The organism is Enterococcus sp. AZ141 (assembly GCF_051714385.1).
GTDB lineage: Bacteria > Bacillota > Bacilli > Lactobacillales > Enterococcaceae > Enterococcus_D > Enterococcus_D entomosocium.
Map to the genome: position 1 here is coordinate 1 of NZ_JBIORT010000001.1, position 52,500 is coordinate 52,500.

The 52,500-nt window shown below is 42.1% G+C and carries 51 protein-coding genes and 1 riboswitch (1 of these 52 only partly in view); of the genes, 10 read left to right on the forward strand and 41 right to left on the reverse strand.

Annotated elements, in window-relative coordinates:
• The 7 genes from IGI89_RS00005 to IGI89_RS00035 all read right to left on the reverse strand — a co-directional run bounded on the left by IGI89_RS00005 (position 1) and on the right by IGI89_RS00035 (position 7,259).
• Positions 1-276: an HU family DNA-binding protein gene (locus IGI89_RS00005; protein ID WP_003126821.1), complete on the reverse strand. Its 276-nt coding sequence runs from the start codon at positions 274-276 to the stop codon at positions 1-3.
• Between the two features lie 234 nt (positions 277-510).
• Positions 511-1,821: a ribosome biogenesis GTPase Der gene (gene der / locus IGI89_RS00010; protein WP_005237082.1), complete on the reverse strand. Its 1,311-nt coding sequence runs from the start codon at positions 1,819-1,821 to the stop codon at positions 511-513.
• A gap of 163 nt (positions 1,822-1,984) precedes the next feature.
• Positions 1,985-3,199, reverse strand: coding sequence for a 30S ribosomal protein S1 (rpsA, locus tag IGI89_RS00015; protein ID WP_005229333.1), 1,215 nt, complete (start codon positions 3,197-3,199; stop codon positions 1,985-1,987).
• Positions 3,200-3,411: 212 nt separating this feature from the next.
• The gene (gene cmk, locus IGI89_RS00020; RefSeq protein ID WP_005237085.1) at positions 3,412-4,083 is read right to left on the reverse strand and encodes a (d)CMP kinase; all 672 of its coding nucleotides are present in this window, start codon (positions 4,081-4,083) and stop codon (positions 3,412-3,414) included.
• A gap of 105 nt (positions 4,084-4,188) precedes the next feature.
• Complete coding sequence (locus tag IGI89_RS00025) at positions 4,189-4,815, reverse strand: SAG1386/EF1546 family surface-associated protein (protein WP_005237087.1); 627 nt, start codon at positions 4,813-4,815, stop codon at positions 4,189-4,191.
• Positions 4,816-4,887: 72 nt separating this feature from the next.
• Complete coding sequence (locus IGI89_RS00030; RefSeq protein ID WP_438735067.1) at positions 4,888-6,270, reverse strand: RecQ family ATP-dependent DNA helicase; 1,383 nt, start codon at positions 6,268-6,270, stop codon at positions 4,888-4,890.
• Positions 6,264-7,259 carry a helix-turn-helix domain-containing protein gene (locus IGI89_RS00035; protein ID WP_086316986.1) on the reverse strand — a complete coding sequence of 332 codons (996 nt, stop codon included), beginning with the start codon at positions 7,257-7,259 and terminating at the stop codon, positions 6,264-6,266. The genes IGI89_RS00030 and IGI89_RS00035 overlap by 7 nt, the downstream gene beginning before the upstream one ends.
• A gap of 26 nt (positions 7,260-7,285) precedes the next feature.
• On the opposite strand from IGI89_RS00035, the gene IGI89_RS00040 reads away from it, so the two are divergent.
• Positions 7,286-7,501 (forward strand): ferredoxin, encoded by a 216-nt coding sequence (locus IGI89_RS00040; protein ID WP_005237096.1) that lies wholly within the window; start codon positions 7,286-7,288, stop codon positions 7,499-7,501.
• A gap of 57 nt (positions 7,502-7,558) precedes the next feature.
• Here IGI89_RS00040 and IGI89_RS00045 read toward each other — a convergent pair whose 3' ends face one another.
• The 14 genes from IGI89_RS00045 to tuf all read right to left on the reverse strand — a co-directional run bounded on the left by IGI89_RS00045 (position 7,559) and on the right by tuf (position 21,640).
• Entirely contained in the window at positions 7,559-8,152 is a 594-nt protein-coding gene (locus IGI89_RS00045) for an ECF transporter S component (protein WP_016613081.1), read from the reverse strand.
• A gap of 150 nt (positions 8,153-8,302) precedes the next feature.
• Positions 8,303-8,427: riboswitch (FMN riboswitch) on the reverse strand.
• 79 nt (positions 8,428-8,506) lie between these two features.
• Complete coding sequence (locus IGI89_RS00050) at positions 8,507-9,223, reverse strand: pseudouridine synthase (protein WP_034872188.1); 717 nt, start codon at positions 9,221-9,223, stop codon at positions 8,507-8,509.
• 2 nt (positions 9,224-9,225) lie between these two features.
• Positions 9,226-9,810, reverse strand: a complete 585-nt coding sequence (scpB, locus tag IGI89_RS00055) for an SMC-Scp complex subunit ScpB (RefSeq protein WP_005229316.1) — start codon at positions 9,808-9,810, stop codon at positions 9,226-9,228.
• On the reverse strand, positions 9,803-10,552 hold the full coding sequence (locus IGI89_RS00060) for a segregation/condensation protein A (protein WP_008381030.1): 750 nt from the start codon (positions 10,550-10,552) through the stop codon (positions 9,803-9,805). Before IGI89_RS00060 ends, scpB begins: the two co-directional genes overlap by 8 nt.
• Positions 10,553-10,566: 14 nt before the next feature.
• Positions 10,567-11,457, reverse strand: coding sequence for a site-specific tyrosine recombinase XerD (gene xerD / locus IGI89_RS00065; RefSeq protein WP_005237104.1), 891 nt, complete (start codon positions 11,455-11,457; stop codon positions 10,567-10,569).
• Positions 11,458-11,689: 232 nt separating this feature from the next.
• On the reverse strand, positions 11,690-12,142 hold the full coding sequence (gene fur, locus IGI89_RS00070; protein WP_005237105.1) for a ferric iron uptake transcriptional regulator: 453 nt from the start codon (positions 12,140-12,142) through the stop codon (positions 11,690-11,692).
• A 109-nt stretch (positions 12,143-12,251) separates the two neighbouring features.
• On the reverse strand, positions 12,252-13,115 hold the full coding sequence (locus IGI89_RS00075) for a CvfB family protein (RefSeq protein WP_008381026.1): 864 nt from the start codon (positions 13,113-13,115) through the stop codon (positions 12,252-12,254).
• 34 nt (positions 13,116-13,149) lie between these two features.
• Positions 13,150-13,467, reverse strand: coding sequence for an AzlD domain-containing protein (locus IGI89_RS00080; protein WP_008381024.1), 318 nt, complete (start codon positions 13,465-13,467; stop codon positions 13,150-13,152).
• Positions 13,460-14,167, reverse strand: coding sequence for an AzlC family ABC transporter permease (locus IGI89_RS00085; protein ID WP_005237112.1), 708 nt, complete (start codon positions 14,165-14,167; stop codon positions 13,460-13,462). The genes IGI89_RS00080 and IGI89_RS00085 overlap by 8 nt, the downstream gene beginning before the upstream one ends.
• Before the next feature lie 118 nt (positions 14,168-14,285).
• Positions 14,286-16,175: a cell division site-positioning protein MapZ family protein gene (locus IGI89_RS00090; RefSeq protein WP_438735072.1), complete on the reverse strand. Its 1,890-nt coding sequence runs from the start codon at positions 16,173-16,175 to the stop codon at positions 14,286-14,288.
• Positions 16,176-16,484: 309 nt separating this feature from the next.
• Positions 16,485-17,591, reverse strand: a complete 1,107-nt coding sequence (gene rpoD / locus IGI89_RS00095) for an RNA polymerase sigma factor RpoD (RefSeq protein ID WP_005229298.1) — start codon at positions 17,589-17,591, stop codon at positions 16,485-16,487.
• A gap of 23 nt (positions 17,592-17,614) precedes the next feature.
• On the reverse strand, positions 17,615-19,450 hold the full coding sequence (gene dnaG / locus IGI89_RS00100) for a DNA primase (RefSeq protein ID WP_438735073.1): 1,836 nt from the start codon (positions 19,448-19,450) through the stop codon (positions 17,615-17,617).
• Positions 19,451-19,607: 157 nt separating this feature from the next.
• Positions 19,608-20,237, reverse strand: a complete 630-nt coding sequence (locus IGI89_RS00105; protein WP_016621009.1) for a lysozyme family protein — start codon at positions 20,235-20,237, stop codon at positions 19,608-19,610.
• Between the two features lie 215 nt (positions 20,238-20,452).
• Positions 20,453-21,640 (reverse strand): elongation factor Tu, encoded by a 1,188-nt coding sequence (tuf, locus tag IGI89_RS00110; protein WP_005237121.1) that lies wholly within the window; start codon positions 21,638-21,640, stop codon positions 20,453-20,455.
• A 244-nt stretch (positions 21,641-21,884) separates the two neighbouring features.
• On the opposite strand from tuf, the gene IGI89_RS00115 reads away from it, so the two are divergent.
• The gene (locus tag IGI89_RS00115; protein WP_008381011.1) at positions 21,885-22,244 is read left to right on the forward strand and encodes a YxeA family protein; all 360 of its coding nucleotides are present in this window, start codon (positions 21,885-21,887) and stop codon (positions 22,242-22,244) included.
• Between the two features lie 128 nt (positions 22,245-22,372).
• On the opposite strand, the gene IGI89_RS00120 is transcribed toward IGI89_RS00115, so the two are convergent.
• A complete protein-coding gene (locus IGI89_RS00120) occupies positions 22,373-23,377 on the reverse strand; it encodes a nucleoid-associated protein (protein WP_005237126.1) in 1,005 nt (334 codons plus the stop codon).
• A gap of 162 nt (positions 23,378-23,539) precedes the next feature.
• On the opposite strand from IGI89_RS00120, the gene IGI89_RS00125 reads away from it, so the two are divergent.
• The 3 genes from IGI89_RS00125 to IGI89_RS00135 all read left to right on the forward strand — a co-directional run bounded on the left by IGI89_RS00125 (position 23,540) and on the right by IGI89_RS00135 (position 25,511).
• Entirely contained in the window at positions 23,540-24,385 is an 846-nt protein-coding gene (locus tag IGI89_RS00125) for an aldo/keto reductase (RefSeq protein ID WP_400451355.1), read from the forward strand.
• 25 nt (positions 24,386-24,410) lie between these two features.
• Positions 24,411-24,692 carry a hypothetical protein gene (locus IGI89_RS00130; RefSeq protein WP_016613070.1) on the forward strand — a complete coding sequence of 94 codons (282 nt, stop codon included), beginning with the start codon at positions 24,411-24,413 and terminating at the stop codon, positions 24,690-24,692.
• Positions 24,693-24,806: 114 nt separating this feature from the next.
• Positions 24,807-25,511, forward strand: coding sequence for a hypothetical protein (locus tag IGI89_RS00135; protein WP_005237132.1), 705 nt, complete (start codon positions 24,807-24,809; stop codon positions 25,509-25,511).
• Positions 25,512-25,677: 166 nt separating this feature from the next.
• Here the strand turns inward: IGI89_RS00135 and IGI89_RS00140 are convergent, their stop codons facing one another.
• The 8 genes from IGI89_RS00140 to IGI89_RS00175 all read right to left on the reverse strand — a co-directional run bounded on the left by IGI89_RS00140 (position 25,678) and on the right by IGI89_RS00175 (position 34,965).
• Positions 25,678-26,172, reverse strand: coding sequence for a hypothetical protein (locus tag IGI89_RS00140; RefSeq protein ID WP_086299637.1), 495 nt, complete (start codon positions 26,170-26,172; stop codon positions 25,678-25,680).
• Positions 26,173-26,190: 18 nt separating this feature from the next.
• A complete protein-coding gene (gene dgoD, locus IGI89_RS00145) occupies positions 26,191-27,339 on the reverse strand; it encodes a galactonate dehydratase (protein WP_086299638.1) in 1,149 nt (382 codons plus the stop codon).
• A 30-nt stretch (positions 27,340-27,369) separates the two neighbouring features.
• Positions 27,370-28,725, reverse strand: coding sequence for a PTS galactitol transporter subunit IIC (locus tag IGI89_RS00150; RefSeq protein ID WP_400451356.1), 1,356 nt, complete (start codon positions 28,723-28,725; stop codon positions 27,370-27,372).
• A 21-nt stretch (positions 28,726-28,746) separates the two neighbouring features.
• A complete protein-coding gene (locus tag IGI89_RS00155; RefSeq protein ID WP_005229267.1) occupies positions 28,747-29,025 on the reverse strand; it encodes a PTS sugar transporter subunit IIB in 279 nt (92 codons plus the stop codon).
• A gap of 19 nt (positions 29,026-29,044) precedes the next feature.
• The gene (locus IGI89_RS00160) at positions 29,045-29,503 is read right to left on the reverse strand and encodes a PTS sugar transporter subunit IIA (RefSeq protein WP_005229265.1); all 459 of its coding nucleotides are present in this window, start codon (positions 29,501-29,503) and stop codon (positions 29,045-29,047) included.
• A 12-nt stretch (positions 29,504-29,515) separates the two neighbouring features.
• A complete protein-coding gene (locus IGI89_RS00165; RefSeq protein ID WP_086299640.1) occupies positions 29,516-30,133 on the reverse strand; it encodes a bifunctional 4-hydroxy-2-oxoglutarate aldolase/2-dehydro-3-deoxy-phosphogluconate aldolase in 618 nt (205 codons plus the stop codon).
• A gap of 10 nt (positions 30,134-30,143) precedes the next feature.
• Positions 30,144-32,192: a BglG family transcription antiterminator gene (locus IGI89_RS00170; protein ID WP_400451357.1), complete on the reverse strand. Its 2,049-nt coding sequence runs from the start codon at positions 32,190-32,192 to the stop codon at positions 30,144-30,146.
• A gap of 298 nt (positions 32,193-32,490) precedes the next feature.
• Positions 32,491-34,965 carry a hydroxymethylglutaryl-CoA reductase, degradative gene (locus IGI89_RS00175; RefSeq protein WP_438735077.1) on the reverse strand — a complete coding sequence of 825 codons (2,475 nt, stop codon included), beginning with the start codon at positions 34,963-34,965 and terminating at the stop codon, positions 32,491-32,493.
• A gap of 192 nt (positions 34,966-35,157) precedes the next feature.
• On the opposite strand from IGI89_RS00175, the gene IGI89_RS00180 reads away from it, so the two are divergent.
• The 4 genes from IGI89_RS00180 to IGI89_RS00195 all read left to right on the forward strand — a co-directional run bounded on the left by IGI89_RS00180 (position 35,158) and on the right by IGI89_RS00195 (position 39,552).
• A complete protein-coding gene (locus IGI89_RS00180) occupies positions 35,158-36,318 on the forward strand; it encodes a hydroxymethylglutaryl-CoA synthase (RefSeq protein WP_438735079.1) in 1,161 nt (386 codons plus the stop codon).
• Positions 36,319-36,818: 500 nt separating this feature from the next.
• On the forward strand, positions 36,819-37,796 hold the full coding sequence (locus tag IGI89_RS00185; protein ID WP_005237146.1) for an ABC transporter substrate-binding protein: 978 nt from the start codon (positions 36,819-36,821) through the stop codon (positions 37,794-37,796).
• Between the two features lie 29 nt (positions 37,797-37,825).
• Positions 37,826-38,746, forward strand: a complete 921-nt coding sequence (locus IGI89_RS00190; protein WP_438735081.1) for an ABC transporter permease — start codon at positions 37,826-37,828, stop codon at positions 38,744-38,746.
• On the forward strand, positions 38,746-39,552 hold the full coding sequence (locus IGI89_RS00195) for an ABC transporter ATP-binding protein (protein WP_005237149.1): 807 nt from the start codon (positions 38,746-38,748) through the stop codon (positions 39,550-39,552). The genes IGI89_RS00190 and IGI89_RS00195 overlap by 1 nt, the downstream gene beginning before the upstream one ends.
• Positions 39,553-39,627: 75 nt before the next feature.
• On the opposite strand, the gene IGI89_RS00200 is transcribed toward IGI89_RS00195, so the two are convergent.
• The 10 genes from IGI89_RS00200 to arcA all read right to left on the reverse strand — a co-directional run bounded on the left by IGI89_RS00200 (position 39,628) and on the right by arcA (position 49,759).
• Positions 39,628-40,272, reverse strand: coding sequence for a V-type ATP synthase subunit D (locus IGI89_RS00200; RefSeq protein ID WP_005229243.1), 645 nt, complete (start codon positions 40,270-40,272; stop codon positions 39,628-39,630).
• Positions 40,272-41,660, reverse strand: coding sequence for a V-type ATP synthase subunit B (locus tag IGI89_RS00205; RefSeq protein WP_005237151.1), 1,389 nt, complete (start codon positions 41,658-41,660; stop codon positions 40,272-40,274). The genes IGI89_RS00200 and IGI89_RS00205 overlap by 1 nt, the downstream gene beginning before the upstream one ends.
• Positions 41,660-43,435 carry a V-type ATP synthase subunit A gene (locus IGI89_RS00210; RefSeq protein WP_008380990.1) on the reverse strand — a complete coding sequence of 592 codons (1,776 nt, stop codon included), beginning with the start codon at positions 43,433-43,435 and terminating at the stop codon, positions 41,660-41,662. Before IGI89_RS00210 ends, IGI89_RS00205 begins: the two co-directional genes overlap by 1 nt.
• A 31-nt stretch (positions 43,436-43,466) precedes the next feature.
• The gene (locus IGI89_RS00215) at positions 43,467-43,781 is read right to left on the reverse strand and encodes a V-type ATP synthase subunit F (RefSeq protein WP_005237155.1); all 315 of its coding nucleotides are present in this window, start codon (positions 43,779-43,781) and stop codon (positions 43,467-43,469) included.
• Positions 43,774-44,775 (reverse strand): V-type ATP synthase subunit C, encoded by a 1,002-nt coding sequence (locus tag IGI89_RS00220; protein WP_438735084.1) that lies wholly within the window; start codon positions 44,773-44,775, stop codon positions 43,774-43,776. The genes IGI89_RS00215 and IGI89_RS00220 overlap by 8 nt, the downstream gene beginning before the upstream one ends.
• A gap of 14 nt (positions 44,776-44,789) precedes the next feature.
• Positions 44,790-45,380, reverse strand: a complete 591-nt coding sequence (locus IGI89_RS00225; RefSeq protein ID WP_008380984.1) for a V-type ATP synthase subunit E — start codon at positions 45,378-45,380, stop codon at positions 44,790-44,792.
• Between the two features lie 16 nt (positions 45,381-45,396).
• On the reverse strand, positions 45,397-45,870 hold the full coding sequence (locus IGI89_RS00230; RefSeq protein WP_005237160.1) for a V-type ATP synthase subunit K: 474 nt from the start codon (positions 45,868-45,870) through the stop codon (positions 45,397-45,399).
• The gene (locus tag IGI89_RS00235) at positions 45,854-47,845 is read right to left on the reverse strand and encodes a V-type ATP synthase subunit I (RefSeq protein ID WP_008380982.1); all 1,992 of its coding nucleotides are present in this window, start codon (positions 47,843-47,845) and stop codon (positions 45,854-45,856) included. Before IGI89_RS00235 ends, IGI89_RS00230 begins: the two co-directional genes overlap by 17 nt.
• Positions 47,846-48,157 carry a hypothetical protein gene (locus tag IGI89_RS00240; RefSeq protein WP_008380980.1) on the reverse strand — a complete coding sequence of 104 codons (312 nt, stop codon included), beginning with the start codon at positions 48,155-48,157 and terminating at the stop codon, positions 47,846-47,848.
• 384 nt (positions 48,158-48,541) lie between these two features.
• The gene (arcA, locus tag IGI89_RS00245) at positions 48,542-49,759 is read right to left on the reverse strand and encodes an arginine deiminase (protein WP_438735086.1); all 1,218 of its coding nucleotides are present in this window, start codon (positions 49,757-49,759) and stop codon (positions 48,542-48,544) included.
• A 432-nt stretch (positions 49,760-50,191) separates the two neighbouring features.
• Between arcA and IGI89_RS00250 the strand changes: the two genes are divergently transcribed.
• Complete coding sequence (locus IGI89_RS00250; protein WP_430619432.1) at positions 50,192-52,192, forward strand: beta-galactosidase; 2,001 nt, start codon at positions 50,192-50,194, stop codon at positions 52,190-52,192.
• Positions 52,193-52,256: 64 nt separating this feature from the next.
• On the opposite strand, the gene IGI89_RS00255 is transcribed toward IGI89_RS00250, so the two are convergent.
• Positions 52,257-52,500, reverse strand: the 3' portion of a protein-coding gene (locus IGI89_RS00255) for an HIT family protein (protein WP_438735088.1). 227 nt of this gene lie beyond the right edge of the window; only the last 244 of its 471 coding nucleotides appear in the window; its start codon lies off the right edge, out of view — the gene reads right to left on this strand; the stop codon is at positions 52,257-52,259.

Sequence of the window (52,500 nt, forward strand, 5' to 3'; positions counted from 1 at the left end):
TTATTTCACTGCGTCTTTAAGAGCTTTACCTGGTTTGAATGCAGGTACTTTGCTAGCAGGGATCTTGATTTCTTCACCAGTTTGTGGGTTGCGTCCTTTGCGTTCTGCACGAGAACGAACTTCAAAGTTACCAAAGCCGATCAATTGAACTTTTTCACCGTTAGCTAAAGCGTCTTGAATTGTTGAGAATACAGCGTCTACTGCTGCAGTTGCGTCTTTCTTAGTTAAGTCAGTAGCTGCTGCAACTTTTTCGATTAATTCTGCTTTATTTGCCATGGATGGTTTCACCTCCTGATATTTTTTTTGATGTCATGCATCAACAAAAATCTTGAGTGGTCCAAGGTTTTTGTCAAATATTGATTACCATCAATATTCTGATATAACGTTATCATAAGAACCTTGTAATATCAAGGATTTTAACGTTTTTAGGGGGTTTTTTTTTGGTTTTTTCCCATTTTTCTAGAAAAGGACAGATTTCTTTGTAAAAAGAAACAAAGTATGATAAAATCTCTATTTTCTTCTGCGTGGAATGATCCGAATCGGCGTTCCTTCAAAAGTGAATGCCTTGCGGATTTGATTTTCTAAGAAACGCGCATAAGAGAAATGCATCAGTTCTTCTTCGTTGACAAAAATAACAAAAGTTGGCGGTTTGACAGCCACTTGCGTCGCATAAAAAATCTTCAAACGTTTGCCTTTGTCTGTTGGTGTTGGGTTGATCGCCACCGCATCCATAATGACGTCATTCAACAACGCAGATGGAATACGCATGTTTTGATTCATGCTGACTTCTTCGATCAACTGCGGCAACTTATTCAAGCGCTGTTTCGTCACTGCGGAAACGAAAATGATTGGTGCATAATCCAAATATTGGAATTCATCTCTGATTTCTTCTTCAAAATCACGCATCGTATTCGTTTCTTTTTTCAATGTATCCCATTTATTGACAACGATAATGATTCCACGGCCTGCTTCATGGGCATAGCCAGCGATCCGTTTGTCTTGCTCGCGAATTCCTTCTTCGGCGTTCAAGACCATCAAGACGACGTCTGAACGTTCAATGGCCCGCATTGCTCGCATGACACTGTATTTTTCAGTAGATTCGTAGACCTTCCCTTTTTTACGCATGCCGGCGGTATCGATCATGGTAAATTCTTGACCGCTTTCGCTAGTAAAATGGGTATCGATCGCATCACGAGTCGTTCCTTCGATATCTGAAACAATTACTCGCTCTTCTCCAAGAATCGCATTGATCAAGGAGGATTTCCCGACGTTTGGTCGACCGATCAAACTAAACTTGATAATGGAATCGTCTTCTTCTTCCGCTTCATTGGTAAAGTGTTTGACTGCTTCATCTAGGACATCACCGATCCCTAATCCATGACTTCCTGAGATTGGGTATGGATCGCCCAGACCTAAACCATAAAATTCATAGATATCGTTGCGCATCTCGGGATTATCAACTTTGTTGACCGCTAAAATCACGGGTTTGTTGCTTTTGTATAACAAACGAGCCACAAGCTCGTCAGCATCTGTTACTCCTTCACGAGCACTCGTAATAAAAACAATGACATCTGCTTCATCGATGGCGATTTCTGCTTGATGCTTGATTTGATCCATAAACGGCTCATCACTTAAATCGATCCCACCAGTATCGATTACGCTAAACTCACGGCCTAGCCATTCACCAGTGGCATAAATACGATCTCTGGTCACTCCTGGAGTATCCTCAACGATCGAAATTCGTTCTCCAGCTATCCGGTTGAAAATGGTCGATTTCCCCACATTCGGACGTCCAACGATCGCTATTGTTGGATTTGACATTTTTTACCCTCCATTTAAAAAAGCAGTCCTTGTACGCTGCTTCTTGTATTCAATCTTACTTAGTTTACCTAAAGCCATGGAAAGTTGCAAGCTTTCTCGGCAAACAAAAAATCAGCTTATAACAAATTCAAACATCGAATCGTTATAAGCTGATGGCATACAATTACTCTTCGTCGCTGTCTTTTAAGGCATCGCCTAAGATATCACCCATGGTAAACCCAGTTGATTCTTCTGGCAATTGATAATCATCCTCTGAAACTTCTTGTGTTTCATTGGTATTTTCTGCTTTTTCTAATGCTTTGATACTTAATGCGATTCGGTGTTCTGAAGGGTTCACTTCGAGCACTTTCACTTGCACTTCATCGCCTTCTTGTAAGACTTCATGTGGTGTCGCAATGTGTTTATGGGAGATTTGTGAAATATGGATCAGCCCTTCAACACCTGGGAAGACTTCCACAAACGCACCGAAGCTTGTCAAACGTTTAACAGTCCCAGTTAAGACACTGCCAACAGCCGCTTGCTCTTCAATATTGGTCCAAGGTCCAGGCAATGTGTCTTTGATTGAAAGAGACACACGTTCTTTGTCTGCATCAACAGATAAGATACGGACGTTGACGGTATCTCCAACAGACAAAACGTCACTCGGTTTGCCAACATGCCCATGTGAAATTTCAGAGACATGGACAAGTCCATCGATGCCGCCTAGGTCCACGAAGGCACCAAAGTCAGTCAAACGAGCTACTTTTCCTTCTACTTCTTGTCCTTCATATAAATCAGCTAGTAAAGCTTCTTTTTGTTTTGCTTTTTCTGCTTCAACAACAGCTTTATGAGAAAGGATCAAGCGGTTTTCAGAAGGCTCGATCTCAACGATTTTAAAGGTCAATGTTTTCCCTTTGTAATCTTCAAAATCCGCAACAAAATGATCTTCGACCATTGATGCTGGAACAAACCCACGAACCCCTACGTCAACCACTAATCCGCCTTTAACGACGTTGGTGACTGGTGCTTCGATGATTTTTCCTTCTTGGAAATCTTTTTCGATATCTTCCCAAACTTTTTTCGCATCTAAGCGACGTTTAGAAAGGAGATAGCTGCCATTTTCTTTGTCTTTCCCAATTGCTGAAATCACAACTAATTCTAAGACATCCCCTACTTTGACTGCTTCGTTGATGTCTTCAACAGGTAAAGTCGATAATTCTTTTGCAGGAACAACGCCTTCGACACCGGCGCCTTCGATCCCTACGATCGCTTGTTTATCCTCAATGGCCAATACCTCGCCTTTAACGATATCTCCAACTTTTACTTCTTGGAAATTGTCTAAAGCGGCTTCCATTGATTCATTTCCACTCTCAACCTGATTATTTTCAAATTCTGTCATCTCTCATGTCCTCCTAACCAACAATTCTGCAATAATTGCACTACATCTTTTAGTTTAAAATAGAATGAAAAAAAAATAAAGCGATTTCTCTTATTTTCCTAAAAAACTACGGTTTTTTCGTTGAAAAAGTCTTTTCACGTCTGTTTTCTTGCTTGCTTTCATCTTTTTCGTAGGAAAAATAAAAAAACAATGGGGAACACCCATTGTTTTCGCTAGTCGATCTTTTCTTGGATCGTTTTTTTGATCGCTTCTACGACTTGCTCGATTGTTAAACCGGAGGTGTCAATTCGAACGGCATCTGTTGCTTGTTTCAAAGGGGAGACTTCCCGATGAGAATCCAAGTAATCTCTTTGCTGAATCTCTTCTTTTAAAGTTTCATAATCGGTACCGATCCCTTTTTGCTGATTTTCTTTGAAACGGCGCTGCGCCCGTTCTTCCACACTTGCTACCAGAAAAATCTTGACTTCTGCTTGTGGTAAAACCGCCGTACCAATATCGCGGCCATCCATCACGACACCGCCATCTTTAGCGATCATCTGCTGTTGTTGGACTAGTTTTTCGCGGATCGCAGGGTATGCCGATACCTTCGAAACTGCGTTGGTTACTTCTGGCTGACGGATCGCTTCTGTGACTTGCTCTCCTCCTGCAAAGACCTCTTGACCGTGTTCAGTCGGTTCAAAAGTGATGGGGTATTGATCGATCAAAGCAGCGATCGCCGCTTCATCCTCTAATGAACAGCCGCTTTTTAAGGCCAAATACGTGATGCTGCGGTACATGGCCCCGGTATCTGTATAAATAAACCCTAAATCATTGGCGATGATTTTTGCCACGGTACTTTTCCCAGATGACGCCGGACCATCAATAGCGATGTTGATTTTTTTCATTTTTCTTACTCCTCGTTTCCCAACGATGTGTATTCCTTCATCGTTTCTGCTTATCGTTCACCTTGGCTTCTTCCCACCAAGAAAAAAAACCGCCAAAGCGGTTTTTTATTTAATTCGTAATGTGTCGCCAGGGTATAGCATGTAGTTGTTTGGATCAATCCCATTTAATTGATATAGGGTTTCAACTGAGATGCCTGTACGGGCTGCCACTTGTTCAGGACCTTCACCTGCTTGCACCGTCGTGTATTCCTCGGTACCAGTCGCTCCTTGCCCTTGATTATTTTGCGTAGTGTCTTGCCCTGCATTGTTTTCTTGTTGAGCCGGCTCACTACTACTTGATGGCGTCGTTGAAGCTGGTGCAGAACTGCTACTGCTTGATGAAGAACTTGATTCACTTGTTGACGAACTCGTTTCACTTGTCGATTCAGCAGTTGATGATTCCGTTGTTGATGACTCGGTTGTCGAAGATTCTGTCGTACTTTCTACTGTACTGCTTGAACTTGCTGCGGTCGGGGCATCACTGTTATGATTCAATACCCAAATACCGGCACCAACCGGAATTGCCACGATCAAGAAAAGCAAAACTAAAACGATCGTCAAAAAGAGTGAATTCCCACGCTTTTGTTTTCTTTGTTGGGATCTTGATGCAGAATCATCGTATTCTGTATCATAGATTGGTTGTTCCCACGGTTCTTGATTTTCTGAATTGTAGTCATTGTCTTTCTTGCTCACTCGTATTCCCTCCTAGTTTCCTTCCGATGTATTATACCATAGGTAAATAAAAACTGTCCTGCAAAATACGATTCAATTTATATCTTTAAAAATTTTTATTAAACGTTCTTGCCAATGAAGGATGACTTTTTTTTCTAAAAGCTCTTCTTCCACTGCCAATTCGATCCCGTCATTGTCGCAACAATAAGGATTTGCTGATGCTTCTTCCCCAAAGTGCGCCAATAAAAACTGGCGACGACAGCCGGTAAAATGAATATAAGCCAACATTTTTTGTAATTGTTCTTGCTTTTGCTGTTCGTTTTGTTTTAGCGTTTCCAGCCAAAACGCAGCCCCCAACTCCTTCATCTTCAGCTGCCATTTTTCTTGCAGCGGTGTCAAAGGTCCTTTCATCTTTTTCTGATCCATTCGTTCTAAAGCACGGCGTTCTTCTTTGTTTTCTCGCTGAAAGAAGTAGTGAATCTGCTCATCGTGTTCCTGATAAAGCAAGATCGCACTGCTTTGTTTGCCATCGCGGCCTGCTCGACCGATTTCCTGACTGTAGTTTTCCAGCGAATCAGGCAAGTCATAATGGATCACAAAACGAATATCTTCTTTATTGATCCCCATCCCAAACGCATTGGTTGCGACGAGCAATTTTAGTTTATTCTGAGAAAACTGCTGCTGCAACGTTTTTCTTTGATCGCTCGCTAGACCACCATGATAATAGCCTACCGAATAGCGCTGACGCAGTTTGTTATAGACTTCTTCGACTTTGCTTCTTGTGGAACAATAGATGATCCCAGCCCCGCCTAAGCGGCTGAGATAGTCTGCTAATGCCGCATCTTTGTCTGACGTTTTCTCTACGAACAAGCCGATATTGCTGCGGTTCATCGAATAACGGTAGACATTGGCATTCTTTGCTAACAACACTTGCCGAATATCTGCTTCGACTTGCGCCGTAGCAGTAGCCGTCAATGCTAATGTGACGGGTGTCTTCAAACGTTTTTTTACTTCACCAAGCTGCAAGTACTCTGGTCGAAAATCAATGCCCCATTGGGAAACACAATGAGCTTCATCCACCACGAGCATAGCGATCTTAGCTCGTTCGAGTTGCTGCAAAATGGCTTCTTGCACGATCATTTCTGGACTTAAGAACAAAAATTTGTACTGCGATAAATGCTGCATCACATAGTGACGATCGGTAGGGTCCAGTTGACTATTAAACGCAATCGCGCGTTTTTCCCCTTGCTTTTGTAGGCCATAGACTTGATCTTCCATTAAAGAAACAAGCGGTGAGATAATGATTACGATGCCATCTATGAGGTACCCTGGCAGCTGATAACAGAGACTTTTGCCATTCCCGGTAGGCAAAATCGCTAACGTATCTTGCTGCGCTAAAACACTTTCGATGACTTCTTTTTGTCCTTGACGAAATGTTTTGAAGCCAAAGTACTGATTCAGTGCGTTTTCTAACATCGAATCCCCCGTTTCTGAGCAATCTGTAACAAACGAATCGTCAAAAAATCAGTCGTAAGAAGCTCCTGTAATTCTTGATAGCTGTTTTTCCAAGAAGTTGCTGGCAGCTTATTCATCAATGATGTATCAAAGCGCTGATACGGAAATGTCGGATCAAGCAGTGCCCACTCAATCAAATGATCATTAACGGTTCCTCGTTTGATCCTTCTTTTTTCCATGATCTGCTCAACAGAAGCTCCTTGCAAGAACAATGCACGACTTTCCAGCATACTTTGATTCAGATTCCTATTTAGAAAAGGCGACAATCCTTGAAACAGAACCATCTGAGACTCTTTTTCAACCAGGGCTAAAAATTGATGGATCGCAGCTCCTACATAAAGATTGTCCCAAGGCTTACCTTGTACAGATTCTGGCAAAAGTTGGAAAAACGCCTGCCCCAGAAGATCAGGACCAGATAAGGTACCCGCTAAAAAATCTGCGACTTCTGCGGGAAGTTGGGCAAAAACTGCCGAAAGTTCTCGATGAGTGATCTTTTTGATTTCAGGGTATTGATGGATCAGTCGACGCACAGGTTCTGTATATAAAGGCGTGTTCTCAACAGGAATATACTGATTCGTCACCTCTTGATATGCAGCTGCTTGAACCAGCAGTCGGACAAAACGCCACGCCTCCTCCGTCGTTCGTCCATACCGAAAATAATCCGTATGATGCAACAACATTTCTCTTGACTGTTCATAATTTGCAGCGGTCCTTTTGAGCAGCAGACCATCTGAATCTCGACTTAGCATCCCTTGTTGGATCAAGTCAGCGATCGTCTGTTGATACTCCCTCTCATTCAACTGTGGCAACGCTTGAAAAAGACCTAATCGATCATAAAAAAAGGCATAACTCAAGACAGAGCTAGTGCGCTTACCAATGAGAATTTGATAAAGTGTCGATGGACGCAACTTGTCAGTATCAGAAAACAGCGCTAAAATAAAAGAATCCATATCTTCCTCCCAGAAAGGACTAAAAAATGTCACAACGCTGTAAAATTGTTCCTGAGCGCTGCATTGCTTGTGGACTATGTGCGATCTATGCTCCCGAGATCTTCGATTATGATGAAGATGGGATCGTTTTATTTGCCCAAGAACCGAGTGCACGGCAACAGTTTATCATAGAAGAACAACAAGAAAAAGTCAAAACTGCTTATCGCAAATGCCCCACCAGAGCGATCCTTATAGAAAAATAAAAAAGTCGACCTGCCATTAACAGACCTTTCGTCTGCCACAGCAAGTCGGCTCATTTTTTATTTTCCTATAGCAGAATGATGGGGCTGCTTACGAGCCAACCATGGGAGCAGTTTGGCATGTAGTGCTAAAAAGACGGCACTGACGATCGCTCCTTTAACCAAATTGAAGGGTAAAATCCCGATCGCCACATATTGCGGCAAAGACATCCCTAAAAATTGATCGGCTGTGACCCCGAAAAAGCGTAGATAAAGCGGTGTGATCACAAATAGGTTCGCCACACTCATAAAAATCGTTACCGACAAGATACCGCTGATGACACCAACCATTTTGTTTTTGGTGTGGATACCTTTGCGGAAAAAGTAGTACATTGGCAAAGTAAAGGCACATGATGCTAAAAAGCTTGCCGTATCTCCCACCATATCAGCAGGTGAAAAACCAGATAAGAACAAATGCAGGACCGAACGAATGAAGGCAGTCACTACCCCACTCCAAGGACCAAATAAAAACATCATGATCATCACGGGAATATCACTAAAATCGATCTTTAAAAAGCTGAATGCCGGAAAAATTGGAAAAGCGATAAATTGCAAAATTGTTCCCATAGCAGCACACATGGCGATCGTCACCATTTTTCTTGTTTTGTTGTTCATCAGTATAAATCCTCCTAAGTTCAGGATTCCTCTTCAAACGAACCTATTAAATTTCCTCGGCTTTCTTGTCGGCGCCAGACAAAAAATGCCCTCTTTTTTCCACAGGGAAAAAAGAGGGCATTCGAAATAGCCATAAGCAAATCAAATACGCTCTATCTTCTTTATCCAGACTGTACTGTCGGTATCGGAATTTCACCGATTCAGCTATTTCCGAAGAAATAGGTCGTGGACTATAACCACCGGTCGGGAATTGCACCCTGCCCCTGAAGACGAACCTTTATTCTATTTATTACATGTTCTATTATACACAAAATCTAAACATTAACAATAGTTACGTTTTCAGATACTTTTCAACTATTTTGCACTGTTTTTCAGCTGGCTGACTTCTTTCTTCGACAACTCTCGGTATTCCCCTGGACGAAGACCTTTTAAATCTAACGGACCATAGTTTTCCCGTTTTAGTTTTTGTACAGGCAAACCAACTGCTTTTAGCATGTTTTTGACTTGATGATTGCGACCTTCGTGGATCGTCAATTGCACAATACTAGATTGTGCCGTTTGGTCTGTCGATAAGATTTCAAAGCGAGCAGGCGCGGTCTTACGCCCTTCGATCCGAATTCCTTTTGTCAATGGGAGCAGTTGCTTTTTATCCGCAATGCCTTTGACCTTGGCAACATACACTTTTTCGACTTCGTGTTTTGGATGCATCAGTGTCTGTGACAATTCCCCATCATTTGTCAGTAGCAGCAAACCGGAGGTATCATAGTCCAAGCGGCCGACTGGATACACCCGTTCAGGGACTTCAGCAAAATAATCCAAAACGACTTTGCGTTTTTTATCATCTGTTACAGCTGAGATCACGCCACGAGGTTTATAGAACAGATAATAGACATGTTGTTCTTGTTCGATCGGAACGCCGTCCACTTCAACGACGTCTTTTGAACCGACTTGGACCCCTAATTCTTTGATTACTTGTCCATTGACTCGCACACGGCCTTCGGTTATCAATCCTTCAGCTTTTCTTCTTGAGGTGATGCCGGCATGGGCAATCACTTTTTGCAAACGTTCCATCTTCATTCTCCTTCTGTTTCTGCTTGTTTGTAGCGGTCGTAAAAAAGATCAAACGGTGCATCTTCTTCAAGTTCATCTTCCATTGATTGGATGTCAGGCAATTCAGCCAAACTTTTTAAGCCAAAATAATCCATAAAGTATTCCGTCGTACCGTATAGGATCGCTCGTCCTGGTCCGTCCACGCGTCCCTTTTCTTCAATCAGCCGCTTTGCCACCAGTTTTTGGACCGAACCGCTGGATTGAACGCCGCGAATCTCTTCTACTTCCATCCGAGTGATCGGTTGCTTATAAGCAATGATCGACAAAGTTTCCAAAGCGGCTTGCGACAATGAACTCCCCATCGGTGATTCGGCGTATTTCTTCAATAAAGGGGCAAATTGCTTTTTAGTGGTTAAAATAAAATGATTGCCAACTTCTAGAATATGCAACGCGGTATGTTCATTTTCTTCATATTGCTGATTTAGTTCCTGCAAATGCTGATAGACACTGGCAGTATTACTTTTGACTAAATAACTCAGTTCTTCAAGTCCGATCCCCTCATCACCGACGACGAATAAGATCGCTTCTAATTCACTATATTTACTCATCTTCTTTACCTGTTGGATAGAGCAGAATCGACGCATAATTGTCTGATTGCTCTACTCGAATCGTTCCTTTTTTCATTAATTCTAACAGTGCCATAAAGGTTACCACAACTTCTGTTTTATTGTAAGAAGTAAAAAACGAATCAAAGCTGCGGCCTTTTTTAGCACTCACATGTTGCATCTCCAACTGAATCGCCGCCATCTTTTCATCGATGGTGCTTTCATCAGGAGAAATCTTGGTTTCTAGTACTTGGCGATTTTTCTTTTTCTCGATCATTTTTTGAAAAGCCAAAAAGAGATCGATCGTGTTGAATTGATTGGCTCTTAATTGATCTTCTTCCTCTTTGTATTCATCGACATCCATCGGATCTTTCGTGTAATACAAACTGCGCTCTTCCGCTTTTTCTGAAAGCTGTTCGGCTGCGTACTTAAATTTTCGGTATTCTAGCAGTTGTGCCACCAGCATATCCCGCGGATCTTCTTCGTACTCTTCGACTTCAGCAATCAACTCTTGTTTAGGCAACAGCATCTGGCTTTTGATCGCCATCAAAGTCGCCGCCATGACTAAATACTCTCCAGCGACTTCTAATTCTAAAATTTTCATGGCATGGATGTACTGCATGTATTGTTCGGTGATGGTAGCAACTGGAATATCATAAACATCGATCTCCAGTTTTTTGATCAAATGAAGCAGCAAATCCAACGGTCCTTCAAAGACAGCTAATTTTATTTTGATTTCTTCCATTCCATCCTCGATTTCTAGGCGCGCGGAAAGTGCTGCTTGTACACTTCCGTCATCCGTTTCTTCGTTATATGCGTGTAAATTTGAGTGGTCGAGATGTCTGCGTGCCCTAGCAACTCTTGAACCGTTCGTAGATCTGCCCCGTTTTCTAATAGATGGGTCGCAAAACTATGGCGCAGCGTATGGGGAGTCACATTCTTGGTGATCCCAGCTTGTCGAACCAAGGCTTTTAAATTTTTCCAGATCCCTTGACGAGACAGTTGCGTACCATGGTTGTTTACAAACAGATGGCTTTCATCCGGCGTTTTTCTCGTCAAATACGGACGCGCATCGCTGAGATAGGTTTCGATCCATTGAATCGCTAAGTCCCCTAATGGAACGATCCGTTCTTTGTCGCCTTTCCCGGTTGTTTGCAGCAACCCCATACTTAAATGCAGATCGTTTAATTTTAACCCGATCAACTCACTGACGCGCAAGCCCGTCGCATACATCACTTCCAAAATCGCTCGGTCACGGATGCCCAAAACTGCTCGCGTATCCGGTGTTTCGATCAACCGCTCCACTTCTTGTAAACTCAAGGTATCAGGCAGCTTCTGCTGTTTTTTTGGTGAATCAATATGCTGCATTGGATCATGATCGGTAAACCGTTCTTGACGCAAAAATTGATGGAACCTTCGCAAACTGGAAACCATCCGAATCACGGTTGCCGAGGATTTTCCCGCTTCTTGCAGACTTTGCAAAAAAGACAAAACGATCACTCGGTCGATCTGCTGCCACTGAGTGACTTGTTTTTTTTGTAAAAACGCAAGATACTGTTGCAGATCTCGCTGGTAGCTGGCACGGGTATTTTGGGATAGCCCGCGCTCAATGGTCAAATAATGAAGATAATCAATGATTTGTTCGTTCATGGGCTTCCTCTACTTTCAGCTTTTTTATCATATCAAATTCTGGCTCGTTAAGATAGTAGCTTGCCAATAAAAAAGAGGCATCTACCCGTATCTTTTGCCCAAGGAAACACCCGAATCATAGCAGATTTTTCGGTTTCTTTCAAATCGGAAAAAAGAGCACTCTTCCTATTGGAAACCATCTGACTATCATTCGGGTGATAACAAACGTTTATTTAAGATCGCCAAAGTACAATCACTCGGCTTTGCTTTGGCACTTTTGACAGACACCATGAAAGGTCAACCGATGATCCTTTACTAAAAAATGGTACTTTTGTTCAACGATCTCTTCGACACTGCCCAGCAGATCCTCTTCGACTTCTTCAATATTGCCGCATTCCAAACACAACAAGTGATGATGAAAGTGTTTGGCACCTTCTTTACGTAGATCATAGCGAGCGACACCGTCATTAAAGCTGACTTTATCGACAATTTTCAGATCCGTTAAGATCTCCAATGTTCGATAGACGGTTGCCAAGCCAATCTCAGAATTTTTTTTTCGCACAAAAAAGAAAATCTCTTCTGCGGATAAATGGTCTTTCTCATTTTCTAATAAGACCAACAACGTCGCTTCTCGCTGAGGAGTTAATTTAAACCCCGACTCGTGCAATTGTTTCTTGGTCTTTTTTAACGCTGCTGTTGTGTTCATAGTTGCCTCCGTATGCCGTTAATTTATAACGATTCTAATCTGAGTGAAAATCACTCAAGACAAACATTGTAATCATTATAAATTAGAACGATAAAAGAAACAAGTATTCTCAATTAGGTTTTTTGATAAGAATCGTAAAGCCGTCTTTTTGCTCAATCAAACGCTGTTTCATCAAGGTTCCTAATGCCCGTTTAAATTGGCCTTTACTAATACCAAATGTTTGCAAAATCTCTTCTGGGGCTGATTTGTCCGTGAAAGGAATTTTGTTCTCAGGCGCTCGTTCTAAAAAGGTTAGAACCATGGCGGCATCATTTGAGATCGCCTCGTGGGCTCTTGGTTTCAATGAAAGGTTCAAGACACCATCTGGACGAATCCCAATCACTCGCCCTTTGACCACTTCCCCAAGGCGCGGCTCTTGATACCGTTCTGATGGATGGACGAAGCCAATATAAAAATCATCCGTCAGCAAGTAAGTACCCGCTAACTTCAAACGGTACACGCTACCTGTAACATCTTGATTCTTCATTTGCTCCGTACCATTTTTGCTCAATGCCTTAAAAATTTTCTCATCTGCTAATGAAGCCCAAATACGCTCTTTGTCATCGACCCGCAAGCTGACCATCAAACGGTCGCCTTTTTTGGGCCAAAGTTCCCGCATTGTTGGCAATTCATCTAATGAAACCACCATATCTTTGTCTTTCAAACCGATATCGACGAAAACGCCTAAGTCGCGACGGCTTCCTGTGACTGTACCAAAGGCATAATGCCCTTTGCGGCTTTTCGGAATATTCGTAGTGAGCACATTTTCTTGCTTTTGATTTTGATAGCCAAACCCTTCGACGGCTTCACCTAAATGATGTTCGCCTTCTTCCTTGGCTAGTCGGAAGGTAACCCCGCCTTTTTGAACAAAATAATTCTGTTCGTTTTCATCAATGATCAATCCGCTGAATACGGATGCTAATAAGTCTTTCATCTATTCTCTCCTTTTTCTTTAAAACTGCTCGTTCCTATAAAAAGAAACGCAACAGCGCCATAGCAATAACGCCTGTGATAACGATTTTCATCAAATCTTTGGTATAATACCCCACCAATAATGCCGGGATACAGGCAATGGTTTCTTTAACTTTCAAAATGGGGAATTGGCCTTCTCGAAAGATCAGCAAATTTTGCACCAATAATGCCGCCAAAATACACAACGGTAAGTAACTCAAAAAGATGGTGAAAGGTTCCGGAAATATGAGCTTTTTCGAAAATAAAAAAGGAACGATCCGCGGAAGCCAAGTAACCAATCCACATACTAGCATCAGTATAACAAAATTAGTCATGGTGTGTCACCGTCCCAACCAAACATCCTGCCAGTGTCGCCGCAATTACCGCAATCTCTGCGGTCGAAAAACGCATAAATAAAATCAAGGTCACCACAACTGTCCCTAGTATCAAGAGCGTTTGCTGGGTTTTCTTCTTAAGCGGTCGCTCTACTTGAAATAAAAAAAGACCAACAAACATAGCTACTAAGGCAAAATCTAAGCCTAACGCTTCTGGATCTGGAATAAATGAACCCAATAAACCACCCAAAAACGTCGCAAAAATCCAACTCAAATAAGCCATTACGTTCAACCCGTGGGTCCATTTCGCTGTGACTGGTTTGTCTTGTTGCAGTGCCGTCGTCAAAACGCCATAGGATTCATCAGTCAAAAGTGTCCCGATACCAATGGCAGAAAGCAACGGTGTCTTTTTAAAATAGGAAGCTACTGACAAACTCATTAAAAAGTGTCGTAAATTCACTAAAAAAACTGTTGCGACGATTGTCATGAAAGGTGCTTGAATCGCTAGTAAGGCGCAAATGATAAATTGAGCACTGCCAGCATAGACAATAATAGACATTAAAATAATTTCTAGAATAGACAACCCAACGCCTTTTCCCACAACCCCCATTGCAAAACCAATGCCCAGGTACCCAAGAATCGTTGGTACACAAGCAATGACCCCGTCTTCAAACCGATCATATCTCTCAATTTTCTGCACAAAAACCCCTCCTTGTTTGAACGATTATCTCTCATCATATCGAAAACAAGGAGGGGAAACAAGTATTTTTCACATGTGCATGTAATAACTCTGAAAATTTTCTAGTGACCCAGGAGACTTAGCGAACGGTGTGATCGTTCCCATTGCCTCTGAAATAGCCAGTTTTGGCGTTTACCGTAAATAAGTATAGCGGGAACGCTGAATCATCCGTTCCTTTAAGCAAGCTGCCTTGGGCGTTTGTCGCATAAAAATTGTAATAGCCTTCACCATTGACGATTCGTACACGTTCAAAAGTATAGCCGCCTTCTACCACATAACCGCGAGCAATCGCTGTGGCGATGATTTTTTCTTGGACACCATCTGCCCACACCCAGGCGCTATTGTTTACATCATTCAAATCACTTTGGCGGGCTGGAATAATTGGCTGATTGTTGGTATTTGTTGGTGTATTCGGCGAAAGCACATACTCTTCTTCAGAAGTACTTTGCGCGGGCGTCGCAGCGCTTGTAGATCCGCTGCTCGAAGCGGAAGCGTTGTTCTCGGAAGCCGCCGCTTGTGCTGCTTCTTGGGCAGCTTGTTGTTGCGCCGCTGCTTGTTGGGTAGCTGTTTCACGCTTCGTCAAGGCAGTATCGACTTTACGTAGTTCCGTCGTAAGACTTTCAACCAGTGAATCGATTGGCAAAGCTTGGATTTTTTTCATCAAGGCATTGTAGTTCTCACGAGTGACACTCGCCGGTGCTTCACCGTCACCACTTAAAGCCACCATGCTCTTCACTGCATTTTGAACTTCCTCGATCGCGCTGAACTCTTTTTGTCCCATGTCGATGGCTTGATTGATCAACTCATCAAAGGCATCCCCGTTCTCACGCTTCGCCATTGTGACAGCAGTCGCTTCTTTCAACGAGACTTCTTCCAACTGATCCTCCACAACTGCAGGACTGCTGAAATAGCTATTGATCTCTGTCAAAGCTGCTAATTTGTCAGCAATTGTCTCTGCTTCTTGTGACAAGATATCGTATCGTTCGTGGTCTTGAAAATCTGCCAACTGATTCGTCACAGCCGTCAGCTGTTCTGCTGTTTTGTCGCTTTTAATGAACACTCGCTCATCATTTGTATAAAAATCATTCAACTCATTTTCAATCTGATCTAACGTACGGTTCTCTTGCGCCTGTTGCGTTTGTCGGGCAGTTTCTTGTTGCTGCTGTTGATAGTAATAAGCCCAACCACCACCCGCTGCCACTAACAAACAAGCCGCTGTAATATAGAGTGCTTTGCGAGGGCTCTTCTTGCTTTCACTGGAAGAAGACGTTTCTTCTTCAGCAGTCTCCTTTTGTGGCGTTTCATCCGCTGCGGTGATTGGTTCAGGAATTGGATCGATGACTGGTTCTGGCTGCTTCTCAGCTTCTTCAATAACTGGCTCCGTCACCACTTCCTCCTCGCTTGACGGCAGAGGTTCCTCGCTGGCTTGCATCTGACTTTCCTCTTCAGCAGAGGAAAGATCAATGGCGGTTTCTTCTGCTTCTAGAGCAGCTGCTGCCTTTGCTTCTTCATCAAGTTTGTGCTGTCGGATATAAGCGGCCAAAATCTCAGAGTCATGCTGTTCATCCGTACTCAGTGCATCGGTCTCATTAACTTCTTCACTGGCTGAAATTGTGTGTTCTTCTGTAGACTCAGAGTTTTCCACTGTTTTTGGTTCTTGTTTAGACTCTGATTCAAGTGTTGTTTTTTGCTCATCAGAAAAAGCCTCTTGCTGTGCAAGGTCGATCGTTTCTTCATTCGAGGATGGCCGATCACCTAAGTGCTCCTCCATTTTTCCAATCGGAACATTTTTAAAGTCAGACCAGCGAATATCATCGTTTTTGTTTTGTAGCTCTTCTGGCGTAACGGAAGAGTCAGATGATGGTTCCTGTTCATTCTCCTTTGCTTGGTTCCATTGAAACCCGCAATTGGGACAAACGGGTGTTTCTTCTATTGCTTGAAATCCACATTCAGGACATGTCTTCTTCATTGATTCAAACTGACTCCTTTTGTTTTTTGCATTTCCTTCTATGAAGCAGTACCCTACCAGATCAAACGCTTGACGCGCCCACTGCTTCCTATTTCAAAGACCGACAAATAATGGGTCTTTTTTCGCATTTCTTTTTTATTACTCAATTGTGCAGATGCACAAAATTAAATTTATCACATTCTAGGCAATTAGCCAACACTTGCTTGGTTACGTTTTTATTAAGTTCTTTACTTATCCTATGGAGAGATGACAAAACCTGAACAAAAAAGACTTTCCAAAGGGAGCCTTTGGAAAGTCAATAAACCTTAATTATTCTAAGAAATCTTTCAATTGTTTTGAACGAGATGGGTGGCGTAGTTTCCGTAACGCTTTTGCTTCAATTTGACGAATCCGTTCTCTGGTTACCCCAAAGACTTTGCCGACTTCTTCTAAGGTCCGAGTACGGCCATCATCGATTCCGAAACGCAAGCGTAGCACATTTTCTTCACGGTCAGTTAACGTATCCAATACATCTTCTAATTGCTCTTTCAAAAGCTCATAAGCCGCATGCTCTGCCGGACTTGTAGCATCTTGGTCCTCAATAAAATCACCTAGATGAGAATCATCTTCTTCACCGATTGGTGTTTCTAATGAAACGGGCTCTTGAGCGATCTTCAAGATTTCACGAACTTTTTCCGTTGGCAAATCCATTTCTGCGCCGATTTCTTCTGGTGTCGGTTCGCGTCCTAAGTCTTGCAATAATTGCCGTTGGATACGAATCAATTTGTTGATGGTTTCCACCATATGCACTGGGATCCGAATGGTTCGAGCTTGGTCAGCGATGGCACGAGTGATCGCTTGACGGATCCACCAGGTCGCATAGGTCGAGAATTTAAACCCTTTGCGATAATCAAATTTCTCAACGGCTTTCATCAAGCCCATGTTTCCTTCTTGGATCAAATCAAGAAATTGCATTCCCCGACCCACATAACGTTTGGCGATGCTGACTACCAAACGTAAGTTGGCTTCTGCCAAACGCTGTTTCGCTTCTTGGTCGCCTTCTTCGATTTTCAGAGCGAGAGCCACTTCTTCTTCTGCGGTCAAAAGCGGTACCCGACCGATCTCTTTCAAGTACATCCGCACAGGGTCATTGATTTTCACACCAGTCGGTGCAGACAAATCTTCTTGAGGTTGGGTTTCTTGTCGTTTTTCATTACTCTTTAAACTATGGACTGAAGGCTCTCCATTTTCATCCACGACACTGATGCCGGAATCCTCCAGTTTTTGAATTAGTTTGTCCATTGCATCAGCATCCAAAGTATAAGGCGTTGCTAAACGATTGGTAATGTCATCGTAAACAACTTGCCCCTTTGTTTTGTTTTCTCGGATGTATTCGGCAACTGCTTTGTCATACGTTTTTTTTGTTTCTTCTGCCATGAAAGAAAGCCCCTTTCAGTTCGCTATTTAGCTTGTTTCAACCGTTTGGTCAAATCAATGATTTCGATTGCAAGTTCAAGTTCTAATTGCTGGTTTCCTATTTGTCTTGCTTCTTGCTGCTGGATTCGTTTTTGATTGATTTCTTCAGCAATGCCCGACTTTTGAAAGACCTGCAGAATGTCCTGAAATTCTTGTTCAGTCCCTTCCTCAGAAGCTTTAAGATCTGCAATATCGATCACCATTTTTTTCATTGAATCTTCTTTTAAAAAATCTAAGAACTTTGCTAAAACAAAGTGTTCTTCTGTTTCCATATACGCATCAAACAGCAGATACAGTTGTTGATAACGATCATGGATAAAGGATATACCACTCGCTCGAAAGCGATGGTTTAACGTACTGTCATGAAACAAACGGTACAATAATAATTCTTGCGCTTTTTCCACCTGTGTTTTGGGCTGCTGCCGTGTAGGCGGCGTAAAGACCATAGGGGTGTCTGTTGGCGGCGGTGGCGCTACATCTTGCATCGTCCGTTGCTCTTGCCGGTTTTGCTTGAGCTGCTGTTGCAAGGTCTCACGACTCAAATTGAACTCTGTAGACAACTGAGTCAAATAGCGGTCTTGCTCCAACAAAGAATCCACACGCTGCAATTCATTTAAAACAACTTGGACATAGTCCAGTTGCTCCTTCTCATTGGCTAAATTGCGATTCATCCGATGATAATCCATCTTGAAGGCAAAAACGGTTTCTTTGCCGTGGACAGCTAGTTTATAAAAAGCTTCTGTCCCATATTTGCGCAAATACTCATCTGGGTCCATCCGTTCCGGCACTCGCACCACAGATAATTTCAAACGGCTATTGTTTTGCAGAAGCTCGATCCCGCGGTTTGTCGCTTCAACCCCTGCACTATCTCCATCGTAACAAAGAATCACTTCTTGTGCCACTCGCTCGATATGGGCGATCTGCTGATTGGTCAAACTGGTCCCCATTGAGGCGATCCCATTTTCGATTCCTGCCTGCCAAGCGGCAATCACGTCCATAAATCCTTCAAATAAATACACTTGGCCATCTTTGCGCATCGCACGGCGTGCTTTGTCAAAGTTGAACAGAACCTCGCGCTTGTTGAAAAGGATCGTTTCTGGACTATTTAAATATTTCGGCTGGTCTTGATCACCAACTTTTTCGCTTGCTAGCCAACGACCAGAAAAACCAATTGTTTTTCCTTGAGGATTACGGATCGGAAACATGATTCGTTGGTAAAAGCGGTCTGCCAATGAGCCATCGTTTCGTTGAACAAAGAGCCCTGTATCAGGAAAAAATTCAGCTTTGGCTTGTTCATTCAAAAAGACTTTCTCCAAAAACGAGCGTTCATTCGGCGCAAAACCAATATTGAATTCTTCGATCAATGCCATCGTCAATCCGCGATCCAATAAATAATCAAGCGCTTCTTGGCCAGCAGCCGTATTCACCAACATGTGATGATAGACCTCGGCGGCTTTTTCATGCAGCGCAATCAATTGACTCGTTTGTGAGGTCGCTTCATTGATGCCTTCTGATTGCTGGTATTGCGGATCAAGAGGAATATCGTTCATTTCTGCTACTTTGACGACTGCTTCAGGAAAACTGATGCCTTCAAGCTCTTGCAAAAAACCGTAAACATTGCCCCCACGACCGCAACCAAAACAATGAAAAATTTGTTTGTCTTCTGCAACGGAAAAAGAAGGTGATTTCTCATTATGGAAGGGACACAAACCAAAATAATTCTTTCCAGATTTCTTTAACTGGACATACTGTCCCACGATATCAACAATATTGCTGCGTTCGCGAATATCGTCAATGATCGTTTGAGGAATTCGTGCCATCCACTCACCTCCATTTGGTAAGTATTCATCGTTTATTAGGTAAAAAAACGCACTAATAGGTATCAGTGCGAAGAATAATTAGACGGAATCACTCATAATGATTTTACCATATTCTATTTGTATTTCAAGCTTTTTTACTTCAGTTATTTTGTGACAATCAGGAAAAGAACCCTGCCGTAACATCGATTTTCCATCGGTTCAATTTTATTAGATCCGCATAGAACATATTGCCGCCATTGTGATACAAATGACCGCCATTATAAAAGACCGATTGAATGCCCCAATAACGATAGGTCTGTTCTGTATCATTGCCTAATAACGGGGATAAAACCTCTCTGGAATATGTTTCTGCTAATTCTAAGGTGTTCACGCCACCCCGTTCAGCGACATAATCAATATAATCTGTACCAAAATTATAAGCCTGGACTGCGGTCCAAAGATCACAGTTCATTTGCTCTGCTTTTTCGATCAACTCGGCTAAATAAGAAACCCCTTGTTCGATGCTTTGTTCTGGCGTATCAAATTGGTTTTGTTTTCCATATACACTTTCAGAACTTTGCATCGGATCATTGCCTTGTCCTTTTGACTCCGTCAGCATGATACTCATTGCTAAAGACTGATATTCAGAGATGTCGTGGGCTTGTGTCTGCTGTGCGATTTCCGCTTCATACGCATAGACAGCTTTCAATGCCGTGTAGTTTCGATAGCCCCAAACCCCTGCTCCAATCAGCAGCAGCAAGAGCGCAAACTTCAGTACAAATCCTAGGAAACGTCGAATTTTTCTCATCAAATACATCCCATCTTTTCTAAGTCAGAATCTATCGTACTATGAAATGAACAGGCTGACTAGAATTTTTTCTCTCCTAAAAAATCCTTAATAAAATCACAAGATTATTTAGAAAAAAACAAGCAATCCTAAGCTGATGGAGGGATTGTTGCTGGTTTGACATGAAAAAGGAAACAGTGCTCCTTCAGATAATGGAAGCACTGTTTCACTGATTTTTATTTTTCGATTGTGGTCACGATACCAGAACCAACTGTTCGTCCACCTTCACGAATGGAGAAAGTCGTTCCATTTTCCACAGCGATTGGATGGATCAATTCCACATCGATCGTTACGTTGTCACCAGGCATAACCATTTCCGTTCCTTCTGGTAAAACGATATTCCCAGTTACGTCCGTTGTACGGAAGTAAAATTGTGGGCGATAGTTATTAAAGAATGGGGTATGGCGACCGCCTTCTTCCTTTGTCAACACATAGACTTCTGCTTGGAATTTCGTATGTGGTGTGATGGAACCTGGTTTTGCTAACACTTGGCCCCGTTCAATTTCATCCCGGGTGATTCCCCGTAATAATACCCCTACGTTATCACCAGCTTCCCCAAAGTCCATCGTCTTACGGAACATTTCTACTCCTGTCACGACTGCTTTTTGTGTTTCAGGTTTGATTCCGACGATTTCTACTTCATCACCGACTTTTACTGTTCCGCGATCGATCCGACCGGAAGCAACGGTTCCCCGTCCAGTAATTGAAAAGACATCTTCGATCGGCAATAATAATGGTTTATCAGTGTCTCGTTCAGGTGTTGGGATATATTCATCTACTGTATCCATCAGCGTTAAGATCGCTGCTTCAGCCTCTGGGTCACCTTCCAAGGCTTTTAAGGCAGAGCCTTTGATCACAGGAATGTCATCACCTGGAAAATCATATTCAGTCAGCAATTCTCTGACTTCCATTTCAACTAAATCGATCAACTCATCATCATCGACAAGGTCTGTTTTATTTAAAAAGACGATCAAATGTTTCACACCCACTTGACGAGAAAGCAAAATATGTTCACGGGTTTGCGGCATTGGGCCATCTGTCGCTGATACGACCAAGATTGCGCCGTCCATTTGGGCAGCCCCTGTAATCATATTTTTCACGTAATCCGCGTGTCCTGGTGCATCGATATGGGCATAGTGCCGTTTTTCTGTTTCGTATTCTACATGGGCAGTATTGATGGTGATACCACGTTCGCGTTCCTCAGGAGCCGCGTCGATACTTGCGTAATCTTGCGGATTGGCAAGTCCTTTTTTCCCAAGAACTGTGGTAATAGCAGCAGTCAAGGTTGTTTTCCCATGGTCGACGTGTCCTATCGTTCCGATATTAACATGGGGTTTGCTACGATCATAATGTTGTTTTGCCATATTGTTTCCCTCCTAGAGAAAGTTGAGTCGTTCTTTGACTCGAATCATATTTTGCGATTTACGCTTCCAAATTCATAAGTATCAACTTATTTTTTGTAAGTTTAAATCTACTCTTAGTATAGGTCAAAATTAGTCAAAGTCAAGTGAGATGTCTCGTCAGCTAATCCCTAAGAATTTCTTTGCTTTTTTCGATCTATTGGACGTAGGACAATTTTTATGAATAATAGAAGATGAGGTGAGAAATGTGAAAAAAATCATTGCAACGCTGGTTTTTGCAGCAATTTTCCTTGGTGGCTGTTTTGCTACTTATCATTATTACTATGGTGGAAGTGACTACTATACAGTCATCAGGGATGCCGGCGAGCACGACACGGAAATTAGTGATAACGGAGTTGCCGAAGATGTCTACCGTTACACACAAGACGCTTACAGTTCCTCTGGAGAAGTCAAAACGGTCAAAATGAATGAGCACCGTTCCGCGCCTTTAAGAGAAGGTGCCTATTTGAAATTATTGGTCAATCCTAATAAAGGTGTTCTGAGCTGGGAAGAAGTTTCTGAAGAAGACGTTCCCAAAGCCGCCCTTGAGAAACTGACCGATCAATAATTGCTGATATTGATCAAAGATATCCAGAAAAAAAGCAGAGACTCCTCATTACTTAAAGAGGAATCTCTGCTTTTTTGTGCTCGTTCTATGTTGTTAGCTCCGCATCATCCACACATAAGACCTTTGTCCTACATCCGATTAATTACTTCTTCTACATTTTTGATCGTTACGGAAATCGTTCCGTCTGGATTATTGATAAATTCGATCAAATTTGGATCTCGGTAAACATCCAAAGGAACGATCAATTCGATCCCGTTAGATAATTTTAGTTTTTGTTTCCCGAATTTTTTCTCTGAGATCTCACGGACATCCCGCATCATTGGTGCCTGATTGACAAATCCTTTTTCAGCCACTTCTTCTTGAAAAGAAAGCTGAGCGGTAATATTGTCTTTAAAGACTTTTTGCGCCACTTCACTGACATCAATGTGTCCTGACTCTTCGATCGTGTCGTAAACCGCTTCTTTTAAATCGGCAACAACGTTATAGGTAGGTGTTTCAAATTTCTGACCAATTTTTTCCGCTACTTTTTTGATGACTTTGACGTTTTCTTCTAACGAGGGAATCGGTTCGGCATCAATGACTTTCGTTGAAAAGTAGGCATATTTTTCACCTGAAAAGCTATATTTCTTTTCAATCAGTTCAAAGTCTAAGCTCTCCACATCAATTGTGATCCCTTCATCGGCCTTTTGAGTTTTACCTGCTAGTAAGGCACGATGCAAAATCAAATTGTTTTCGATTCCAGCTTCCCCATTATCAATAAAGTGCGTATAGCCGTCTTGATAGTTGACCTTCAAAAATGCCAACTGCATTCTTGTATCAAATTCATACAAGACCACAAAGGCATCCGCACTTGGTGCATCTTCACTTTCCTTGTACGCTTCATACCATCGTTGCACGATCGCTTCACTGGCTGCGACAAAGTCTTCGGGTGCTTGTTTGACCAGTTGAGCGATCATTGATGTTTCGAGTAAACGCCCTGTTTTGGTTTGCGGTGTTGCAAGTTTCTGTATTTTTTTCGTCAAATAATCGCGGATGTATTCCGTGGTCAAATCGAGTTCAACTTGAGAAAAAACCGGATCACCAGTTTGACGGTCAATAATGTGTAATATCGCATGTTTCAAATAAATATCCATTAGTTACGCTCCTTATCCATTTGTCTAGTGTACAAAAAAAATAGGCGAACTGACAAGAGCCAAACGTCATTTTTCTTATTGGCCACTTCCTTTTTGAAAGATGCATTCATTGGAAAATCCGTCCTCGTCTGCTAAACTAAAGGTATCACAGAAAACGGAGGAATGAACATGAACAGCTATACGTTATCAAACAATGTAACCATCCCTGAGTTAGGTTTTGGCACATGGCAAACACCAGACGGCGACGTTGCCGTAGCATCAGTCAAAAAAGCACTGGAAGTAGGTTACCGCCATATTGATACAGCCCAAGGCTATAAAAATGAAGCCAGTGTTGGTCAAGCGATCAAAGAAAGCGGCATTCCCCGCGAAGAACTCTTTTTGACTACAAAATTGTGGAATGCGAACCATTCCTATGATCTTGTGATGTCTTCTTTTGAAGAGTCCTTAGAGAAACTACAAACAGACTATATCGATCTTTTCTTAATCCATTGGCCAAACCCAGTAGCCTTTCGTGACAACTGGCAAACAGCGAATGCAGAAACATGGCGCGCTATTGAAGAATTGTATCAAGCAGGCAAAATCAAAGCGATCGGGGTCAGCAACTTCTTGCCTCATCATTTTGAAGAATTGAAAAAAACAGCGACCATCTTCCCAATGGTCAATCAGATTTTCCTTGCACCTGGCGAGTTACAAGAAGAAGTGGTGACTTATTGCCATGAACACGATGTATTGCTTGAAGCATACAGCCCATTAGGTACCGGGAAGATATTTGATGTACCAGAAATGAAAGCATTAGCTGAAAAGCATCAAAAATCAATCGCTCAAGTTGCATTACGCTGGTCTTTACAACATGGTTTCTTGCCATTACCAAAATCAGTCACACCAAGTCGGATCGAAGAAAACATCCATGTCTTTGATTTTGAGCTATCTGAAGAAGACATGAATACGATCGATCAATTAGATGGCGTCGTTGGGAAAGCGACCAATCCAGATACGACAGGGTTTTAATTTTACTCTCTATAAGGAGAAGCCTATGAAGACAACTGATTTGATTCACCTCTCCCCTGCTGTTCAAAAAGCCTTACATGCTGATTTTGTTTTTCTTGTATGGCCAGACAAAGTCCAACATTTCCCGGCGCGTCAATGGTCGTCTAGCGACTATCAGCAGATGCTGGCTGAGAAACTCACTGGGGAAGTACGCTTTTTTCTTTGGGAAAACTACTTAGTCGCCACTGGAGACAAGGAGCTTTTGATCCTAATGCCTAAGTACCATCAAATCAATGATCTAGTAGAAACGCCAACGCCGCTTCTTTAGCAGCGCTGGCGTTTTTTCAGGAAATATATAATTTTTTTTGTATTTTTTCATGAGAATGACTGTTCTTTTCTGCAAATTTTCCTTATAATCGATAGTGATCGAGAGGAGAAGATTATGAAAAAGAAACAATTAGCAAAATTGAAACAACAATTCCGCCCGTCTTATGAAACAGCTCGACAACAGTTGTTTACAGCGATCGAGCGCAAAACAGCAGATAAGTTCGACCTTCCGACAACTGTTTATATCAATCCTAAAAATCAAGAGGAATTATTGATTGAATTGTTGAAGGAAACACCCAAAGAACAAAAAATCGCTGTTCCTTTAGATGAGAACTTCAAAATCGTCGTGAAACGAATTCAACGCTTAGAAGCTGGCTTACTTGATCGTTTCAGCGATAACTTAGTCGATGAGATCGCTGCTTACTGGTTACCGACCAATCCGCAAGAAAGTGCGGCACCTACCTCCGCTCCTGCGAAAGAACCAGCAGAAGTGAAGGAAGAAACGGCACCAACTATACCTGCATCAACTAAAACTAAAGAAGTGGAAAAATCAACGGCTGATGATTCTGACGAATCCATGACTTTTTCAGCATTTGCCGAAAAAATCGCAGCATTCCCTAAATTTTCTGCAAAACAATCTTCAGGAGAAACGACCGTGATCGAAGCTTCCCCGAAAGAAGATCGTGTTTTAGCAACAATTTCTGAAACAGAAAGTGATACTTTTACCATCGAAACCGCTCTAGAACGCAAATACAAAGTAAAACTAGAAGTCATTCCATTGATCGAGGCGTATGCCCACACGGCGATTTCTAAACGATAAAAAAACTGGGAGAATGAACCATTCTCCCAGTTTTTTATAACCCGACGATAGTGAATAAAAATACAGCTGACTAATTTTACTCTTTGCTAAAAGTCAGTAAGAATTACCACGCTTGTTAGCTTTCTTTTCAGAAATTTATAAAATCAATCCTTCTCCATAAACAAAATTAAAGGGATACTTTAGTATTCTTTTGCTTCCTTTGCGTCAATCCCTCTTCCTTAAACACTAGCTTCTCTTCCTTTTTCAATAAACGGAAGTACTCTGCCAAAATTTGCGGTGACTCTGAAAATAAAAGCGAGAAGCGGCTATTTTTGTTTTTATAAAAGGTTACAAAAGTTTGATTATTTACTGTTTGTTCAATCTCTATTGCCGTATATTGATCATATTCACCTTTTAAAACACCCAGTTTGATCAGCTGATCTGCTCCTAAGCCTTCTTTTGAAAAACCAACTAAACAGACTAAGCCGATTAGTGCAAACAATTTCAATTGGTCACTCAACTGATCTGGCCAAAAAATGACGAAAAGAAGCGCAGACAGAATTAAAGCAGTTGCCTTTTTTATAGAGTTCGCTTTTGCCTGCAAAAGAATTTTGCGCTGCTCTTTGAGTTGCATCACTAACAGAACGAGTAAAAATAAGTTGATCATAATTGCTTCCGCCATGAGTAACTTCCTTTCATACTACCATTCTGCAATAGTGCCATCATAGTTCTTCCATTTAGGGTTGGTCCAAATCAACCCTTCTTGCGAAATATCTCTAACTCTATCCTCATCCATCTCCAACCCTAAACCAGGCTTACTTGGTAATTCTACATAGCCATCCCTATACTGAAATACTTCTTTGTTTTTCACAAAATCTAACAGATCAAAGCCTTTATTGTAATGGATTCCTAAACTTTGCTCTTGAATAAAAACATTTGGGGTACAAGAATCAACTTGCAGTGTTGCTGCCAAAGCAACGGGACCATATGGTGCGTGTGGGGCAACAGCCACGTCATAAGCTTCAGCCATGGCAGCTATTTTTCGCATTTCCATGATCCCTCCACATAATGCCACATCAGGCTGGATCACATCTATTGCTCCTTGCTGAAAAAGTGTTTTAAACTGCCAGCGAGTATACAGTCTCTCCCCAGTGGCTAAAGGCGTTGCCACAAGCTGAGCAACTTCTTTAAAATGTTCCTCATTTTCAGGAAGAACAACTTCTTCTAAAAACATTGGATGATAAGGTTCTAATGCCTTCGCTAAAACCTTTGCCATCGGCTTGTGGACTCTCCCATGAAAATCAATTCCAATATCCAATTTACTACCAAAGCGTTCCCTAATCGAGGCGACACGTTTCACCACTTCCTCTATCTTTACATAGGAGTCAATATAGTGCAGTTCCTCTGTTGCGTTCATTTTAACTGCAGTAAACCCGCGGTCAACACGATCTTGTGCTTGCTCTGCGACATCATCCGGACGATCACCACCGATCCAAGAATATACTTTGATTCTGTCACGAGCAGCGCCGCCTAATAGTTCGTAGATAGGAACACTCAATGCTTTTCCTTTAATATCCCACAAAGCCATCTCTAGACCAGACACTATTGTTCCATGTATGGGACCGCCACGAAAGAAAGAGCGGTGCATTTCTTGGAACAAGCGCTCAATCTCAAACGGGTTCTGTCCTAACAAAAATCTTTCCCCTACCTCATAAGCTCCTGCAACAACTGTTTCGGTTTTTGTTCCAGAAATCATCTCTCCCCAGCCATCGATTCCTTCATCTGTTGATAATTTTACAAAAATCCAGCGGGGCTTTACTTTATACACTGTAATTTTAGAAATTTTCAAAACAATCTACTCCTCTTTTTCGACAATATTTTATTCAATTGCTGCTTCACGATTAATTTTTTTGATTCCTTCAAAGAAATACCATACACCGCCAAATCCTAGAAGAAGAACTGGAATACCAATCATCGGTTCATAGGTGAATGCAATGAAAACCAGGTAACTTTGAATCATTGAAGTTGCTGCAAAAGATGAAATAAGCATGGAACTTGATCCAAGATCAATCCCTACCTGTTTGGCTATTTCGGTTAGAATAGGTGAAGTAACTGTTCCACACCAAAGTAAAGAGGCGGTCACAACTAAACCGATAATAATGTTTTTCAGCAAGTTTCCTCTAGTCAATGCAACAACCATCGCTACTCGAAATGGAACTACAGCTAGATCGGCAAATGGCAACACACGATTTCCTGGTAAAACCAAAGCCATAGCAATTGTTAAAGGAATAATAATCAGTGCAGTTGTTATAACATCTGGATTGCCCACAACAACCGCTGCATCTAGTCCAATAAATAAACGGCGACCTTTAAATTTCTTCTGAGACCATTTTTGCGCTGCGTCTGAAATAGGCATTAATCCTTCCATAAAAAGAGAGGTCATTTTTGGTATCAGAACAAGGACAGCAGACATACTAACCCCTAATTGAAGAATCTGAGTGATATCATAGCCAGCTAAAAAGCCGATTGCGATACCTATGACACCGCCCATAATCATAGAGTCCCCAAAGAAGCCCAAATATTTTTGTGCATCCTTAATGGTAAACTTGGAATTTCGAAAAAGAGGAATGCGGTCTAAAAGCCAGTTTAACGGCCATGCAATTACTAAAGAAGATAAGGCTGAAACCGTGGGTAATGAAACCCCTGGAATTCCAAAAAAATCTTCAACCAAAGGCTGTGACCAATCAGACATTTTAAATGTGACAATTGCCATTACAACTGATGCGCCCACACCTAACGCTACGTTCTTAGTCACAAAATAAACCATTACACCAACAATAGCCATATGATGATAATTCCAAATATCAACATCCAACGTTTGAGTTCTTTTGAGAACCAACAAGATGATATTAACGATCAATATAGCAAATATAAGCAGTGCAATAATTGGAGATGCCCAAGTAACCGCCGCGATTGAGCCCCATCCTACGTCCAAGGCATCCAGCTGTACGCCGGTCCGCTCTACCATAGCACGGGCTGCTGGTCCGACATTGGTTGTCATAAAATCCAGAATCAGACGAATCCCTGCAAATCCGATTCCTAGTGTTAGCCCAGACTTAAATGCTCTTGAGATTTTCAAACCGAAAATCATGCCGATAATTGTAATAATGACAGGAAGCATCACTGTAGGACCAGCGTCAATAAAGAAATTGAATACATTCATTACATAATTCATTCTTTTTTCTCCTTAAATTTTTTATTTTAAATAATTCAAAATTTCTTCCATAGTTTGTTCAGAACCAATTCCCGTTAAAATAGGCATTCCCTTTACCACAGGAACTTCACCAGTCTGACCTTCAAATTGACCAGTTGTCACTAACAAGTCATAGTCTTGAACTTTACTAGGTACTTCCATCAGTTTGGTTTGGGTTGTGGAAGCCTCAACTCCATGTTCATTCAGATAATCCTTCACTTTTGATGCTACTACGGTTGAAGTCGCAATCCCATTCCCACAAGCAATTAAAATTCTTTTCATTTTCATTTCCTCCTATTTTTTAGGCTATCGCCTTTTTTAATAATGTTAGCAATTTTAGATCCGAATTCGCCGCCGTCATTTGTTCACGAAGTGGCTCATCTTGAATAATACTGACAATCTTTTGTAACATCTCCACTTGGCCGTGCGGTTCACCGATGGCCATCATGATAACGATTTTAGTAGGTAAAATGACTTGATTATCTTCCATATTGCGAAACCCTACAGCTGTTTCTAAGGTTGCAATCGCCAAAGTTGTTTGATTGACCAAATCAAAATTTGCATGAGGAATTGCTACGCCGGGCTGTGTCGAAGGTAAACCGGTTGGATATTCGGACTCGCGTAACTGTATTGCTTCGATATAATCTTCTTTGACATAGCCTCGTTGGTATAGTTCATTCGCTAAAAAAGCAAGGACTTCTTTATCACTGCCTGCTTTTATATTTCGAAATACTAGTTCTTCGTTCAGTTGCAATTCCATTTGTTTTCCTCCTTAAATCTCTGTTGCTAATTTCTGTAGTGATAGCGCTAGTTTTGCTGGGTCAGCAGCTTGCAAGTCTTGCGATTGAAAAAGATTGGAACCTAAACCAAGATAACTCGCTCCATGGTCAAAATATTCCTTGGCGTTAGAAATCGAAATTCCACCAACACCCATCAAAGGTAGCTTGCCCAATGGAGCTTGCACATCTGTGAAAAAGCGTGGTGTCACAACTGCAGCGGGGAAAACTTTAACGATATCCGCTCCATCTGTAAACATCTCATTGATCTCAGAAGGGCTCATTGCCGCTGGTACTGAGAGCACTTGCTCTTTCCTTGCAAAATCCATTATTTGCTTCGTAAAACGATGGGGACCTAATAAAAAACGAGCCCCAGCTGCGACGGCTTTTTGGGCGTCAGGTAACGTTCTTACTGTTCCTGCCCCAATGAGAATAGTTTCACCAAATAATTTGCTTAACTTGTTGATATGTTCTAGAGCCCCTAAAGTATTTAATGTGATTTCAACTGCAAACTCTTTCTCAAGCCCACTCATTGCCGTTAAAACTGAATAAGCTTGTTCATATGTGTAACCCCTCATAATAATTGTAAAGCGTGGGTAATCTTCTACTTTCATCGTATTCCTCCTAAGTCACTTGTCTAATTAGCTGATAAGCTGTTTTCGTATCTGAGCTTTCCTTCAAACGATTTAAAAACGTAGAATCATTACTAATATCTGCTAACTGATTCACAGCTTTCAAATGTTTCGTCAAATCATAAAACGATAATGGATAAATAAAATGGATTTTTTTACCGTTTGGAAAAGCGATTGGCTCAGCAGCAATCAATAGACTTATCCCGTCTTTTAATACGCCATTTTGTGGTGCTGTATGCGGGATACACGTTTGACTCCCTAAATACCCAGCGTATCCTTGTTCTTCGATTTGATCCAAACAATCTTGAATAAACAGCTCTGTAATCATCTGATCTTCTAACAAAGGATGGCAAGCAAATTTCACTGCTTGTTGCCAAGTTAGCTTCTCTGACGTTCTTCTTATAAAATCGGGTTTCAAATAATCAGTCAATGATGGTAACGCTTTAAAATTTTCTAAAGGTGAATCTTGCTTTTGCTTCAATAAAAAGTACTCTAACTCTTCCCTTAGTTGCTTCGTATCATTTACTTGAGCATATGTGCGAATCACCGAAAACAACTCATCAACTGAGCGGTCTACTTCATTTAATCCTAACTCTTTTAATACACGATATCGCAGACTTATCTGTTGCTTATAAGTCATGATAGGATCAATAATAAATTGCGGTAATTCACTGTTTAATGCAGTAGTTGTAAAAACCAAGTCATAATCCGTTCCAAATTTATAAAAATCTCTTACTGAAAATGAAGCTAAAAAATGCAACTCGGGAAATAGTTTTTTTAAATTTTCTCGCATCAGTTTTGAAACCATAACCCCATTGGCACAGACAACTACTGCCCTTGGTAATTGCGCTGCTATTTGACGAGGACTCATTAATTGAAAACCAAAGTAATAAGATAGAAGTGCCAACTCATCATTTGGAAACGCTCGGCCTAACCAGTTTTCTGTGGGAACAATCAGCTCCTTCATAAGATCCTTCAAAATTGCATGGTTGCTATCTTGAACTAAGCTATCAAGGGAGTACATGCCCAAGCTCAAATTGTATTTTATACGAAAACACGCTGGACGCAGATGGCCCAAAATCCGACGTTCAAATGCCTCTCTATCTTCAATCATAATTAGTGTTTGGTTTTGAAAACTTGTAACCATTTCACTGATCAAACATCTTAATTCACTATCTGAATCAAATACTTGAGTCGTCTTACGTTCAAAAATATTAGATGTTAAAAATAGCAGAGCTAGCCAAGAAAGATAGTTAGGAGACATGCTGGACCAAGGTGTATCTTGAAGCAAAATAGTCAGAACTTTATATTCTGGAGTTTTTCGAATCTCTATTTGTACCATTTCATCTTTTGAAGCAATCGGTGAAGTTGCACGTTGCAAGGTCATTCTTACAGCTGATTGCAGATAATCAATAGATTCATCTGAGTACCTTAAATGAAGCAATTGCTCCATGTTGTGTATCAAATGAACAACCTCTTCTTCAGGAATAGTCGGTGCCAATTTTCCTTTAATATCATCAAGACGAAATAATGAATGCTGCTTAATTAAATCAGAGAGCAGTTGTAAGATTCTCCTTTCCAATCCTTGCAGTTGATAACCGCTTTGACGATCATAGTGAATGGACAGGGCGTATTTGCTAACAAACTGCTTCGCTTTCTTTAAATCTTCTTGAATCGTATTGCGACTTACCGATAAGAGCTGTGTAAAATGATCCATACCAATGTAATCGGTATTAGTACATAAATAACTTAACATGATGGCAATCCGCTCATATTCAGAGAAAATTGTAACCATGGCAGAAGAATCTTCTTTATTTTGTTCAAGAGAAATCATTCGTAACACTTCTAAAGGAATAATAAAATCTCCCATATGGTTACGCCTGATTTGAGGCAAACCGTTTTCAAGTAACTCCTCATTAAATTGCTTAATGGAATAGTTAATCTGTCTTCTTGTTAAAGAAAGTGATGTGGTTAACTCTGCCATCTTTATCTCGGGTTTTTTTACCAATCGTGTGAGAATTCTTCGGATCCGTTCATTCATTTGATTCCCTCCTGATGAAATCATTATAGCTTTGATTCTTCGTAAAAAGATGTATAATTGAATGCGTTTTTTGTCATAGTTGTTTTTTCTTTTTGTCCTAGTAAAACTAGTTTTGATAAATCGCTGCTTGGAACCGACAAATAAAAAAAGTCCTCTATCAGCAAAAGTACAGCGAGATTTTTTATCTATTGCATTATTATCTCCAAAACAAAAAAAGGACGAACTCCCTTTAGTAAGGGGATTCGTCCTTTCCATTTATTGTTTAGGATAAAAAGTTTTAAAAACTAGAGAACCTTTTTTAATTACGTATTTCGGTTAAAAATTTACGGGCTTGCTCTTGGTTCATTTGAGTCGCAGCTCGCAGCTTAGCTGTCAGCTGTTCAATCTCGGTTCCTTTTGCTCCAACTGAAATAGCTAATGAACGGGCTTGCATGCTCATATGGCCTTGCTGGATACCTTCTGAAACCAATGCTCGCAACGCGGCCAGATTCTGAACCAACCCGACACTTGCCGCCAGCGAAGCTAACTCACTCGCCGTTTCAACACCAGTCAATGCCAACGCAGCTTGGGCTTTTGGCAATATTTTTGTGGCACCCCCGACTGTGGCGATCGCCAACGGCAGTGTGATACTACCAATCAAACGGTCTTCTATGATGGTCCAGGAAGTCAGCCCTTGCATGCGACCATTACGGGCAGCATAGCCATGACAAGCTGCCGAAACGGCGCGAGTGTCATTTCCGGTAGCCAAAATCAGCGCTTCAACGCCATTCATGATCCCTTTGTTATGGGTGGCGGCACGATATGGATCAATCTTGGCAAAATCAGCTGCATGAACGATTTTTTCGGCAACTTGTCTACCCTTTCCGATCTTGCTCAGTTTGTCAAAAGGCACGGAGCAAGTGGCTGTTACTAACGATTCCGTGGCAAGATTACTTAAAATACTAAAGAGAATTTCTTCTTCTGGGAACCACTTCCGAAAGAGGTCGGCCACTCCTTCTAAAATCGAATTGATGATGTTGGCGCCCATGGCATCTTTGACATCAACCAACAAATCGATTGAGACATAGGCTGTTGCTAATTCAGATTCTGTTGGCGAGAAGTTCCGACTAATCACTCGTCGTAAGCCCCCGCCGCGTTTTACGATAGAAGGATACGTCTCATTCGCCACTTCAAAGATCGCCGCTTGCTCTGTGTTGACTTTTGCCAAAATGGCATCCGGGTCCTGAACAGTCATAAAGACGATCTGGCCTCGAAGCAAACGTTCTTGACTGGTCGTTGTAATGGGCCCAGCCATTTTTGCTCCATTGCTCATCGCTGCAATCACAGAAGGTTCTTCTGTGGCTAACGGGACATTGTATCTCTTGCCATTCACTTGCAGATTCAACCCCACACCTAAGGGAATCTCCACTTCACTGATCTGGTTTTCGATCAAGTGATTGGCGGTTTCCTTGTCTAATGCCATTTCTTGAAAAACCAAGGATTCGGCTGCTGTGATCGCCCCTTGTGCTTCAAGAAAGGCTAGTCGTTCGTTAGGCGTAAGGGCGTAAAACTTTTTTTTTTCTGTTTTTTCTGATGCCGACTCTTCATGAAAATCGGCTTGGCTTGCTGCCGCCGAAGGGTTTTCTAACAGCATCGCTAGCCCTAACCCGCCACCGACACATAAAGAGGCGATCCCATAACGTTCTTGTGTGTCTTTTAGCTGATAAGCGACGGTCGTTGCGATCCGAGCACCGGTTGCTCCAATCGCATGGCCAAGGGAAATGCCTCCACCGTAACGGTTGACTTTCTTGGGATCCAAACCAAGTTCACGTTCTACTACGATCGAGGAAGCTGCAAAGGCTTCATTGATTTCAAAAATACCGATATCTTCAATCGACAGTGCTTGCTTTTTCAGCAAAGTATCGATTGCTTTGATTGGTGAGATTCCCATGATCTCTGGGGCAAAGCCAACTTCAACGATCTCTTTGATCACTGCCAGATAAGGAATCTGATGCTCCTCACAATAGCTTTTTGAGGCGATCAAGACCATGGCCGCCCCATCATTGATGGTTGAGGCATTCCCAGCAGTCACCGTACCGTCCTTTTTGAAAACCGTTTTTAGTTCAGCTAATTTTTCGACTGTCGTAGCGGCGCGAATGCCTTCATCCTGGGAAACGGTAGCAGACTTTTCGGTCACGGGTACGATCTCTTGCTCAAATTTCTTTTCCGCTTGTGCTTTGGCAGCCTTCATTTGGGAGTGGTAGGCAAATTCATCTTGTTCTTGTCGAGTGATGCCATATCTTTCTGCAACAGTTTCAGCCGTTAAGCCCATCGGTTTGCTGCTAAAAGCGTCTGTTAAGCCATCATGCATCATTGTCGATACTGGATTTGAATACTGATCATCCGCCTTGTTATAATAACTGAATAGCGGCGCATTCGTCATACTTTCGATCCCACCTGTCAAGACGACTGATGCCTTGTTTAACTGAATTTGCTCCATGCCCATTAGAATCGCTTTCATTCCCGAACCGCAAACTTCGTTGATCGTTGAGGCTGGAATATCTGAAGAAAGCCCACTTTGCAGGGAAACTTGGCGACTTGGATTTTGCCCACTGCCTGCTTGCAGGACATTTCCGATAATCACTTGTGCGATATGTTCTTTTGCTTGTTGGTTTCTTGCCAACAAGGCTTTCGCAGCAATTGTTCCTAATTCTACTGCTGAATATTCTTTTAATGACCCATGGTATTTGCCAATTGGCGTTCTTAGTGCGTCGATAATGACAACTTCTTCCACGTACGTCACCTCCTCTTGAAATATATCATTAAATCCTCCAAAAAAGAATACCCCACATCAGCTTGCTGTGCCCTTTTCTACTTTCTTTAATAAAGTTTAAATTCTAATCAATTCTTTTTCATTTTTTTCAAAAAATATGATACCTTAGAACGTGTAGCCTACTAAGTACGTAGAACATAAAGGAGCGACGGAATGAACGTTGGTATTGATAAAATAAATTTTTATGTCCCCCCCTATTTTATAGATATGGTTGATCTAGCTCACGCCCGAGAGGTCGACCCAAATAAATTTACGATCGGGATCGGTCAAGATCAAATGGCGGTCAATGAAAAAACGCAAGATATCGTCACCTTTGCCATGCATGCGGCAAAAGATATCCTCACAAAAGAAGATTTACAAGCAATTGATATGGTGATCGTCGGCACAGAATCCGGCATCGATGAATCAAAGGCTTCGGCAGTGGTTTTGCATCGCCTATTGGGTATTCAACCATTTGCCCGCTCCTTTGAAATCAAAGAAGCGTGTTATGGCGCAACAGCAGGCTTACAGTTTGCTAAAGCCCACGTACAAGCCAATCCAAAAAGCAAAGTTTTGGTGGTGGCTTCAGACATCGCCCGGTATGGCTTAGCTTCCGGTGGAGAGCCCACTCAAGGCGTAGGTGCAGTTGCTATGCTGATCTCTGCAGATCCAGCGATTTTGCAGTTGGATAACGATAATTTGATGTTGACGCAAGACATTTATGATTTTTGGCGTCCCGTTGGTCATCAATATCCAATGGTAGATGGCCACTTGTCAAATGCCGTCTATATCGATTCCTTTAAACAAGTTTGGCAAGCCCATTGCGAAAAAACGCAACGCACAGCAAAAGATTACGCTGCATTGAGTTTCCATATTCCTTATACAAAAATGGGAAAAAAAGCCTTATTGGCTGTTTTTGCCGAAGAAGAAGAAACGCAACAAGAACGCCTGATGGCTCGCTATGAAGAATCGATCGTTTACAGTCGTCGTACCGGCAACTTGTATACGGGTTCATTGTACCTAGGCTTGATCTCTTTATTGGAAAATTCCTCCAGCTTACAAGCCAATGATCGGATAGGACTGTTTAGTTACGGCTCAGGAGCGGTTGCTGAATTTTTCAGCGGCGTATTGGTACCCGGTTATGAAAAACAGTTAGCACAAGCTGCTCACCAAACGTTACTTGATGCCCGTCAAAAACTAACGATCGCTGAATACGAAGCAATGTTCAATGAGACCATCGATATTGATCAAGATCAATCCTTTGAGGATGATCTGCTTTACAGTATTCGTGAAATCAAAAATACCATTCGTTATTATAAAGAAGAAAACGAGTGATGTTAAGAAAAACTTTGTTTATTTTCAAGCAAGAAAGCTTGATGAAACAAAGTTTTTTTCTTTCTTTTTAATTTGTTGAAACAAAGCATCTTTTTCAGACTTTTTCTGATTGTTATTCAAAAATTTTCAGATAATTCAGGAAAAACATTTGACAGTCCGCTTTTTTTTGTCTATACTAAAAACAATTCAAGTATGGAGGAACTTTTTTATGTTAAAAACGACCGTGTCCCCACAACTGAATATCTTTTACTTTAGCTACTTTAGATAGTTTGTATTCATAACACATTATGGATGCAAACCGCAAAACGAGTTTTGTTTGTATCTATGATGGCTAAAGCATTTTAACTTGAACTTGCAGCCATGTAGAAAATCTTCTAAATGGTTGCCAATATACGTTTACGCTTGGTATAGGATCGAATCCATTTAGACGATTGTCTGAATGGATTTTTTTGTTCAGGTAAACCCCAATTAAAAAAGAAACGTTTATAGGAGGAGTTACAATGAAAATGAAAAAATGGATCACAACTGGATTATTAACGGCTTCACTACTGGCACTGGCAGCTTGTGGGGAATCAAACAATGCTTCTGAGGGAAACGACGGATCAAAAACAGTCGGTGTCTTGCAACTCGTGGAACATGGCTCCTTGAATGCCGCCTACGAAGGATTTAAAGAAGGCTTAGCAGAAGCGGGCTACACAGAAGGTGAAAACCTGACGATCGAATACCAAAATGCGCAAAACAGTCAAGACAACTTAAAAAGTATGAGCGAACGCCTAGTGAATGCCAACCCTGATCTTTTATTGGGCATCGCTACCCCTGCTGCTGTTTCGTTAGCAAATGAAACCACTGATACCCCAATCGTGGTTACCGCAGTTACTGACTTAGTTGGGGCAAAATTAGCCGACTCAAATGAAGAACCCGGTCGCAACATCACCGGTACGTCAGACATGGTACCCATTGAGCAGCAGATCAATTTGCTGTTAAGCATCGTCCCTGACGCCAAGACGATCGGCATTATGTATAATGCAGGTGAAGCTAACTCGAAAATTCAAGCAGACTTGGCAGAAGAAGCCTTAAAAGCTGCTGGAGTCGACGTTAAAGTATTGACCGCCAATACCACCAATGATGTGCAGCAAGTGACCACTAGCCTGGCAAAAGATGTCGATGGCATTTATATTCCAACAGATAATACCTTTGCCTCTGCTGCTGCAATCGTCGGTGAAGTGGCGAAAGAAACCAAAACACCGATCGTCGCAGGTTCCGTGGAACAAGTCGATGATGGAGCTCTAGCAACTTATGGTATTGACTATAAATCACTAGGCATTCAAACAGGAAAACTAGCAGCAAAAATTTTAGATGGCGATGCAGAACCAGCTACCACACCCGTTGAAACAGCGGAGAATTTAGAGTTAGTCGTCAATGAAGAAATGGCTGCAGCTTTAGGGATTGATCCTGCCAGCATCACTGCCCCAGAATAACCATACTATTTTAGATTTGAGGAAATCATATGAATTTAGTCGACACGTTCTTACTATTACTACAATCTGCCACCTCTCAAGGGATCCTTTGGGCATTGCTGGCAATCGGAGTATTTTTGACCTTCCGTATTCTGGATATCGCTGATTTAACTGCAGAAGGAAGTTTTCCATTAGGTGCAGGGATCGCTGCAATCAGTATTACGAATGGCGTCTCCCCCATACTAGCCAGTTTGATGGGCTTTGGCGGTGGCATGTTAGCCGGCTTGGTATCCGGACTACTGCATACAAAACTAAAGATCCCAGCCTTGTTGGCCGGGATCATCACGATGACTGGGCTTTATTCCATCACAAATCGTGTGATGGGTGCTCCCAACATTGCCTTGTTAGGACAAGACACGGTCTTCACCCAATTTCAAGCAATGGGTCTGACCAAAAACAATGCCGTGATTCTTGCGGGCTTTCTCTTCGCAGCTATCGTCATTTTGTGCTTGTTCCTCTTTTTCCGTACAGAGATCGGCTTAGCATTGCGCGCAACAGGCGATAATTTAGCTATGAGTGAAGCCAACGGCATCAACACCGATAATATGAAGATCATCGGTTACATGATCTCTAATGGCTGTATCGCCCTTTCAGGTGCTCTTTTAGCCCAAAACAACGGTTTTGCTGACCTAAACTCCGGAATCGGTACGATCGTGATTGGCTTAGCATCGATCATTATTGCAGAAGTTTTATTTGCCAATAAATCTTTGCTTTTGCGGTTGATCACCATCGTGATGGGAGCGATCGTTTATCGCTTTATCCTGGCCGTCGTTTTCGAGTTCAATGTCGAAGCCAATGATATCAAACTGGCATCCGCAATCGTCTTAGTCATCTGCCTCTCGTTACCGCAGCTTCGTTCAAAACTAGGACTTAAAAAGATGCTGCCAAAAACCAAAGGAGGCCAATCCTAATGACTTCAGTCTTAACAATCGAAAATCTACACCAAACCTTTGAAAAAGGGACGATCAATGAGAACCATGTCTTGCGAGGCATTGACCTGACGATGAATGCCGGAGATTTTATCACGATCATCGGTGGCAATGGTGCCGGAAAATCGACCCTTTTAAACAGTATTGCAGGAACGATCCCAACAGAACAAGGAAAAATCACCTTAGATGGGAAAGACATCACCCGTTTATCCGTTACGAAACGCTCAAAGGATATTAGCCGAGTCTTTCAAGATCCACGTATGGGGACAGCGGTTCGTTTGACTGTTGAAGAAAACTTAGCACTTGCTTACAAACGGGGCCAAGTCCGAGGGTTTGCGACAGGCGTCAAAGCAAAAAATCGCGCGTTTTTCCAAGAAAAATTAGCCAGTCTAAACTTAGGCTTAGAAAATCGTCTTTCTGCCGAGATCGGTTTGTTATCAGGCGGACAGCGTCAAGCGATTACCCTCTTGATGGCAACATTGCAACAACCTAAATTGATTTTATTAGATGAACATACCGCTGCCCTAGATCCAAAAACCTCGTTGACTGTCATGGCATTGACCGATCAATTGATTCGTTCACAGCAGTTGACGGCCTTCATGGTTACTCATGATATGGAAGATGCCATTCGCTATGGCAATCGCCTGATCATGCTTCATCAAGGCAAGATCGTCGTGGATATTGCCGGTGAGCAAAAGCAACATTTAACAGTCCCTGAATTGATGGAAATGTTCCATCAAAATAGTGGTGCTGAATTAAAAGATGACCAACTGCTCTTACGCTCTTAACAAGCAAAAAGACACGTAGAAAGGAACCCCCTTCTACGTGCCTTTTTTGATTCTTCCAAATGATTGGCAAAATCCTTACTTTGCTTCATTTTCCGCAATGATATCTGTGACCTTCATCAAGCGGGTCAATGTTGCTCGTTCGTCTTCTGCCAGATTGCTTTCGATGTATTGAATGGTTTCCGTCAGCTTGGGAATCGTCATATACTCTAACGCATTGACTCTTCGCCTCGTCCGCTCGATCTCATTGGCCATCAGTTGACAGGTTTTCTCGATTTCGGCCAACTGAAGCATCACTGGCAGCATCTGATCAAGATGAGACAACGAGAGATCCAGCTCACTGGTGGTACTTACAAAACCGTAGGAAAAGTCATCATCGGAGCTCTCTTCTTCGTAAACAGGATTTAACACTGGCACATCCATATTCATGATGGTCCGACTTTGTACATCTAGGGTCACTTTATTTAAAGGGATCATAAATGCTTCTTGCAAAACGACATCGGGAATACTACTAGAAGCCAGCACATACTCTTCCATCCCTGCTTGCAGCGCAGTTTCCATTTTTTTACGAAGCTCCTGGTTTTTCTTTACTAGCTGAATGAATTGGCGCACCAGCTCATCTTGCTTGTCTTTCAATAATTTGTGACCACGGGTTGCCGTCGTCAGCCGTTTTTTCAAACGACTTAGTTCCATCCGAGTTGGATTGACATTTAAGATCGCCATTAAGAACTCACATCCTCGTCCGTTGGGTAATAGGCGTCGATAAATTCTTCTTTGATACGGCTCAACTCTTGTTTTGGCAAGGTAGCTAATAGCTTCCAGCCTAAATCTAACGTTTCTTCAATCGTCCGGTTGGTTTCAAATCCCTGGTTGACATACTCTTTTTCGAAAAGATCTGCAAAACGCGCGTACTTTTTATCAAGATCAGACAAGGCAGACTCTCCTAAAACGATCGATAACTCTTTGGCAGCTTTCCCATCGGAATAGGCGGCATAAATTTGATTCATCGTTGCCGCATGATCTGCACGGGTCTTACCTTCTCCCGTTCCTTTGTCCTTCAACCGAGAAAGACTTGGCAAAATATCCACTGGCGGATTGATATTGCGTTTGTAAAGGTCCCGCGACAAAATGATTTGTCCTTCTGTGATATAGCCAGTCAAATCAGGAATCGGGTGGGTTTTATCGCCATCTGGCATCGTTAAGATCGGAATCTGTGTGACCGATCCTTCTTTGCCCATCAAACGTCCTGCCCGTTCATACAGTGTAGCTAAGTTGGTGTATAGATACCCTGGGTAGCCGCGACGTCCCGGAACTTCTCGGCGGGCAGCGGAGATTTCTCGCAATGCTTCGCAGTAGTTCGTCATATCGGTCATGATCACTAAGACGTGCATGCCTTTTTCAAAAGCCAAATACTCTGCTGCAGTCAATGCCATCTTAGGAGTAGCGATCCGTTCGATTGCTGGATCGTTGGCAAGGTTCATAAACAAAACAGATCGATCTAATGCACCGGTTTTGCGGAATTCATCCACGAAAAATTCAGCTTCTTCAAACGGAATCCCAATTGCTGCGAAGACGATCGCAAAATTGCCTTCTTGGCTGGGTACTGTTGCTTGTCGTGCGATTTGAGCAGCGATCTCTTTATGAGGCAAACCAGAAGCAGAAAAGATTGGTAATTTTTGTCCACGAACTAATGTATTTAAATGATCGATCGTTGAGATCCCAGTTTGGATAAATTCATCCGGGAAGTCCCGTGCCATCGGATTGATGGCTTCACCGTTTACATCGATGCGTTTTTCGGGCAAGATTCTCGGGCCATTATCTTTTGGTTTTCCTAAACCGTCAAAAACCCGACCCATCATATCTAGAGAAACCCCTAAAGTTAAACCAGTTCCTAGAAACCTTGCTTTGCTTTCTTCAGCACTCAAATTACTGGTACCTTCAAATACTTGGACAACAGCATTGTCATCACTGACTTCCAGTACTTGACCTTGACGGATCTCGCCTGTGTCCATGCGGACCTCAACGAGTTCGTCGAATTTAACGCCTCGAACATTTTCGACCACCATTAAAGGGCCGGCAATTTCGGAAACTGTACGATATTCTTTTAACATCAATGAACACCTCCAGTTTCAATGATTCGTTGTAACTTTTCTTTGATGTCATGCTTGATCGTATCCAAGCGGGTCAATTCTTCTTCAGGAATGTATTTGCTGCGGGCGATGCGCTCACGCAGATCAACCGTTCCTTTTGTGATCTCATCTAAGTAAGCACCTAGCTGCAGTGCACGTTGGGCTTGTTCATTAAAGTAAAGAATATTCTCCAACATTTTGAACTGCTTATTGCGAGATGTATACGTGTCAACGTCATCAAAGGCGTTTTGCTGCAAGTAATCTTGTCTCAAAGAACGGGCTGTCATCATTGTCAAACGGTCTCTTTGAGAAAGAGAATCCATCCCTACCAATTGAACGATTTCTTCTAAACGGCTTTCTTCTTGGAGAATCGCCATTGATTCATTGACTAGCTCCGACCAGCGATCGCCTAATAATTGATCTAAATAAGAATTGATTTGATCTTCGTAAAGGGAATAGGAATTCATCCAGTTGATGGAAGGAAAATGCCGTTTTTGCGCCAGCATACTATCCAATGCCCAGAAGACTTTCACGATTCGTAAGGTATTTTGGGTGACCGGTTCTGAGATGTCTCCACCAGCAGGTGAAACCGCACCAATTGCGGTAATGCTTCCTTCCCGAGGCTGTGTGCCTAATGAATGGAAACGCCCTGCTCGCTCATAGTATTCCGCAATTCGACTTCCAAGGTACGCCGGATAGCCTTCATCTCCTGGGATCTCTTGCAATCGTCCACTCATTTCCCGCAGCGCTTCTGCCCAACGTGATGTTGAGTCTGCCATGATAGCAACACTATAGCCCATGTCACGGTAATATTCTGCAATCGTGATTCCTGTATAGATTGAGGCTTCCCGAGCAGCAACTGGCATATTCGACGTATTGGCGATCAAGACCGTTCGTTCCATGATGGACTTGCCGGTATTTGGGTCGATCAGTTCAGGAAATTCATTCATAACATCCCGCATTTCATTGCCTCGCTCGCCACAGCCGACATAGACCACGATATCCACATCCGACCATTTAGCAATTTGGTGCTGAACAACCGTTTTTCCGGCACCAAATGGTCCGGGAACGGCAGCTGAGCCGCCTTTTGCCACTGGAAAATAGGTGTCGATGACGCGCTGACCAGTGACCAGCGGTTCGCCTGGATTTAATTTAGCAGTAACGGGACGTGGTTGACGAACCGGCCATTTCTGAACCATCGTCAAGTTTTTTTCACCCTCAATGGTTTCTAAGACACAGATCACTTCAGTAATAGCAAAATTCCCTACCATGATTTCTTTGACGGTTCCTTCATAGTTTGGTGGCACCATGATCTTATGCTCGATCACCGATGTTTCTTGTACTGAACCTAAAATGTCGCCACCTTGTACGGTATCACCGACTTGTACTTGAGGGACAAAGGTCCATTTCTTTTGGCGATTCAGTGGATCGATGGTAACCCCTCGTTCCAAAAAATCACTTTCTGTTTGCGACATAAACGTATCTAATGGTCGTTGGATCCCATCAAACATCTGAGTCAACAAACCTGGTGCTAGTTCGACAGACAATGGTGCGCCTGTCGTTTCCACGGGCTCGCCTGGTCCGATTCCCGCTGTTTCTTCGTATACTTGGATCGAAACCAGCCCTTTTTTGATCTCAATGATCTCACCGATAAGGCCCTTGTCACTGACTTTGCAGATTTCGTGGATTTTTGCGCCACTTAATCCTGAGGCGGTGACCAGTGGTCCCGATACTTTTTCAATTGTGCCAAATGCCACATTTATTCCTCCTAGCTGGCTGACTTGTCTGTTATGAATCTAATATATTCATTCCTACCGCTTTTTCCACATTTTGCTGAATTCGTGCCATGCCGATCCCTAAACTACCCGTACTACTTGGAATCGGAATGATCGCTGGTGTCGGTGCTTCTTCATAGCGGCGAACGATCGGTTCTAATTGTTCGATCAGTCGCTCAGTCAAAAAGATTACCCCATAGGCTTCAGCCATTTCTTCTAGTTGTTGGGCGGCTTCATCCAAATCGCTGACTGGAAAGATGTCGATCCCTAGCCCTTTGAAAGGCAAGATCGAGTTCTTACCACCCATCATTGCTATTTTTTTATGCATAACTATCACGCACCCGACTTCTTAAAATCTCTTCCGGCACCTTATTGATTTTCCCAATCAGGAGAATACGCAAGTTCTTGCTTTCAATTTCCTTGGCGTACAAGTACCCTGCCAATGCTGAAGGGCCAAAAGGAACAATTTTATGTTCTTTGAGCTTCGCCATTAGAAAATTGTCTTTGCGTATATCAAAGGTATTCAAGGTCTTCTTCTCTACCAACTCTTCATAGCTGTGATTGATCAGTTCTTTATAAGGAGTCCCTTGCAAATATGCCACAAATGCCTCAAGGGAAGTCGTGATCTCAGCTAACAATTCTTTTGCAGGTAGGTTTCCATGATCGGCTAAAACTGCGCTGATAAAGCCGCGCTTGCGTTTCATCGCGTAACTGCGCAACGTTGTTGAAATGTTGAAAATATCGATTTGTCGACGAATCAAGCTTTGCAGCAGATCGTCGTCGTATTCTTTGCCAATCGTCCACAATTGTTCCCAATAGTGGTTATCAAAGATGATGTCGATCGATTGGACCTCATGGTAGTTCTCAATATAAGAGAAGACTTCTTCCACACAATCAACCATCTCTTTGGCAACAAGATTGCTTTTTCTGGTCTTGACCAGATCCTTAAGGACGGAAAGCGGCTGGGTACCAATTGGGACAAGATATTTAGAAAAATCTTCTTGCATGTACGCCGCTTTTACCAAGACTTTCAGATTTTGATAGTCATATTTCAAAGCAAAGAAATCAACGATCGCTTTTTCCGGTGTCAGCTGATACATCGTGTCGTATACCCGTTTCAACTCCGCCATCAACACATGTTCAAAGTCGTGTACACGATCATCCTCGTTGATGAAGTCACCATAAACCGTTTCTTGCAACATACCGTAGATTTCTTCTGCGCTAGCAGCCGAGAGCATCCGCTCATAGCGGCTGCGATCGAATAATTGCGATTCATACGTCCGAATTCTCGTATTTAAGGTATTGTATTTGATGTCATTCATCTGTTTGCACCTGCTTACTGTTCAAAAATCAATTGCAGTAACGTATTGCTTAACTCTTCTTTGTTGGCTTCTAGTAGCGCATCAAAAGTAAAATTCAACTCGATCGCTTCTTGTCGCAACAAAAAGCCACCCTTACGAGGGATCGTTTTATTTACCAGTTTCAGCTGAACATCTGGGGCAGATGCCTGCAATTTAGCGAGGAGCTCCTCATCCACTAAATGGCGGGTCTTCTCACCTAAAAGCAACTCAGCCTCACCAGTTAACCTTGCATTCGCCAAGCCATTAGCGATAAACGCATAAAATGCTGCTTGATCCATCGTATTTAAACGGGTCAAAGCCTCAGTAAACAGCTCATCTAAAACCGACTGCTTTGCTGCCAAGACCTTGTTTCTTGATTGAATATGCACATCTGAGATTTCCAAATACATCGCCGCACGTTTTTCTTTTTCATAAAAAGCTAACCGCTCACTAAGCTCTTTTTCTAATTGCGTTCGCTTCAAGTTTTCTTGATTTTCACTTTCTTTTTTCGCTTCTTTGATTTGCAGCTGGTATTTCTTTTCCGCATCAGCGGTTATTTTGTCAGTTAAACGTGTAATATCAGACATTCACTTTTCCCTCCTCTTAATTCAAGACAAGCAAGAAGGAAATAACGAACCCTAAAATACAATACGTTTCCATCATCGCTACCAAGATAATTCCTTTGGTCACATGTTCTGGTTTTTTGGCTAAAATCTGCATCGCAGCACTTGCGGCACGTCCTTGCCATTTTCCGGCTACGATCGCTGTTAATGCGATTGGCAATGAAGCAATAAACAAGTACAATCCGCGATCGAATGAAAGCGAACCGCTGATTTGACCAAAGATCATAAAGGAAATTACGAACCCGTATAACCCCTGAGTACTAGACAGCAACTCTAAGATCAACGCTTGTCCGAATTTCTCTGGCTGCTCTGAGATCAAGCCTGACGCTGCTTCACTGGTCATCCCAACACCAATCGTTGATCCGATACCGCCGCAAATCGTTGCGGTCGCTACACCTAAAGCTGCAAAAACAATTCCACCATTTTCGTAAAAGAAACTAATCCAATTTTCCATTATTGTCCTCCTGTAACTTCTCTTCTGAGATGATCTCTACATAGTTTTCATTTGATTTGAAGGGGTCAAAGGCACGTCCGCCCCCCGTAAAGAATTTTCCAAAATACTCTAAATACTGCAAACGGATACCATGAACATACGCACTAAGGTAACTTAAGAAAATATTTAGGCCATGCAATGCCACAAATAATAAGATACCAACCGTAAACCGGGCTGCTGGCGGCAGGTAGCTGATGATCAAGTTGAAGGCTGAGGCGATACTTCCGCCGGCAACCCCTAACGCCATCAGACGGGTGTAACTGATCAAGTCACCAACATAATTGGTCACATCCATCAATCCGTACAATCCAGAACCGATTTTTCCTGCTAAGGTTTTACCTTCTAAACTGCCTCCGATGGCCACTGCTAATAGACTGGCAGCGATCATTACGATCCCAATCATTTGTAACGGTGTGTCAGGGAAAAGCAGCATTCCTGCGGCAACAAAAGCCACACTGATCAAAAAGACGATCCATGAACCGGCTTGGAACATCGCAGCCAGTTTCTGGTCTTTTTTCTTCCATAGAATATAGAATTTCAGCGCCAAACCAAACATAATCTGGATGTACCCAAAGATCACGGATAAGACTAAGATCTGGTTGACATCATCCTGGGCAGACAACAGTTGGAATGAGAATTCAAATCCGAAGAAGTTGCCATAGATCAAGCCCCAAATAATCGTGGGGATCGAGCATAACTGAAAGAGGGTCAAGTTTTGTTCCAGCCCTTTGCTGAGGTGGAACAGCTTTTTACCAAGAAACGTCGCCAGAAACAAAAGCAAACCATAGCCAAAATCGGCAACCATCATCCCGAATGCCACCATATAAAAAGGCGCCATAAATGGTGTCGGATCTAACTCGTCATATTGCGGCAAGCTGTACATCCGAACAAGTCCTTCAAAAGGTTTGATCCAACGTGCGTTTTCTAATAAAATCGGCACATTACTAATCTCTTTTTCCGTCACTTCTTGGTATTCGAGGTAATAGTTATCCGTGGTTCCTTTTTTGATGCGTTTTTCTAATTCGGCCGTTCCATCAACAGGAACCCAGCCAGAAAGCGAGACCGCATGAGTAGAACGTAAAAGCATCTTATTGCTTTTTAAGCGGGTGATTGCTCCATCTAAATACTCGGCAACGATCCGCAAAGTTTCTTGCTCGTTTGTCATTGCACGAAGAGAGGCTTTGATCTCTTTTTCTTCATCAATTAAACGTTGGGATTTTTCTTTCATCGTTTGCAGATCTTCTTCTGGGATGCCCTCATAAGGGTAGATGTATTGCTCAAAGGCTACTTTTTTAAGAAGTGAAGTTACTTTTTCTTTTACATCTTTGTGGAAAAGGACCAGTAAATAAGTGGTTGTTTGTGATTGATAAACAGTTTCCACATAGACGAGCGGCAGCTTCTCACTGTTCGTCGTAAAGTCAGCCATTTCAGAAGTGGGAATCGAACCTAGCAAGCCACCTGATTTTTTTAATTCCTTTAAAACCGCTGGACGCTCTTTAAAATACTTCCAAATCGACAGCTCTGCTTCTTGTGCTAATACATCGCGTTTTTCTTGATCGATCAAGCGAAGACGTTTGTCTTGTTTACGAAGGGTCTGGCATAATTCTTGCCAGGGATAGGTGTGGGCTGTTTCAGCCAATTCTTGAAGGGTATATTTTTTGATTGGTTGCCGCAGTTGTGCCAGCATTCCTTTTTTGGGTACATATTCTTCTAAAAAATTTAAGCTCCAGTTGACTTGACCAAACTGGTTCTCCATTTCTTCTTCAGACTGTTCCTCGCGAACCGGTGTCAAAACACCCGTCGTTTCTTCAGAATCGTAGTATTTCTCCGAAGAAAGCAGTTCTACGCCCTGAAAGTCTTGCAGCTGCTCTAAAACAGCTTCTTTCTGATCGTAAAAGGTCAACAGACTGAACTTTTGCATTTTTGCAATTGCCATTTATGTCACAACCTTATTTATTATTATTGCCAATGCTTCTTCCTTTAACTCATTAGGGATCGTTCGTAGTGTTTCCACTTCTGCTTTCGTTTTAGCCATGAGCGGTTCTTTTGACTGTGTTAACTCAGCTGCGATTTTTTGATTGATTGCTTCTTTTTGTTGGGCTTCTTTTTCTGCCAACTCTTTTTTAAACGCCTTCAACCGTTCTTCGCGTTCTTGTGCCAATTGTTTTTTTTCTGCTTCCGCTTCTTGGTTTTTATTTTCAGCAAATTGCTCTGCTTCTTGTAATAATCGAATTGCATCTACTGCCATTTTCTCACCTGCTTTCCCTTTTTTTCCGCAAAAAAAACCACTACAAATCAAGCATATGGCATTCGCTGATCGTAGGGTGTCAAAAATCAATAAGTGGCAAATACCTTCACCTATTTCCGTTTTCTAATATAACCGTACCATAAATTTAGCGATAGAACAAGGTTCCTAGCGTTTTTTTATAGTCTTTACATATAAAAGTCACAAAAATTACACATTTTCACAAAAAGAAATCCTTTTCAATTTATAGGGGGTTAAATGATGACAAAAAAGAAAGATTAGAAACAGAATGCCGTTTCAAATCTTTCTTTTATTTTTCTCTCTTCTATTTCTTAACTTTCATAATTTCAAAGCAAAAATCCGTAATTAAAATAACAAAGATTCGTCCTACTCACGAATAAATGGCATACTCATACAGCGTGGACCTCCACGTCCGCGAACCAATTCACTTCCTGAGATCTCATTCAACTTGACGCCTGCCTCTTTTAACAACCCGTTGGTGATGGTATTGCGGTCATAGACCACGACTTCCCCTGGGGCGATCGCCAATGTATTGGAACCATCATTCCATTGTTCTCTGGCTGCTGCCGCTAAGTCGTCACCACCACAGCGAATCAAGTGTACTTCAGGCAAATCTAAATAACGGCAAAGAATGTTTTCCAACGTATCTTTTTCCTCATATACTCGCACACCGTCCTTGTGTTTAGTGATTGAATACAGCGAAAGTTCTCCCTCGATTTCTGGATGGATCGTGAACTTATCATGATCCACCATCGTAAAGACCGTATCTAAGTGCATAAATTTTCGTTCTTCACCAATATTAAATGCCAAGATATGTTCAAAACTCGGTTCTGTAGCAAAAATCGTTTCGGCAATTTTTTCGATAGAAGCAACCTCGGTTCGTTGAGAGATACCGATCGCCACGATTTTATCAGATAAAATCAGCTGATCGCCGCCTTCCATCCGCGTCGTTTCGTCCCGATGATACAAAAAGTTCGTCTCATTGCGGGCAAACATCGGGTGGTGCGTAAAAATTTGTTTTCCGTAGAGGGTTTCTCGTCTTCTCGTTGCAGAATACATTCGATTCAAGGAAACGCTATGACCAATCGTAGCAAACGGATCTCTCGTGAAATACAAGTTTGGCATTGGATCGATCAAAAAAGGATATTCCGTTTCAACGATCGCCGTTAACTTGCTAGCTCTTGGAATTTCTACCTCACTTTTTATCAAGCCCGCCATCGTATGATCGATAAAGGAGCGATTATCTTTGATCGACAGGAAAAAATTGCGCACTTCGTTGCGAATCTCTTCATCAAGGATCGTTGTCTCATTTAAATAATCTTCTAAAAAAGCTTCTTTGGCACCGGTCGTCGACAATGTCTCTGCAGCAAGATCTTCCAAATAAAGGACTTCCACCCCTCTGTTTCTTAACGTCTCGGCAAAAAAATCATGCTCTTTTTGTGCTTGGTCTAGAAAAGGAATATCATCGAACAACAAGCGATCAAGATAATCCGGCATCAAGTTTTCCAATTCTGCTCCTGGACGATGCAACAGCACCCGCTTTAAGGGCGCAATCTCAGAAAAGATCTGTATTGGCTGGTTCATGGACGTGTCTCTCCTTTTTCGCATTTTTTGTGGAATAACTTATGTCATTCCTCGTTTATGACTCCTCGACACATAATTATTCATTTCTTTGACTCATAGTAATCTTCTGCTAATGTTTAATAGTTTTTTTGATCTGTTGGTTATAAACATGCATTTTTTTATAAAGAAACTATTAATAAAAAAACAACTACTTAGAGAGATAAATTTTAGATGTTTTAATTTACCGCCTTTTTCAATTGTATATTTTTGTTAAAAAAACAGCAAGGCAAAAGAACTGGCGGACTATAGCCCTAGTTGCGAAACCAGATTGAACTATCTTTGTTTTTTTGGATCATTTCATGATTTTCAAATGATACCGCTATCAAACAGATGAATATTTGATATGATTCAAGTATCTTGATACTAAAGAAACGTCTATAAAGGAGCGATTTTATGAAAACGCAACGTCAGCTTTACTATGGTGCCGACTACAATCCTGAACAATGGTCTAAAGAAGTCATTCTTGAAGATATGCGCTTAATGAAAGAAGCAGGTGTGAACTATGTAAGTATCAATATTTTTGGCTGGGTCAATCTGCAGCCAGATGAATCCACCTATGATTTTGACTTTCTGGACTGGTTGATGGATCTTTTATATGAAAACAATATCATGATCGATCTTGCAAATGGTACAGCATCTCCTCCCGCTTGGCTTGTTCAAAAACACCCTGAGATGCTGCCTGTGACCATTCATGGCAATCGACTGGTTCATGGTGCGCGCCAGCACTACTGTCCGACTTCCCCTATCTATCGTCAATATGCCGCCGATTTGTCTGAAGCAGTCGCAAACCGTTATGCTAATCATCCAGGGCTGGTCATGTGGCATATCAATAATGAATATACCTGTCACATCCACGAGTGTTATTGCGATCATTGTCGGAAAAGATTTCAGACATGGTTAGCAGAGAAATATCTGACCATCGCTGGATTGAATGATGCTTGGTCAACGAAGTTTTGGAGTCAATCCTATGGCAGCTGGGAGGAAATTTTCTTACCAGAGGCAATGCCAACCTTCAAAAATCCTGCACAGCAATTAGACTACCGTCGGTTTCTTTCCGACATGAATCTGGAACTTTATCGAATTGAAAAGGCGGCGATTGCAAAATATTCCCATGACATTCCTTATATGACCAATCTTATGGGCTTACACAAATACGTAGATGGATTTAAATGGGCACCTGAAATAGATGTGGTCAGCTGGAATTCGTACCCGAATCCCTTTGAAAAAATACCTTACCCGCAATTTCTTGCTAACGATTTAACCCGCAGTTTGAAGAAAAAGCCATTCTTGATCATGGAGCAAGCCACCAGCGCCGTTAATTGGCGACAAATCAACGGGGCCAAGACCCCCAACCAGCTGCGTCTTTGGAGTTATGAAGCGCTAGCTCATGGTGCTGATGGTATCATGTTCTTTCAATGGCGACAGTCTCGTGGCGGTGCAGAAAAATTTCATAGTGCGATGGTGCCTCACGGAGATCCTCAGTCAAGCCGTATCTTTCGTGAATGTGCACAATTAGGCAACGAATTTTCGCAACTATCCGAAATCGTTGGGACGCGCTTCTTGGCTGATGTCGCAGTTGTCTTCGACTGGGAAAATTGGTGGGCGCTGGAATTGGATGCCAAACCAAGAACCTTAAAATACATTCATCAGTTACGCAGCCTGTATGCCGCACTAAGGGCGTTAAATCTGAGCGTAGACTTTGTCCATCCTTCCGAATCCCTAGGCGGCTATCCTTTGGTGATCGCCCCAAATCTCTATTCAGCACCCGAAGCATTGGGTAAGAAGATCCATGATTACGTGCGACAAGGCGGCATCTTCTTGACCAATTTCTTTAGTGGGATCGTCAATGAATATGACCAAGTCTATCTTGGGGGCTATCCAGGACTGTTTAGGGACACCTTAGGGATCATTGTAGAAGAGTTTTACCCAATGAAAGCGGCTACCCATCACCAAATTGACTTCCTCCAAGGTCGTCGGTACGACAATTCTCTATGGGAGGAAGTCATCCATCTAGAAGGTGCGAAAGCTTTGGCAACCTTCCAATCCGGTTATTTGACCGATAAGCCCGCCATTACCATGAACCGGATCGACGATGGGTATGCGTATTACGTGGGAACAGAATTGTCTCTTGAAGGACTAACTACATTTTTAGCGACCATTCTGGAAAATCACAAATTAACGACTCATGCCCAGCACTTCTTGGCTGCTCCTACTGAAATCTCCGTTACCTGTCGCAAAGGTGCTGGCTATACACTCGTCTTTTTCTTAAACCATACCGAGCAGACAACAGAAGTGAAGCTGAAAGCCCCTGGAGAAGACCTTCTAACCAAAGAAACCAAACAGTTGGCAGTTCTGAAACCAAAAGAAGTCGCAATCCTTAAGTATATTGATTGATCTAAGGAAAGAACCTCCATGAAGCGATCGCTTCATGGAGGTTCTTTTATAGAGGTTACTAGATTCAGAAAGGTTCATTAGACAAACGATAGGCAATTTCTAAATAAGAGGCTATCTCTCGTCTTAACTCTCCATCTCTTTTTTCTGAATAGTGATACTCTGGATTAGTCCAATGGGATTTGTCATACAACCAAACAGGCATTTTTTTCGCTTCGTCGGTTTCCCATTCATAACGGGGAAAAAGATGTGCATGAAGAAAGTTATCGGTATTTCCCAATAGTTCATAATTGATTCTCAATGGAGAACAA

Bases quoted from the DNA above. Each gene is read 5' to 3' on its own strand.
- IGI89_RS00005 (WP_003126821.1), bottom strand. From the start codon at position 276: ATGGCAAATAAAGCAGAATTAATCGAAAAAGTTGCAGCAGCTACTGAC.
- der (WP_005237082.1), bottom strand. From the start codon at position 1,821: ATGTCAAATCCAACAATAGCGATCGTTGGACGTCCGAATGTGGGGAAA.
- rpsA (WP_005229333.1), bottom strand. From the start codon at position 3,199: ATGACAGAATTTGAAAATAATCAGGTTGAGAGTGGAAATGAATCAATG.
- cmk (WP_005237085.1), bottom strand. From the start codon at position 4,083: ATGAAAAAAATCAACATCGCTATTGATGGTCCGGCGTCATCTGGGAAA.
- IGI89_RS00030 (WP_438735067.1), bottom strand. From the start codon at position 6,270: ATGTTAGAAAACGCACTGAATCAGTACTTTGGCTTCAAAACATTTCGT.
- IGI89_RS00035 (WP_086316986.1), bottom strand. From the start codon at position 7,259: ATGGATTCTTTTATTTTAGCGCTGTTTTCTGATACTGACAAGTTGCGT.
- IGI89_RS00040 (WP_005237096.1), top strand. From the start codon at position 7,286: ATGTCACAACGCTGTAAAATTGTTCCTGAGCGCTGCATTGCTTGTGGA.
- IGI89_RS00045 (WP_016613081.1), bottom strand. From the start codon at position 8,152: ATGAACAACAAAACAAGAAAAATGGTGACGATCGCCATGTGTGCTGCT.
- IGI89_RS00050 (WP_034872188.1), bottom strand. From the start codon at position 9,223: ATGGAACGTTTGCAAAAAGTGATTGCCCATGCCGGCATCACCTCAAGA.
- scpB (WP_005229316.1), bottom strand. From the start codon at position 9,810: ATGAGTAAATATAGTGAATTAGAAGCGATCTTATTCGTCGTCGGTGAT.
- IGI89_RS00060 (WP_008381030.1), bottom strand. From the start codon at position 10,552: ATGGAAGAAATCAAAATAAAATTAGCTGTCTTTGAAGGACCGTTGGAT.
- xerD (WP_005237104.1), bottom strand. From the start codon at position 11,457: ATGAACGAACAAATCATTGATTATCTTCATTATTTGACCATTGAGCGC.
- fur (WP_005237105.1), bottom strand. From the start codon at position 12,142: ATGAACACAACAGCAGCGTTAAAAAAGACCAAGAAACAATTGCACGAG.
- IGI89_RS00075 (WP_008381026.1), bottom strand. From the start codon at position 13,115: ATGAAAGACTTATTAGCATCCGTATTCAGCGGATTGATCATTGATGAA.
- IGI89_RS00080 (WP_008381024.1), bottom strand. From the start codon at position 13,467: ATGACTAATTTTGTTATACTGATGCTAGTATGTGGATTGGTTACTTGG.
- IGI89_RS00090 (WP_438735072.1), bottom strand. From the start codon at position 16,175: ATGAAGAAGACATGTCCTGAATGTGGATTTCAAGCAATAGAAGAAACA.
- rpoD (WP_005229298.1), bottom strand. From the start codon at position 17,591: ATGGCAGAAGAAACAAAAAAAACGTATGACAAAGCAGTTGCCGAATAC.
- dnaG (WP_438735073.1), bottom strand. From the start codon at position 19,450: ATGGCACGAATTCCTCAAACGATCATTGACGATATTCGCGAACGCAGC.
- IGI89_RS00105 (WP_016621009.1), bottom strand. From the start codon at position 20,237: ATGAGAAAAATTCGACGTTTCCTAGGATTTGTACTGAAGTTTGCGCTC.
- tuf (WP_005237121.1), bottom strand. From the start codon at position 21,640: ATGGCAAAACAACATTATGATCGTAGCAAACCCCATGTTAATATCGGA.
- IGI89_RS00120 (WP_005237126.1), bottom strand. From the start codon at position 23,377: ATGGATATTTATTTGAAACATGCGATATTACACATTATTGACCGTCAA.
- IGI89_RS00125 (WP_400451355.1), top strand. From the start codon at position 23,540: ATGAACATGAACAGCTATACGTTATCAAACAATGTAACCATCCCTGAG.
- IGI89_RS00130 (WP_016613070.1), top strand. From the start codon at position 24,411: ATGAAGACAACTGATTTGATTCACCTCTCCCCTGCTGTTCAAAAAGCC.
- IGI89_RS00135 (WP_005237132.1), top strand. From the start codon at position 24,807: ATGAAAAAGAAACAATTAGCAAAATTGAAACAACAATTCCGCCCGTCT.
- IGI89_RS00140 (WP_086299637.1), bottom strand. From the start codon at position 26,172: ATGGCGGAAGCAATTATGATCAACTTATTTTTACTCGTTCTGTTAGTG.
- IGI89_RS00150 (WP_400451356.1), bottom strand. From the start codon at position 28,725: ATGAATTATGTAATGAATGTATTCAATTTCTTTATTGACGCTGGTCCT.
- IGI89_RS00155 (WP_005229267.1), bottom strand. From the start codon at position 29,025: ATGAAAAGAATTTTAATTGCTTGTGGGAATGGGATTGCGACTTCAACC.
- IGI89_RS00160 (WP_005229265.1), bottom strand. From the start codon at position 29,503: ATGGAATTGCAACTGAACGAAGAACTAGTATTTCGAAATATAAAAGCA.
- IGI89_RS00165 (WP_086299640.1), bottom strand. From the start codon at position 30,133: ATGAAAGTAGAAGATTACCCACGCTTTACAATTATTATGAGGGGTTAC.
- IGI89_RS00170 (WP_400451357.1), bottom strand. From the start codon at position 32,192: ATGAATGAACGGATCCGAAGAATTCTCACACGATTGGTAAAAAAACCC.
- IGI89_RS00180 (WP_438735079.1), top strand. From the start codon at position 35,158: ATGAACGTTGGTATTGATAAAATAAATTTTTATGTCCCCCCCTATTTT.
- IGI89_RS00185 (WP_005237146.1), top strand. From the start codon at position 36,819: ATGAAAATGAAAAAATGGATCACAACTGGATTATTAACGGCTTCACTA.
- IGI89_RS00190 (WP_438735081.1), top strand. From the start codon at position 37,826: ATGAATTTAGTCGACACGTTCTTACTATTACTACAATCTGCCACCTCT.
- IGI89_RS00195 (WP_005237149.1), top strand. From the start codon at position 38,746: ATGACTTCAGTCTTAACAATCGAAAATCTACACCAAACCTTTGAAAAA.
- IGI89_RS00200 (WP_005229243.1), bottom strand. From the start codon at position 40,272: ATGGCGATCTTAAATGTCAATCCAACTCGGATGGAACTAAGTCGTTTG.
- IGI89_RS00205 (WP_005237151.1), bottom strand. From the start codon at position 41,660: ATGTTAAAAGAATATCGTACAGTTTCCGAAATTGCCGGCCCTTTAATG.
- IGI89_RS00215 (WP_005237155.1), bottom strand. From the start codon at position 43,781: ATGCATAAAAAAATAGCAATGATGGGTGGTAAGAACTCGATCTTGCCT.
- IGI89_RS00220 (WP_438735084.1), bottom strand. From the start codon at position 44,775: ATGAATGACATCAAATACAATACCTTAAATACGAGAATTCGGACGTAT.
- IGI89_RS00225 (WP_008380984.1), bottom strand. From the start codon at position 45,380: ATGTCTGATATTACACGTTTAACTGACAAAATAACCGCTGATGCGGAA.
- IGI89_RS00230 (WP_005237160.1), bottom strand. From the start codon at position 45,870: ATGGAAAATTGGATTAGTTTCTTTTACGAAAATGGTGGAATTGTTTTT.
- IGI89_RS00235 (WP_008380982.1), bottom strand. From the start codon at position 47,845: ATGGCAATTGCAAAAATGCAAAAGTTCAGTCTGTTGACCTTTTACGAT.
- IGI89_RS00240 (WP_008380980.1), bottom strand. From the start codon at position 48,157: ATGGCAGTAGATGCAATTCGATTATTACAAGAAGCAGAGCAATTTGCT.
- arcA (WP_438735086.1), bottom strand. From the start codon at position 49,759: ATGAACCAGCCAATACAGATCTTTTCTGAGATTGCGCCCTTAAAGCGG.
- IGI89_RS00250 (WP_430619432.1), top strand. From the start codon at position 50,192: ATGAAAACGCAACGTCAGCTTTACTATGGTGCCGACTACAATCCTGAA.